Below are 56,653 nucleotides of genomic sequence, written 5' to 3'. Positions count from 1 at the left end.
CGCTTCGCTTTTGCATGGGGATCTCTGGTCCGGCAACGTCCTCTGCGGCATCGATCAGACACCGATACTGATTGACCCTGCCGTTTACTATGGGCATCGCGAAGCGGATCTGGCCATGACCGAACTCTTCGGCGGTTTTGCCCGCAGCTTTTATCAACGCTACAAGGAACTCTGGCCACTGGCCCCGGGTTACCCCGAGCGGCGCCTCATTTATAATTTCTATCATAAGCTGAATCACGCCAATCTTTATGGCAGCGGCTATATCTGGGATGTGAAGAAAACTCTTCTGGATATCTGCGCCGCGGGAGGCGATCAACCGCCCATGGCCGAGAACGTTTGATTGTTGCCAAAGTTCCCGCTTTCCAAAGCATGGGAGATGGCCTTGCCGAGGATGGCCCGTTCAATGGTTTGTGTGAGCTCAGGCAACTGCGCGCTGTCCTGCATGAGAGGCCGCAGATCCTGCTCGCCATCCCCGAAGAGGCAAAGGCGGAGCCCACCGCGACTGGTGACCCGCAGGCGATTGCACGACTGACAGAAATTGCGAGCGTAAGGCGCGATCACACCGAGGCGACCGAGATACTCCGGATGAAGATATTCCTGAGCCGGTCCGCCGGCGAGATCCCGAGGAATCGGCAGCCAGCCGCGTTCCATGATCCGATCGCGCAGCTTCTGACTGCTGATGAAATGATCCTGAAAAAAGCGGGCGTTGCCACCGGTCGGCATCAGCTCAATCCAGCGAACGGTCACCGGCCGCTGACGCACCCATTCCGAAAAACGGTCCAGCTCCTCGAGCCAGGTTTCGCGCATCAAAACGGAATTCACTTTCACCGATTGAAACGGCAATTCCAGAGCGCGATCGATCCCACCCAAAACCCGCGGCAGCATATCCTGACCGGTAAAATCCGCAAAACGCTGCGGATCCAGCGAATCCACACTTACGTTGATCGACTTGAGTCCGGCCTCGTGCAGCGACGTCGCCAGGTGTTCCAAACGATAGCCATTGGTGGAAAGCGCCACCGTTTGAATGCCCGGCGTGGACGCGATCATGCGTGTGATCTCCACGATGTCGCGCCGCAGGGTGGGTTCGCCACCAGTCAAACGCACCTTTTGACAACCGAGGTTGGCAAAGGCGGTGACGAGCTGGCGAATTTCATCCTGCTTGAGAAAGGGCGCACAGCCCTGTGGTTTTTGATAGCCATGCGGCAGGCAATAGCCACAGCGAAAATTACAGGCATCCGTCACCGAGAGGCGCAGATACGGAAACTTCCGTCCATGAGTATCCTGCAGCATGCATATTCCTGTTAAAGCAAATCCACGGTTTCCACCCGCTCCGGACTACGCTCCATTTTGGAACGTGAGCGGAAGGCATCGATGTCGAGAGACCAATCCACGTGCCGACCATCCGCACCGAATTCGGTCCAGGAGATGGCTGCATCGCGGCGTCCATACTGTTCGAGCAGTTCCATGAAATCCGACCTTGGCACCACCACCAGAAGATCCAGGCCTTCCCCGCGAACGCGCGGTCGCGCGGCATCCGCACTCAGGACCATGCTGACCCGCAGAGGCGAGCCTGTGACCCATGACACGGTTATGGTAAGTTGATTCACCTGTAACAGCGATTCCGCTTCGCCACCGTTCAAACGCAGCCGAATGCTGCCTTCACCCAAACGAATATTCATACGCGCACCCCCGTTCCACGAGATGGATGGTGATCAGGTTCGTCTGCGGATGCATGCCCCGCCTGCGCTTCACGCCAGCCCATAATCGAGCCGTGATCATGCTGACAAAGCGCGTGGCCCTGCACCCAATCACTCGAGCCGTCGCTATAATGTTCCTTCTTCCAGATCGGCGATCGGTGTTTGAGTTCCTCGATGATGTAACGCGAAATCTCGTAAGCCTCGGCCCGATGCCGCGTGGATACCAGCAAAGCCACGCTGATGTCGCCAATGCCGAGACTGCCGATGCGATGTACAATCGTGACGTGCATATCTTCACCCCAGTTGGCCTGGGCTTCCGCACAGAAGGCGCGAAAGGTCTGCTCCGCCAGTGGCACAAACGCATCATATTCAATGCCGGTGACCGTGCGGCCCAGATTGGTGTCCCGCACGACTCCAAAGAAGCTCACCAGAGCCCCGTGATGCGAGGCGCCGTGGCCACGCAGGAGGGCGGCTGAGTCGATGGGCTGATCGGTGATACGGACGCGGATCGTATCGGCCATTCTGAGCGCTCCTATGTTCTTTCCAATCGCTCTGACGGAGTGAAAGACTAGCGAATCACTTACCACAAACGACGGGGGTGCGGGAAGGGGATTTCAAAAAAGATGAGCTTCCTAACGGTCGGAACGCGAAGTCCGTGTGAGCCCGGAAAGGAAGCCCATTTGAAAAGGCGGATGAGTTCTGGCAAACTGAAGTGCAGTCCTGGAGCCTGGAGGTGCGATGGAATCGGTGCGTGCGATACTGCTGGCCAGTTGCCGTGATCAGCGTGGAGTGGTGGCTCGCCTTTCCCGCTTTATCTACGAACGGAATGGCAACATCACCGATGCCGATCAGCATCGCGATCCCGAGGCGGATATTTTTTGTACGCGCCTTGAATGGGAACTCGATGGCTTTCGGGTGCCGCGCGATCAGATCGCCGGGGAATTCGCCGCCACGGCCCAGGAACTGGGACTCACCTGGTCGCTGCATTTCACCGACAAGCGGCCGCGCGTTTCCATTTGGGTCAGCAAACAGGACCATTGCCTTATCGATCTTCTGGGTCGTCAGCGCAGCGGCGATCTGCGCGCGGATATCGGCCTCATCATCAGCAATCACGCGGAACTGGAGAGCATTGCCGAACAGTTTCACGTGCCTTTTGTGCATCTGCCGATCACACCGACCACCAAGGCTGCTCAGGAACAGCGGGCTCTCGAACTTTTGCGCTGGCATCAGATCGATCTTGTGGTGCTTGCCAAGTATATGCAGGTGCTGAGTCCTGATTTTCTTAAGATCTTTCCCCAGGTCATCAACATCCATCATTCCTTTCTTCCGGCCTTTCCTGGTGCCAGTCCCTATCATCAGGCCTTCAGTCGCGGGGTGAAGATCATTGGCGCCACCGCTCATTATGTAACACAGGACTTGGATGAAGGCCCGATCATCGAACAGGATGTGGGTCGCGTCAGTCACCGCGACAGCGTGAAGGATCTGGTGCGCAAGGGTAAGGATCTGGAAAAGATTGTGCTGGCCCGGGCGGTCTATCAGCACGTCGAACGACGCGTTCTGGTCTATGGGAACAAGACGGTCGTGTTCGATTAGTCTGTGATATCAGGGTGATAAAAAAATATCGCGCCGGGTTGCATCCAGACCAGGGGCGGGCTGTCTCTCCCCTGCAGAAACATAAACCTTGCCCTGCAGGAGTGCGGCCCATGAAACGATACCTTCCCCCCTTGATCCTCATTCTTCTCACGAGCTTAAGCGGCTTGGGATTCGGCCAGGCCACGGAAATCGAACAGCGTCAGGGCGTGCTCAGTGAACCGCCCAGCCCATCGGAGTCTGAGAATAATGATCCCACCGATGTGGTGGTCCTCGGTTCGATGAAACTGCCGGTTGAGGTCGTCAAGAAACTTGATTCGAAGCAGCTGGCCGATATTCTCGAACGTCAGGCCATGGCGCCGAAGAGCACGGTCCAGCATATTTTCAATGAATCCTTTCTGGTGCCGGCCGTCGTCTTTGGCAGCTTCACCATCATTTCCTTTTTAATTCTGTATTATTCCTATCGCAAGCGTCGGGAGATGCTCGATACCGTGCGGGTCGCCATTCAAAGTGGTCAGACTCTGCCCGCTTCGTTTCTGGAAGCGCTGGAGTCCAAGCCCCGGCCCACCCCGGACAGTGATCTGCGCAAGGCTGTGCTGCTGATGGCTCTTGGGCTGTCGGGCATGGGTGTGCTGGCGGCCCTGACGGATGAAGAAGCCGGGCGGGCCTGGTCGATTGGTCTCGTGCCCACGCTTCTGGGTATCGGCTATCTCTTCCTTTGGCGTCAATCGCAGAAAAGACTGAAAGCCGGTTCCCCCGATGAACCTCGATGAAGCCCAGCTGATCGGTCGCGTGCTGGCGGAGGATGATCGTCATGCCTTCCGACAGCTGGTGCTGATGCATCAGGCCGCGATACGACTCTTTTTGAGAAGGATCCTGGGTGATCCGGCTCTGGCGGATGACTGCGCCCAGGAAACCTGGCTCATCGCTTGGCAAAAGCTTGGCAGCTGGCGCGGCGGCGGTTTTCGTTCGTGGCTGTTCACCATAGCCCTGCGCAAAGCCTTGCGTGTGAAGGGGCAACAGGGCCGCCTCGATTTTTTGGAAAGCGTCGATGATCAGGCCGCCCCGATGCGGACGGAGGGCCTGCGCCTGGATCTGGAAAAGGCCATGCAGCAGCTTTCTGTTGGAGAGAGGACCTGCCTGCATCTCATGAGCTGCGAGGAGATGACCCACGAGGACATCAGTCAGCTCCTGGGCATGCCGCTCGGAACGGTGAAATCGCACATCAACCGTGGCAAGGAAAAGTTGCGTAAACTCCTGTCCGGACCAGCCGAGGAGAAAGTTCATGCAAGACGATGATATTCTGAAACGAATTCAAAACGAAAGCCCTTACCTCGCGGACGATGGTTTCAGTCAACGCGTCATGGACACGTTGCCCAAGGCTCGACACTATCGACAGAAGGTGATCGGCATCAGCTGGACTCTGGCTCTTTTGTTGGGACTCGTGCTGTGGGCCAGTGGGGGCCCGGGGGTCGCGCTGTTTTCCCTGGAGCCTGCGATACTCCTGAGCGCTGCGACGCTGGCTTTCTGGGCGATTTTGGGGCTCTTCGTTTTTGTGGCAAAGGACGAAGGCATCCTCGATATTTAGGGGCTGGCCGAACACCGGCCCGGGCCTTCAGGATGCCTGATTGATGGTGACCCATTTGATGAAGGCCGCGTGGTTGGACAGCGATTTCCGGGTCAGCGAATCAAATTCGAAACCGGCGTTGAGACGCTCCCCGACCATCGCCCGCCAGCGGCAGTGCATGTAGCCTTTGACTTCGACGCCATCCAGCTTCATGGTGAACTGCACGGTGGACATGGGTTCCATGGTTGCGTCGAGACAGATGCCCATCCCGCCATTGCTCATGTTCAGGATCACACCGCCCACCTTGTCCCGGCCATTGGTCAGCTCAATGCGTTGCGAAGCCTGATCCAATTTCTGGCGCAGGAATTTTCGTTGCTTCGAGACTTCCACTTGCAAATCATTGTTCCTCAAAAATTCGATAAAGTGATCCGCATCAAACGGCTTGGTGATGACCCCGGAAATGCCCGCCTTGAAGAGAACGTCGGCGGAAACGGAGCTATCACCGGTCATAATCACAACCGGAATGCCGGTATTGTGTTTGATGGCAAAGGCCAGCTCATCGCCGCGCATCTCAGGCATGCGATAGTCCGTGAGCACACAGTCGATAGGTTCCTTGATATTCTTGATGATGCGCAACGCCTCAAAGGCGCTTGGTGCCGTAAGGACATCGAATCCAGCATTCTCCATCGAGACCCGCAGGGATTCCAGAAAATCGTCTTCATCATCAACCAACAGTAATTTACCCATCAGCTTGCCTTCAAATCCTTTAACTTGATCAACTCATCCGCCAGTAGACTTACGTGTTCATCGTTCAAACCAAAGCGTTTCGTGTAGGCCTGGAGCAAAGGCTCATCCATACGAGTCGGCTGCAGCAGAACCCAGTGGGTCAGCTGATTGCCCATGGCCACGACCTGCTGCAGGGTGAGCTGCTTTTGGGCCGCCTCATCATCCATGAAATCGAGCACGTCCGTCGGCAGGTCCGTGACCTTTTCCGGCATGACATGATGATAGGAAATAGCATGAACCACGTATTCCGGGAAACCCCAGAGCGACGCCGCAATTTCGCCGAGCGTAACATGGGAATAGGCCCGAATATTGTCTTCGCCCTGTGACCAGGTGCGGGGACGCCGTGGATTAACCGTTTGCCGTGCAACGTCGTCGGTGACATTGGGGAAACAGATCGCTGAGACGACCTTGCCGATGTTGCAAAGGCAGCCGGCGATATAGGCCTCATCCTTCGAGAGATGTTTGGCAAAACGCTCCGCGATATGTTCACAGATTTTGCCGGTCAGGATGGACTCCTGCCAGTAGGCATCCTTGCCGAAAAAGTTGGTTTTGAAATCAAACTCCTGAAGAGTTTCGGTCAATATCAAATCATTAAGGGTCTTGCGTCCCACAAAACTGATCGCGTGTTCGAGGTTGGTGAACTCGGCCACGGACGAGGTTCGCAGATTGTTGGCAATTCGGAGGACACCCATGGCGATATTCGGCGTCTGTTTCAGCGCCTTCTTGATATCGGCTGACGAGGACTTCTCATCCGAGATCGCAGTCTGCAGGGCCATGACTGCCGTCGGCACCAGTGGGATATTACGGATCTCCTGAACATTCTTGAAGATGGTGGCTGCCGCCTCGCTCATATGCAAGGTCGGGGAGTACCACTCATATTCACCCTTTTTCAGGACCAATCCACTTCCACAGGAGCATTCGAACCAAAGGAATCCTTTGGGACAAACACGGAATTTGGAAGTTCCCTTCAGATAGTCTTCAGGTACTTCGTAGACTCTCTCACAGCATTGGCAAAACGTCGGCTTCATGACATCCTCATCCTTACGGAGTTCTTCGTCCAACCAGCCATTTAACTTAAGAAATCCCTCTCCGTACGCTTCACTCGAGACCTGACATGAGGTTTTTCCCCCGGCAATCATTGCAAAATTTTTTGCAGGTATACCCAGAAAAAATTTTTGTTCTGTCACCCTGATTTCAGGAAAGATTCGAATGGCACCTTTTGAGCCTTGGCCCGCATCGTGCAATAACCCCTCCAGATTCGTGGCAACCCATTTTGATAACTGTCTCCGGATCGAACGAAAGGCTTGAACAGCAAGGATTTAAGGCGAAAACACGGACCTTTTTGAGTAAAAAGATACGATGAGATTCACTAAGATTCACTGAGATCTCGTCCCGATATCTTGCTGCGAAAGGATCCGCTCGTCTTGGATTTTTCTGTTGGGCCTTTTTGTTTTTTTCTCGAAAAAAACAGTGTTCCGTGAACGTTCCGCCCACAGAGCACTTCGAATATTTTTCATAGACACTTTTCGTGAACACGGGCTAGTGTTGAGTTAAGGAAAGCTCCTCAACCAACAGTTTCATGAGAGGTTAGTTATGAAAGTTTTTGGAAGCATCGTTAAGTTTGTTGCCCCACTTCTGGTCCTGGGCGCTGCCGCAGCTCACGCTGAAGAACGTAACCCGGTTCCTTCTGAGCCCATCACTATTAAGAAAATCCAGTACAATGGCACAGGCTGTCCGCTGGGCACTGTTGCGAAGAACATTTCTGAAGACAAAACAGCTTTCACTTTGACCTTCTCTGAATTTGTTGCGGAAGCTGGCCCTGGCATCTCCCTGTCGGCTGGTCGCAAGAACTGCGTTGCCACTCTGGTTCTCGATGTTCCAGCCGGCTGGCAGTACTCGATCGGCAGCTTCTACTTCCGCGGCTTCATGGCTCTCGACAAGGGCATCCGTGCCGAACACTCCGCCAGCTACTTCCTTGAAGGCCAAGGCAAAACTGGAACGTTCTCGTCCCGCCAATCGGGTCCCTATGAGAACGATTATGTTTTCAACGACAATGTTGGAATTTCTTCGGCCGTTTGGTCGCCTTGCGGTGTGGAACGCGCTTTGAACATCAACACTTCGATCCGCGTGTCGAACACCAACTCCCGTCAGTATCCTAATGCTCAAGGCCTGATCACCAACGACTCGATCGATGGTCAGATCACTCAGGTTTGGGGCCTGACCTGGAGACGCTGCTAATAGTTGACGTGATCCCCCTGCGGCCCATGCTGCAGGGGTGATTGCGCCCTCGATCGTTTGGCTATTCCTCAAAGACCGCCCGCAACTTCCCCATGAAATCTGCCATTTGCCTCGATAAAAGACGCATGACCCCGGAAATCTTATCGTCCGATCTCCCGGATAATTGAGCGAATTTTCCTAGTGACGGAATGCAGAAGCAGTTTAAGTTTCCCAAACTTCTCTCCGAACACCTCGACAGTTCTGCTTTTTTTCGTTCGGCACGGTGAAGCATATGGGAAAAACCATGAGTCAGGAAACGTTCACGGAGAAAATGCTCCTCGTTGAGGATGGTGAAGGCATCACCGTATCCAACGATAAGCTGGACCATTTTATGGAACTGGCGGATGAGCTTTTGGCCTTCAGGAATCTCTTCCATGGTTATGTGAAGCAAAGAATTGCGCACCTCACGACGGATGATGGCCTGGAGGAAATGAACAAAACCCTGTCCCGGCTCACCGATGACCTCCAGACACAGGTCATGGATATTCGAAAGGTTTCCCTGCACAAGGCCTTTGCCCAATTTGCGAGACTGGTCCCGTCCTATGAAACCGAAGGCCTCGACCTGGAAGTGGACAAGACCGTCGCCCAATCGCTGGCCGCTTCCCTTCTGCCGGTGATGCGCAACGCCTGTGGAACCCTTCGCCTGGTCGCCTCGCAAGCCGGCGACATGATTACGCTGCGGGTTGAGGATGGGAGCGCGGAGGGTCCCGGTTCGGGCCTGAACGACGTGAAAACGGCCGTCTCCTCGCTGGGCGGCACGGTGATTTTTGAGTCCGTCAAGGACCAGGGTACAACCTTGACCCTTCAGATTCCGTTGCGAAAATCCATCGGGGTGGAACAATCCCTTGTGGCCACATCGAGCGGCATCCTGATCGCCATTCCGCTCCGCTCCATCCGAGAAATCAAGCCGGTCAAAGACCTTGACTTCAGCTATATGAAGCCCTTTTGGATGATGGAACATAGCGGCAAATCCATACCGATTGCCACCTACCAGCAGCTGATGCGTCCTGAAACCATTGATCAGTACAAGTTCGACCTCGCAGCGGATGAGCTGGCGGTCGTGATCATGCATAACGACAGCGGCGTGGCCCTGCGCATTGATGAAGTCAAGGATCAGCTGGAGACCGTGACGCGCCCCTTCGATTGCATCACTCAGGTGGTTCCTGGTTTCAAAGGCATTTCGCATCTGCCCGGCGATCAGCTGGCTTACATGGTGTCAGCCGAGGATTTTCTTGAATTGGTGTCCCAGCACTGTATGGCACCCGCAACCTCGCTGGCGGCTTAGGAGACAGGCATGGAGTGGAACGATCAAAGCGCCAAGGAATTTTTAGCACGCAGCGATGTCATCATTGATCGCCTGCGCGAGGTCGCCCTGCGTGAATTCGCCAAAGGTGCCGACGGGCTGCGTTTGATCATCAAGGAATTGGCACAAGCGCAGAGCTTCGCGGACGAGCACGGTTTGCAGGGACTCGTCGGCTGCCTCGGCGACATCAGCCTCATGCTGCAGGGCTGGATCGATCATGCGGTTTTTCTGGAGCAGCTGACAACCTTGAGCTCTCCCTGGACAGATGTCGTCTGTGAACTCGTCAACTCCTTCGTGTTCCTGGGGGCTGTCGATGAAGCGGAACTGCGGGAGCAGGTGAACCATCGTCTTGTGCAACTGACCAAGGCCACGGCTGCCTTGCTCCCGGTGACGGCGACGCCGCCGAGGACTCCGATGGCGGCCGAGACCGTGGAAAGTTCCCTGTCCTCCCACTATTTAATCTGTCTGCTCGGCTCGCAGCAGTATGCCCTTCCGATCAACCAGGTACGCGAAATCCTGAGGGAACGACGTGAAAAATCGTTGCCGGCGCCAAGGCCTGGCATCGTGGGGCTTGTCACCGTGCGGGGTCAGGTCTGTCCCGTGGTCGATGCCGCGGAAATCCTTCAGGCCAGGGATCATGCCGCCCAGCCGCCCCGGAATCATAACAAACGCTGCATGGTGGTCTGTGAAGTGGATCGCCGCACCTTCTGTCTCAATGTCGATGACGTCAAACAGGTGGCCGCGATCCATGAGTTTCAGGATCAGATCAAGCCGCTCGATGCGGATGATGCCATTCAAACAGCGATATCCCATGTTTCGCATTTTCAAAACAGGTCCGTTCTGTTTGTCAAAATGCGGGAGGTGATCCCGGCATGAATGAATACTTTGTCTATCCTGGACAGCTCATGGCAGCCAAGGAAAGCGCACGGATCAAAACGATCCTCGGTTCCTGCGTGAGCGTTGTCCTGTGGGATCCACACACCCGCATCGGGGGTCTTTGTCATTATCTACTGCCGGAACCCACGGCGGGTTCCGTGCCATCAGCGCGTTATGGAAGCTTTGCCATTCCGGAACTTTTGCAGCGCATGCTGGATCTGGGTGCAGGACGGGAACATATTCAAGCCAAAATTTATGGAGGGGGCAACGTGGTCAACCATCTCAATCGTTTGGATGGCAGTATCGGGGATCGCAACATCGAAGAGGCCCGCGCGCAGCTGCAGCAGCTGAAGGTTCCCGTCGTCGACGCGAACACGGGCGGCACCAAAGGCCGGACGATTTCATTGAATACAGAAACCTTTGCGGTCGAGCATCATTTCGTGGATGAACAGGCGGAAAACGGCACACTGTCCGGCACCAGCATGGTGCGCCCTCGGGATCGGATCAAGGTGCTGATCGTGGATGATTCCGCCACCGTACGCTCTCTCTTCTCCAGGATCCTGGCCCAAAGCGCCCATATCGATGTGGTGGGCACAGCCACGGATGCTTTTGATGCGCGGGAAAAAATTGTGGCCCTGAAGCCGGATGTCATCACGCTGGATATTGAAATGCCCAAGATGAACGGCGTGGCCTTTCTGGAAAAACTCATGCAGCAGCATCCGATGCCCGTGATCATGGTCTCGTCGCTGGGCGCGGATGGCGAAGCAGCTCAAAAAGCCCTGGATCTCGGCGCGGTGGAATTCGTGCAGAAGCCTTCCCAGCATGATCCGGCTCTGCTCGGCGAGCTGGGTGAGATTCTGATTCAAAAAATCATCGCGGCGTCCACGGCCCAGATCAAAACCGCACAGCCGGTCAGCAAACCGACGCCTGCACCCCATCATCTGCCGGACAGCAACCTGTCCTCGCATGCCCTGCGCCTGATCACCATCGGCGGCAACGTGGGTTGCTCGGAACCTTTGAGTGCTCTGATTCGCGGTCTGGCCTCGGACACACCTCCGGTTGTGGTCTCCGCCTCAACGATTTCAAGTTTCATTGGCACCTTTACGCAAAGACTCCAGCCCTACTGTCGGGTGGAACTGCAGATCCTTCGCATGGAGGAAACGCCGCTGTCGATGGGCAAGGTGTACTTTGCCACGGCCGACAGTCATGTGCAGGTGCATCGCACGTCCGCGGGCGGGCTTGTGGCTCGTCTGGAAAAAGGCGGGCCCTTCTTTGGACAAAAGCCCTCGTCGGAAAAACTGTTTCAGTCCGCGGCCGAGGCGGCCACGGAATCGGTTTGCGGCATCCTTCTCAGCAGCTTCAGTGCGGATGGGATCAGCGGCCTTCTCAAAATTCGGGAAAGCGGCGGCGTGACCATCGTGCAGGATCCCGAGGAATGCTCCTTCAATGCCACGCCGGTATCAGCCATTGAGAATGGCGCGGCGGATTTCATTCTGAATGCCAAGGACATTCCGGCCTGCATCAAGGAACTGCGCAATCGTAAGGTTCTGCAGACTGGTTGAAGCATCAGCTGGCAGCCTGACCTTTCTTTTGAAATTCCAGCATTAAATGGGGGGCGATATCCGACAGGGACAAAACCCTGTCGATTCCCCCTGCTTCCACCGCAGCCTTGGGCATACCGTACACCACCGAACTGGCTTCATCCTGCGCGATATTATACGCTCCGGCACGCCGCATCTCCAAAAGCCCCAAGGCTCCATCCCGTCCCATGCCGGTCAACACCACACCGATGGCATTTTTTCCGGCAAATTTCGCGACCGTTCGCATGAGCACATCCGCAGCCGGTCGCACGCCGTGCTGAGGCGCATCCTGATTCAATGTCACATAATAGTAGGCGCCACGACGCGACAGCTCCATGTGAAAGTTTCCCGGTGCGATCAGCACAAGGCCTGGCTGCACCCGATCCCCGTCCTCCGCCTCCCTCACTTCAAAAGGGCAAACGCGATTGAGATGCGCGGCAAAGGTCCGGGTATACACCGGCGGCATATGCTGCACGATCAAGGTTCCTGGAATATCCGGTGGCAGGTCACTCAGCAGAACCTTCAACGCCTCGGTGCCACCGGTGGAGGCGGCCATGATGAGAATCCGGTGGGAGGTTTGACCCTCGGTCCTGGTGTTGAACGCCATGCGGCTGCGTGTTGCCGGCTGCGCCAGGGGCTTCTGGAGCTGGGCTTTGGCCACGGCTTTTACCCGGCTGATGATTTCATTGCGCATGCTCGCCAGCGTGGTATCGGTCGCTGGCTTGGCCAGCACATCGATGGCGCCTGCTTCCAAAGCCCGCAGGACCAGTTCCGATAATTTTTGGGTCTGACTGGAAATGATCAGTGTGCGGGTGGGCATGGCGGCCATGACCTTTTCCAGAAAGGTCAAGCCATCCATATGCGGCATTTCAATATCGAGTGTCATGACATCCGGCTTCAGCTCCACCAGCTTTTCACGGGCCACAAAAGGATCGGGCGCCGTCCCCACCACCTCGATTTCGGGATCGCTGTTCAGCATGCGCTGCAAAAGGGAACGGATCGTCGCGGAGTCGTCCACGATCAGGCAGCGAATTTTAGAGGACGTCATGATACCTCCGATCATGGAAAGTAAGAGTCCCTGACCAGTATAGCCTCTGCTGTCAGAGGCGTCGCAGCATCTCCGCCAGGTGCCCTCAAATCAAAAGGTTTTTTTCCCTCTCTGCCGTTTTCTCAAAAAAGACGTAACCCCTCAAAACTTATGTTCTCCTTCCTCCCGCCGATATTTCCTTCTGAAGTCCCACCTCCTTGGCAAAGGAAACAAGATGATGCGCTCTGTGAGCCTGACCAGCAAATTGCTTATTATTTGTACAGGAACCCTGTTGATCCTGTTCCTGGCCTGCGTTTATTCCTTTTGGCAGGTGACGGAACGTGAGGAGCAGAAGACCAACGGGAATTGGTTCGCCCATGTTAACGAGATGAAGTCCCGGATAGGTCTGCAATTCATGGAACGCTATGGCGAAGTCCAGGCCTGGGCCATGAACAGCAGCATGCAGACGCAGGATGCCGCGACCATCAGCACGGCTCTGAACTCTTACATCAATATCCATAGGGTCTATGATTTTATTCTGGTGGTGGATAGGAACGGCGATGTCATCTCCACCAGCACCGTGGACCCGCACAACGTGGCTTTGGATCCGGCCGCTCTCGCTGAGATTCACAAACAAAATTTTGCCGGGAGTTCCTGGTTTACCAACGTGGTGAATGAGCACTACACGGAAGATGTCAGCAAGGGCTTCACCGGTGTTTATGTCGAAGACATCATGGTCGATCCCATTTCCACGCTCGCTTACAAGGACAGGCGTGTGGGGCTGAGTTTCTCGGCTCCGGTCCGGGACGAAAATGGCAGAATGATTGCGGTCATGAGCAGCCGTTCCAGTCTGCGTTGGATTGAAAAGCGCTTTGTGGAATTTTATGAAATCTTGAAAAAGCAGGGCCTTGAGAGTGCCGAACTTTCCCTGCTCAACAAAAAGGGCGAGTTGGTCGTCCATCAGAACCGGGACAACACCCTCGCCAACTTCGTCACCTCAGGGCAAGCGGCTGCGGTTGCCGCCTCAAAGGGTGAAGAAGGGATCATGCTGAGTGAGGATGCCGGGAGTGGGGAAAGGTTTCTGCATGCGTATGCACCGCTCAAGGATGAGAATTTTATCACGGACCTTGGCTGGATGTTGGTCTTTCGCATCAACAGCGACACGCTTCTGGGTGGCATCACCGCCGCCAGGCAGCATTTCCTCCTTATCAGTGGATTCGCTCTGGTTCTCTGCGTCGGGGGTTCGTGCTTTTTCGCCCTGCGTCTCAGCCGTCGCCTCAGGACGATCACGGATAAAATCGCGCGCTCAGGCGGTACGGTCGATGGTGTGGTGACCCGGGTATCCCGCGCCAGCCAGGAGCTGTCCTGGGGTGCCAGCGATGTCGTCACGTTCCTTCAGGGAACGGTGGCCTCGCTTGAGGGGCTGTCCAGCGTGGTGTCCCACAATGCTGAAAAAGCCGAGGAAGCCGCATCGTTGGCCCGGGACAGCGACCGCTTCGCCAAGGAAGGCGAGGTTGCGGTGCAGGATCTGATCGGGGCCATCCGTGAGATCCACGACAGCAGCACGAAGATCGAAGAGATTGTTGCAATCATCGATGATTTTGCCTTTCAAACCAATCTGCTGGCTTTGAACGCAGCCGTGGAAGCCGCACGCGCGGGAGAACATGGCAAGGGCTTTGCCATGGTCGCGGAATCGGTTCGCCACCTCGCGCAGCGGAGTGGCACGGCCGTCAAGGACATCACGACCCTCATCCGGGACAATGCGGACAAAATTGATCGTGGCAACCGGCTTGCGGATCGCAGCGGCCAGGTCCTGCAAAACATACTGGCTTCCGTTTGCACGGTGGCGGATCTCAACAATGAAATCGCTGCGGCCAGCAAGGAACAATCGACCAGCCTTGTGCATATCTCCAGGGCCATGAATGATATCGATCAGGCCACCCAATGGAATGCCGCCGTCTCGGGAGAGGTCGCCGCATCGTCCGCACTCATGATATTCCAGGCCAACAGGCTGCAGGCGATGGTTCATGATCTGTCTACTGTCGTCACCGGTTCTCACAACCACGTGCCGCCTGCGGGGCGATCTGCCACGCCCACAGCAGGGCGCAACCGGAGGGCGAAGAACAGCACTCCTCCGAAACAGACACCGGCCCGGACAGCTGTCCAAACCCCAGTGAGTGATGAGTCCCAATCCAGCGAAGCGTGACGGCCGTCCTCCGACTGTCACTCGGAATCAGCCGCACGACCGCACGTCTCAAGCCTGCGCGGGCGGTGGAATCAACCGCACGATCGCACGTCTCAAGCCTGCGCGGGCGGTGGAATCAACCGCACGATCGCACGTCTCAAGTCTGCGCTGGCGGCGGATACAGCCGCACGACCGCACGTCTCAGGCCTGCGCGGGCGGCGGATACAGCCGCACGATCGCAAGTCTCAAGTCTGCGCGGGCGGTGTAATTATCCGCACGATCGCACGCCTCAAGTCCGCGCGGGCGGCGGATACAGCCGCACGACCGCACGTCTCAGGCCTGCGCGGCCGGGGTGATCAGTCTGGAATAACGATCGTTCAACCGACTTTCACATCCGCGGGAGGAGGAGCGGAATCCTGGGCGGGTTCATCAACGGGAGCACGGCGCAGCCGGAGGGTAAACGTGGTGCCGTGATCGGCGGGATTCAGAAGCTCCTCGATGGACTCCACCCGAATCTCGCCACCATATTTATCCACATAAGCCTTCGAGATGGGCAGACCGAAGCCGGTTCCCTTCTCACCCAATGTTCCCTTGGATGAGGTCACACCCTGCTTGGAGAACACGGTCTTCACCTTGTTCTCGGGCATGCCGACGCCAAAGTCCCGAATTTGCAGCACCACATGTTCCCCATCCATCACGGCCGAGACCACAATTTTCTGGCCCGGATGGGAGAACTTGATGGCATTGGAGATCAGATTATTGATGACGCTGTTGCTGAGGGATTTTTCCTCGGCCACCACCCGCAAGGGTTTGTTGTCGGGCACCTGGAATTCGAGGGACAAGGATTTCTCTTGAAGTCTTCCCTCGAAAATGAAACGCGCCCGGTCCATGACCTTATGAAGATCCACCGGCTCCAGTTTCACCGCTTTCTTACCGGACTCAACCGACTGGAACTCCCGTACGCTGCGCGAAATCTCATGGATGATGCTGGCGGCTTTATGAATGCGCTGCAGATACGAAGGAGCTTCGCTGATATTTTTTTGAGCGGTCTCACTGGAATGCAGAATGATGGTCAAGGGCGTGGCGATGTCGTGGACCACGATGGACACCAGCATGGCCTTGTCCTGGGCATAGGCCTGGATCGTTTGATTCTGCTGCTGCAGTTCCTCGTTCTGCTGTTTCTGAATGCGCACGAGGTCATTGATCGAACGGGCAAAGAACATGGACCCGATAAAGGCGGTCAGGCCGGTCAGATAAAGGGTAATAACCGTAATGGCCGGCAAATCCGCAGCCGCGATCGACACAGGGTGCAGGTTCATCTGCTTACCCCACAGCACGATCATGGCCACGCTTGTGATGGCAATGAAACTCCAGACACCACCCGCCAGCAATCCGCCCAGGTACACGGACAAAATGGTGAAAACGGGCATCCACATCACGATGGTGTACGGGAAATCGACAAAGGTCAGAACCAGGGAACAGGCATTGATCACCGCCATGCCCAGAAACATATGAGCGGCGGGACCATGAGAGCGAAAGACCCTCAGGAACGTCAGCGTCATGATACTGCCAAAGATTTGGACAAGGTTCGAACGCAAATCGATATTTAATCGCAGATTGGTGACGAGGTAAACGCAGCTGATGAGCAGGTTCAGAAAACTTATGGAGGTAATCAAATACCTTGGGCCCACCACGCTCGGGGCCGACAGGGAATCCGGATGCTGCCAGATCTTTAAAATATTCATAAGCGTCTACTGTCCAGGTTTCAGATCGTCTCTTGTGTGCCTTCGGAATATTTCATGTATGGATCACGGGCAAAAAATTCCCAGTGAACGATCGTTGAAATTTATAATTTTAAAACGCCAGGACAAGGCGATGTTTTGCACATGCTTTTCAAGGGACATTGGATTTTCCTCACAACGCGGTCGATAGTTCGGTCAAGAACGTTGGCTTTCCTCGCAAGACCTAGAGAGTGTCGCATAGGGTTTCACAGAGGAGTTAGCCGTGAACAACGTTTATATTTCCAAATTTGGTGAAGACGAATTCCATCATTACTACAATCCCGGTCGTCACCTTCCGGAAAAACAGCTGCGCGCGCTGCACGCCTCCATCCTTGGCATTAACAAGGATGCGCGGCATCCGATCGAACACAAACTTCTGGAAGAGCTGCCGACGCTTGAGGCCTTGCAGGAGCGTTATGCCAGCATGATTGTTTGTATCATACGAGTCGCCGGTCGGGACAGCGGCTTTCTTTTAAGCCCCATCCTGAAGGCTGGTCAGAAATCGTTCATCCATGCCGGGCTGGTGATCATCAATCACAACAAAGGGTCCAACCTCCTGGCCCTGGCGGGCTCCCGCACGGTGATGCTGGCCTATGAGAAGCTGGGCCGCATCTACAGCACGAACATATCCAGTACGCCCGCCATCATCGAGGCCTTTACCATGCTCAGCAACCAGTGCTGGCCGACGCCCAAGTCCGATTTGATCCGTCCGCCTCGCGACTATAAGGAAGTGGCTGAGGCTCTGGTGAGCAACTATGTCCGTCACTTCTTTCCTGATCCGGAGTCTGTGATCTTTGACGAACGGCGCTTCGTTCTGCATTCCGAATCGCGGAAGATGGGCTTCAACACTGAATTCCGCCAGATCTCGCGGTCCTCATCCTTTGAGTACCTCAACTTCTGCTTTACCTGGCTTGACTACAATAAGGAGGAGGATCTTATTCAAGTCGGCGTAATCGATCAGGCTCTGATCAACAGGATCCGCCTCTGGCGCCTCAGCTACGCCACGCGCTTCTTCAAGAAGAACGTCGGTCGGCAGTTGGAATCCATGGTGCCTCGCGCGGTCAAATTTCTGGGCTGGGGTATGAAATGATCGATTACTCGCGCAACTGGCTGTTTATCGAACCCGACGTTCAGAAACGTCTCGGCGAGCTGCGCCTCTTCATTATGGGCGTGGGCATCGGCTCGGTGCTGGCAGAGCTCGCCCTGCGCACCGGCATTCGGCATATCACCATCGCCGACGGCGATCAGGTGGATGCCAGCAACCTCAACCGACAGAACTATACGCAGGCCGACATTGGCCAGCGCAAGGTTCAGGCCTGCGCCGAACGCCTGCGGGCCATCGATCCGACCGCCAGCATCCGGGTGATCGATGCCTTTCTCGATGAGGCCATGCTGAACGCCGAGATTCCTCAGGCGGATATCGTGATCAATACGATCGACTTTGATTCCCCGGCGTTTCTCTTATCCAATCGCCTGGCACGGCAGTATGATGTGCTGGAACTTTTTCCGATGAATATCGGCCTCGGCAGTTCGGTCTGTGTTTTTCAAAAGGATGGCAAGGGCTGGTCGGAACTCTTTGCGTTTGACGATCATGTGGAGTTGAAGCACAAGATTCTGCAGCATCTCGCCCAGGCCGCGCGCTTTGCTCCTTATCTGCAGGAGGCCGCCGCGCGTTACTTCGCCGGTGAGCGACCGGCCTACGATCCGCAGCTCGGCATTTCCTGTGCGATCTCATCGAGCCTCATGCTTGGACTCATGATCAAACATGTGCGTGGTGAGCCGTTGAAAGCATTTCCGGAATTCTACTTCCTCGATGCTTCCCTGCCTCACTTCTTATAATATTTCTTGACCCGTGAGAACTGGTCATCCACTTCCTCCTCCTCTTCCTCTTCCTCCTCAACCGGGGCAGGAGGAGGGGCGGCCTTGACGGGAGCCCTGCGGGGCATTTTACCCTTGGCCGCTTTGGGAGCGACAGCGCCGGCACCCACTTTCTTTTTAGCCACCGGCTTGGGTGTGGAGGCACAACTGACCACCAAGAAATGTAGAAGCAAAAGTCCAAGTCCCAGGTTCATATTCTTAGGCTCCGTTGGGATTAAATCTGTGTGATGGCGCGGGTCAGGACATCCTGAGCCATGCGCATGAAAGCTTCGGGGTTGCGCAGCTGCACATCAAAAGGTCCCTGCAGAAGGGTATCCAGGGTTCCATCGAGCAGCCCAAAGCCCAGCAAAAAGAGATGGTCAGGATCCGCGGCCGGCAGAATCTCCTGGGCAATTCCAGGTTCTATCACCGCCAGGATCAGTCTTTTTAATTCCTGATATTGATCCGCCAGACGCTGCCGCATGCCGGGATCCAGCTTGTCCGGAATAATGCGATGCCGAAGGTCGCGATAGAGGCGATAGGCATCCAAATCCCCGAGGCTGTATTCCAGATAGGTCCGACCCAGAAAGCGGATCTGACTTGCGATCGGCCTCTGGCTGTTGTTTTTTCGAAGCTGATCGCAAAGTTCCACCAGATAGTTGATGCAGATCACAGCAAAGATATCATCCTTGCTTTGGAAGTGGCGATAGACGGTACCCTTGGCAATCCCCACCTGCTGGACAATCAGGTCGACGCTGACCCGATCCGGTCCATGGGTCATGAACAGGTTCTTGGCGACCGTGATGATCTCCTGCTCGCGTCTCTGAAATTCCCGATCCTTGCGTAAGGCCATGGTCATGCGATACTCCGTGACTGGCAGTCATGCCATGACTATCGGTTCATTTTGTGACTGGCTCAAGTCACCCGGAATCTTCTCCCAACTTCTCCCCGGTTAAGGGGAGCAATTTCTGGCAGTTTTTTCTGAAAGGATTCAAGGAATTAGATTGGGGAATGCAGAGCCTTGCTCTGCATTACTTATACTTATGGACTCAGCTGAAGAGATAGAAGCGATCGTTCAGGAACATGGCATGGACATGACCCGTGAGGGCCTGCCCGATAAAGCAATTGTTCTTGGAAAGACTGAAAAGATCCTCCTCGCGGACCACGTCCTGGCTGTTGGTATTCACCAGGGCGGCTTTCAAGGGTCGGCCGGTGGCAATGGTGCCGAATTCATCAGCGATACCCAGGAATTCCGCCGGTTTTTTGGCAAAGCAGCGCACCACATCGGTCGGGCTCAAAAGGCCCTCTTTCCAAAGAGAAAGCAGCACCCGCAGACTGGTTTCAAGACCTGTGGTGCCGAAGGCGGCCGTTTTAAAGTTCTCGGACTTTGCCGTGGGCTCATGCGGGGCATGATCGGTGGCTACAAAATCCACGATTCCATTTTTCAGCCCCTGACGCAAAGCCTCACGGTCCCGGGCACTGCGCAGGGGAGGATTCATTTTGAACGCGCTGTTGTGCTCGTCGATATCCGCGGAGGTGAACCAGAGATGATGCGGTGACACCTCACAGGTGACGGGCAGGCCGCGACGCTTGGCATCCGCGACCAGTTCCACGGTTTCGAGAGCCGACGCATGCAGCACGTGATAGCGGGCCTTGGGATATCGGGCCAGAAGCTTCAGATCGCGTGCCACCATATCCGCTTCCGCCGCGGCCGGATAGGGTTTGGAGCCGATTTTTTCCTGCACAGGACCGGCCGCGAGAACTCCACCGTGACCCGGATACTCCGCATGCTGCAGGACGGGCAGTCCTGTCACCGCACTGGCCTGAAACACGGCTTCCATCAATTCATCCTTCACCACGCCGACGCCATCATCCGTGAAGGCCTTGACGCCCCACTGCGCCAGCGCTTGATAGTCAACCGGTTCCTGGCCCTTCAGGTCGCGCGTGATGGAGGCGGAAAGATAGGCGCGCACGCCGGTCAGCTTTTCAGCCTCACACAGTTCCAGAGCGGCCAGCTTGCAAACGTCAACCGAGTCGATCACGGGTTTCGTGTTCGGCATGCTCAAAACAGCGGCGACGCCACCGCGCAGCGCCGCAAGAAGCCCGGTGCCTGGCGTTTCCTTTTGTTCCTGACCGGGAACCCTGAGGTGCACCTGAGGATCCACGCCGGCCGGCATCAGAACCAGACCGCTGCCGTCGATGATCGTCACAGGGCTGGCATATTCAGCAGTTGGGTGAATGCTCACCACCCTGCCCTCATGCACCTCAACATCGCGGCCTTTTTCAACACCTTCTGCTGTCCAAAGTTCGACATTTTTGATCACATAGTGGGGGTAGGCATGGTACATGGCAAATCCTCATGTGTGGGAAGGCTAACTTGCCTGGACCATAATTTTTGCACCATGTAAATTCAATCGAAAAGCTCGATTGAGGCGCAGACCCAAGGGAAGGACAGAGTGGATGGCGGACAGAATTCGAATCATCACCACAGGCGGAACAATTGACAAGGTTTATTTTGACGCTCTCAGCGAATACCAGGTGGGCGAGCCCGCCATTGCGCAGATTCTGGAGGAAGCCAACGTCGCTCTGAAGTATGAAGTCCAGCAGATATGTCGCAAGGATAGCCTGGATCTCACCGACGCGGATCGGGACGCCATCCACGAGGCCGTCGCCCGCAGCCCCGAACGCCGGATTCTGATCACCCATGGAACGGATACCATGATCCAGACCGCGCAAAGACTCAGCAGCATCCAGGATGCCGTCATCGTCTTTACCGGCTCCATGGCACCGGCCAAGCTGCGCAACTCGGATGCCTTTTTCAACGCCGGCTGTGCGATCATCGCGGTGCAAACGCTGCCGCCTGGTACTTATATTGTCATGAACGGTCGCATCGTGGATCCGAGCAAGGCGGTCAAGAATCGGAACAAGCTGCGTTTTGAGGAAACCTGAGGCGCTACGCGATGCCCGTGAGCAAGGCCAGCGTTTGATCGGTCGGGATGCTGATATCAATGGTCGTACCCTGGTTGGCCTGGCTGCGAATGCGGATCTGCCCGCCCAGGGAACGCACGGCACTATCGAGGGCGGCGATGCCGACCCCGCGTCCTGAAAATTCGGAAACATCATTTTTGGTGGAAAAGCCCTGACGGAAGATCAGGGTCTGCACGTCCTCTTCACTCATGGTATCCAGCTGCTCCTGGGTGACCAGACCTTTTTCCAGAGCCCGCGTGCGAATCAGCCGGAAACATCATTTTTGGTGGAAAAGCCCTGACGGAAGATCAGGGTCTGCACGTCCTCTTCACTCATGGTATCCAGCTGCTCCTGGGTGACCAGACCTTTTTCCAGAGCCCGCGTGCGAATCAGCTCCACATCCAGACCGCGACCATCATCGCTGACCTCAACGCGCAAATAGGCCATCTCATCATAATTAAAGGAGAGCAGGACGTGACCGGCGCTATCCTTTTCGCCCCGCTCCTCAGGGTATTCGATGCCGTGATCGATGCTGTTGATGACGGCATGAATCAGATTTTTCAAGGGATGTCGCATGCGATCCGGATCCACTTTCAGGTCCGCGCCTCTCATCTCAAAATGCACCCGCTTGCCGAGAGCGTCAGCCACGCGGGCAACATTGGCATCAATCGGTCCCAGGAGTTCGCGGACCGGCACCATACGCACCTCGCGCATCCAGGTCTGAATCACCTGCATGGCGCTGCGATTGATGCTGGCCTTCTGCAGATCATGTTCCAGTTTGTGCAAGGATTCGGCCGGGACTTCATAAGCGTCCTGAGCCAGACCCGCGTTCAGGCCAAGGATCTGGCCATTCAATTGGATAAACTCATCGACGGTCTGGACGATCGCCCGGATATCGAGTTTGGTCAGAACCTTTTTCTCCTCGATTTCATGAATGAACGAAGCGATCGGATCCAGTCCATAGAGGGCGAAATTGCCTTTCAAGGTATGCAGGACCATGGCCACTTCCCTTTGGTTCTGCTGCTCGATCATTCCCAGACAGGCATTCAGGGAATCCAGGGAATCCTTGAGGAAGGCGCGGAAACTGCTTCGCTCGCTGATAATCTTGAGCAGCGACTTGTTCTTGCTCGATTCCTGCTCCGCCTTGACGAGCTGGGAAGCATCTGAAATGGAAATCAGCAAAGCCTCGGGCTTGCCGAGGCTATTGCGCACCAGGGAACCTTGCAGGGCCACAACCTTGCGTCCCAGGGTGTAGCGGTTCGGTATCTGGGCCAGAGCCACGTCCTCGGGCAGCATATCATCAAAAGCCTGCTTCAAGGACAATTCAAGCAGGGATCTTTCCCGTGGCGAGAGATCAAAGAGGTCCGCAAAGAGCACCCGTGGCGCCACCTGCGGTCCAAGAATTTCCCAGCACGAGCGGGTAAAGCCTTCCTGGACCCGGAACTCGCAATCGATCATGAGGAAGCCGCTGCGCACATTATCCAGGATCGTCCGGATGGTTTGCGTCCGCTCGATCACTTTCAATTCCAGGTCATCATTCAGGGTCCGGATTTCCTTTTCCGCGATACTCACCTGCTCAAAGGCCTTGGCAAAGCGTTTGGAAAGGATCACAGATTGGAAGAAAATATACCCAAAAACACCGAGTGGGAACATATCAACGGAATTAATGATCTGATTGGTCAGGAGGATGTCGTTAATCAACGCTGCAAAGAGGGTGACAAAACCCAGGACAAAGATCCGTGAACCTTCGCGGCGCCGTTTCACGGCCAGAGTCAACGAGTAGAACAACACAAAGCAGCCGGCAGTGACGACGATCAGTTGATAGGGCCGCAGAACGTGCTGATGTACCACGGCACTAAAGAACAGGATCATCAGCGTATAAATGGTGCTCGCGGAAATCACGATCAACGAGAGAAATTTAGGCACTTCCTTGGGGAAGAGATTGGACAGGAAGAGGTAGAAAAAGATAACACCCAGGGAAAATCCCCACATCTCCAGCCGGTTGGCCCACAACCCGTTCATGGGTCCCATGGTCTCCGCCCAGACCATCAGGAAACCTTCGGACATCATCGAAAATCGGATGGCCACGATCAGGCAGAAGCAGGCAAAGTTCCGTGCCGCCGGCTCACTCGGTCGGATCAGATAGAGAGCAAAATGATAGAAGCTCATGACGATGGCCGCACCGATCAGGAAGAAATCCATAATCAGGCTGGACCGTTCCTTGATGCTTTGCGCCTTGCGACTGCTAACCATGATGGGCCGATGCGGGCCCATGAACGCGGTATGGAAATTCGCGATCTGCAAAACGATTTCATTGCCTTCCGGCCGGGGCTGCAGATCAAAGCGCAAAGGGCGATAGATCTCTTTCACGGCCTCGGGTTCGGTACCCACGCGGCCATGTTCCACCATCAGCTTGCCGTCGACCCAGACGCGAGCGGGTGGCTTGATCTTATTGAAGGTCAGGACCAGGGGCTCCGGAGAAGGAGGCAGGATCACCCGCGTTCGGAAAGTCGCATAACCGGTTTTATGGACCGTTCCCTGGAACATGACGCCTTCCAGACTTTGAAACGCGCTCTGATTCAGAACGCCGGTCATCAGGCCTTTGCCAGCCTGCAGCTCCTCGGGAGACAGGAACTGTTGCCAGTAGACTTCCCAGTCGGGGAGCAGCTTATGGCCCCGGGAATAATCCACCGAGCTCTCCCGCAAATCGAGAGTCGGAGCGCCCGTGTGTGCAGGCGCAGCGTGGCTGCCAGGGAACAAGATCCCCAGATACAAGCCGATTCCCAGGATTATACGGCAAGCCACCAAAATAAGTTCCCACGTCCTTTGACTGCGTTATGAATATCTCCTGGGTTGATCGGTGTCTTGAGAAAAAAATTAATCCCGCCTGCTCTTGTCCTGGTCTCTCGAGGAAATTTTCGCCGGGCTCACAAATCAGAAGCCATTTCCTGTTACAATGATGATGTGGTTATAAATGCCGCGCATTCCAGTTCCGGGAACGTTGATAACGAGGGACACTCATGAGCAAAAAGGTGATGATTGTCGATGATTCCAAAACAGCTCGTCGCGAGATTGTCCGACTGGTGCATAATTTGGGATTGATGGCCTTCGAGGCCGAGAACGGCCGCTACGGTTTGGAACTCATCCGAAACAGGACAGATATCGGCCTGATTTTCTGCGATATCAACATGCCTGAAATGAATGGTTTGGAATTCCTGGAAGCCCTGCGCAAGGAAGCCAATCACGCGGAAACCCCGGTGATCATGCTGACCAGCGAAGCGGCCGAGGACGTCCTGAACAAGGCCAAGGAATTTGGCATCAAGGGCTGGATCCTGAAACCCGCACAACCCAATTCAGTAAAGTCACTTCTGGAAAAATTCTGCGCCTGAGCATGGGAGTCCTGGCGAATGAGCGACTTGGATACCAGTCTTGCTGAAATTCTGAACACGCGGTTTGTGGAACTCTTTCAAATTTCCTTGAAAAAGCCCCTGCGCCCGGCATTGTGCGCTCAGGATCAGGTTCCCTTTGTCAGCCCCATCTTTCATGCTACCATCGGTCTGACTGGAGACGGGATCGAAGGCCAGCTGGTGGTGATGGCGGACAAGAAATTTCTCCATGAAACTCATCCGGAACGCCGCTACGGTGGAGTTTTGGATAATGCTGACTATTTGGATTGGGTGGCTGAAATCTGCAACCGCACGCTGGCTGGCAGCAAGGCTCATATCCAGGCGCTTGGTTATCAGCTGCGTCTGGAACAGCCACAGGCCAAACAAACCCCTGCCGCCCCTGTTCCAGCCGATGCGCGGGAACTGATTCAGATTTTGGAAAGCGACGGTTTTCATGCAGTCCTGAGCCTGCGCCTGAAAAAGCTTGAAGCCAGAGCCCCTAAAGCTAGTTGAATCCGAGTTTCAGGAAGGGTGACATTCCATGGGTGACAGCAAAACAATCGCATTGGTCAAGGATGGAGTCCGCACGGCTTCCTTGCATCGACTCTTTGGTCCCGGTTATGCGCTGCCCGAAATGCTGCCACCTCCCCCCACGGTTGCTGAAATCGACGACACCTGGCTGGTGAAAATCGTGGTCAGCTCCGACCCTATCCGTATTCAATTCAAAGTGTATTACACCGTGGACCTGGCCAAGGCCCTTTACTTTTACAAGCACCCAGGCAGCAAGGAACTTCCAGCCCGCATTTATCATGACTTTATCCGCGAATTCTGCAATCTGACCGCCGGTGCGATCAAGGTCTGGCTTGCGGATCTCGTCACGGTCATGAAAACGGATGACCTGGTCGTCAACCTCCCCGACCAGAAGCCGGCGATGGTGGAAATGCCGCCGCTCGATAAAACCGATAGCGACGATCAGCTCTTCGATACCTGGGTTTTCCAGGCTGAAAAACTTCAACTGCTCTGCGCCACGGAAATTCAAGTCTTTGACTGGGCGCAGGTCGCCAATATTCAGCCGAATGTTCATCCTGCTGACGATGGCAGCGATGAAATTGAATTCCTATAACCCTGGTTTTTCCAAAGCCAGGGCGATCCAGCCCCGTTCCTCCACGCGCTTTTTTTCCCGCAGACCAAGCCGGTCCCAGGCCACGCGTATGGGTTCCACGTTGGCCTCATGAAATCCAGCCAAAAGCAAAAGTCCGCCGGGTGCCAGACGCTGGTCCAGCGCCGGCAAAAGATGGGTCAGCGTCGGCGGCAGAATATTGCAGGCTATGGTGGTGAACACTGCATCCACCGGCGGCAGACTGCCTTCCATTAAAGGAAATGAAACATCATTCAGGTTTTGATTGCGCTGGGCGATCATGAGGGCGTCCGGTTCGATATCGGTCGCCAGGAGATTTTTGTATCCCAAATAATGAGCCACCAGGGCCAGCACGCCCGTGCCGGTTCCCACGTCCAGAAATCTCCCGTCCGCGCCGGGATCGGTACACACGTTTTCCATGAGACGCACCATGGCCTGAGTCGTGGCATGCTGCCCGGAACCAAAGACGAGGCCGCTTTCCAAAAGGATCGGCTGCCGCCCACCTGGCTCGCGTTTTCCATGGACATCGGTGATGCAGAAGCGCTCGGTAAGCAAAGCTTCAAAGCCGGGCTCCCAGGCTGTCTGCCAGATCGCATCGGCGATGCGGCGCCATTCGATGGCCAGGTGCGGGCCAAATTGTCCCTGCAAATCCTCCACCAGTTGCGTCATGGCGCTTTCGTCATAACTGTAGAGGACGAGCGGCAGTTCCAGGCGACCCTGCTCAAAGGCATCCACCCATGCCTGTTCCTCACCGGCATCTTCATCCAGGTGATCACAACTGCCTTCGATGTAATCGGTGAAACCCAGCTCATGCAGCCGGGCCATCAGGGCTTCACGACATCCCTGTGGCGTCAATGTGAGTTCGATGACTTCCATAATGTATGTGCCTCCCTTGGGGCTGGTCAGCGTAGTCGGATGGGGTCGCCTTGTCCAGTGGACCTTATCCGCCATGAGCGCACATTTTCCGCATTTCCCGTCGCCCAGGCCAGTCTTTTAAGCTACTATGTTTGCTGCTCAAGGGCTGGCAGCTGACCCGCTGCAACCAGCGGGCCCCCTTTCATTAATTTTGGAGTCGTACCTATGAGTTCTGGATTGTTGGTATCAGTTCTAATCGGTGGCCTCGGCATCGGCGGCGCTGTGGGTTACATGGCAGGAGCCACTACAAAAAAAGCCGGCGCACCCACCACATCGAGCAGCACAGCGCCTGCACAAAACACGGCCTGGTTCAGCTATGATGGCCAAACGTATGATACGGCCTCGCTGCCTTCGCAAGTGCAGTCCGCGATTTATCAGGCTGATATGGAAGCCCACAATCAGAAGCTCGGTATGGTTCGCGAATTTGCCATGCGGATCGCTTTGTCCAAAGAGCAGGGCAAGTTCACCTCGCTCGACAAACTGCCCCAGCTCGATACCCTCCTGACCTTTACACCGCCCACCGATGCGCAGGCCAAGGAATTTTTCGAGCAGAACAAGGACAAGGTGCAGGGCATGAGCTATGAGCAAATCGCCCCACGCATCAAGGAATTCATGGCTCAGCAGGGCAAGATGCAGACCTTCCAGAAGGAATGGGATCGCTTGACCAAGTCGGGCAAGCTGAAGATTCTCGCCCAGGAGCCTGGCTCCCCCTCCGTGAATATCCCGGTTGAAATGTTCCCCTCCCGTGGCGCCGGCTCGGACGTTCTGGTCGAAATTTCCGACTACCTCTGCCCGCACTGCGCTGAAGTTCAGCCCGAAATCAAGAAGCTGGAAGAGAAGCTGAAAGGCAAAATCAAGTTTGTGCAGATCAACTTCGCGCTGCGTCCCACGCAGTTGAGCGGCGCGATCGCGGAAGGCGCATTCTGTGCCAGCAAACAAAACAATGAAGCCTTCTGGAAATATCATGATGCCGCTTTTGCCAAGCCTGTGGGCACCATGAACGATGCCTACGATGTGGCAAAAGTGAAGCCTATCGCGGAAGCTGCCGGCCTGAATGTTGCCGATTGGGAAGCCTGCATGAAAACCCAGGAGCCCAAGGAGTTTGTCAAGAAAACTCAGGAAGTGGTCAATGACCTCGGCGTGACCGGTACACCAACCTTCTTCCTCAATAACCAGCGCGTGAATATCCATAGCCCTGCTGAGCTGTCCCAGCTCGTGGAAAGTCGCCTCGCGGGCTAATCCTTTGATCCCGCTCCTTCAACTGGAGCGGGAGACCCTTTTCAGGTTACACTCTCCGATGGCCTTGTCCTATCGTTGAGAGAAGGATGCTGTGATGCGACGATTGAAGGCATTCTGGCAACTTATCTCCAACTTCGGCTGTCACCCCGGGCTGGAGCCCTCGGAACTCAAAAGGGTGCGCCTCACCAACCAGAGTTCGTGGGTGAGCGCGCTCATGATCGCATCCTATGCCCCTGTGTTTGGCTTGTATGGCCGCGCCCCCTGGGGCTGGATGACGTTGGGCGATGCCCTGCTCTTTTCTGCGATCCCCTATTTACAGAAAATCACCCGCGGAGCCTTGCGCGTTCGGTACCTGTTTGTCTGCCTCGGAAATGCCAACATTTTTATCTACTCGATCCTCCTGGGACGTGAATGTGGCATGCATCTTTTTTTCATTGCCGCGACGGCCGTACCGTGCATTGTGATGGAGGTCAAACACCTGAAGTCGGTGCTGGCCCTCTGTCTGCTTCCCATTCTGCTCCTGCTCAGCCTTGAACTCGTGATCTTTGATGTCACCGCGCCGCTGAATTTTTCAGTCTCAGCCCGACGGCTGATTTATCTGATGGTGCTGCCGTCGGCTGCTCTGATAACATTTTTGTTTTCCAGCTACTTTTCGCTGCTCAATCTGCGAAGCGAAGAGGCTCTGCGTCATACCATTCAAAATCTGCATCACAGCCAGAAGCTGATCGAAGATCAGCAGCTCCAGCTGGCCACGGCCTCCCGACTTTCCGCCATTGGAGAACTTTCGGGCAATATCGCCCATGAGATCAGCAATCCACTCGCCATACTTCTGGGTTATACCGAGGTCACCATGCGTTTGCTCCGCATGGAGCTGGTGGATCGCGAACGTATTCTGCACTACTGCGAAAGAACCCTGGCGACCATCAATCGCATCACAAAAATCGTTCAGGGACTGCGCAAGCTGTCACGTGAAGGCAGCGATGACCCCTTGGAGGATGCGGATCTCAAGGACGTCGTGGAGGATACCCTATCCATTTGCAGTGAAAGCCTCAACCAGGCCGGCGTCGAACTGAGAGTCATCGCTCCTGACCAGCGCTGCAGCTGTCCATGCCGGCCGCTGCAGATCGCGCAGGTCCTGCTCAACCTGATTCATAATGCCAAGGATGCTGTGCAGGCGCTCGAAGACCGCTGGATTGAGATTGAAATCAAACTGGAGCCGGATCACTTTGTCATTCTGGTGCGGGACAGCGGCATGATCAAGGATCTGAAGATTTTGGATAGGATCGGCCAGCCCTTCTTTACGACCAAGCCACCGGGCAAGGGCACCGGCCTTGGCCTCAGTATTTCGCGAAGAATACTGGCCGCGCATGGCGGCAGCATTGAACTGGACAAGGGAGCCAGCTGCACGACGTTTGTCATGCAGCTGCCGCGTCAGCAGGAAGTTTCCTAGTCTGGTTTGGAATAAATGAAAAGATTCGGTGAATTCGTTCCGGCGCTTCTCACCACATTGGGTGTGGCATTCTCTTTCACCAGCGTTTCGATTTCCTCAGGGGTGGCCTCAGGATTTTGCTCCAGATAGAGCGCGACCACACCGGCCACATGAGGCGAGGCCATCGAGGTTCCACTGATCGTGCTGATGGCTGTGTTGCTGGTCCGCCAGGCACTGGTGATGCTGGATCCCGGCGCGAAGATATCGAGGCAGCGACCGAAATTCGAATACAGGGCACGTGAATCCGTCCGCGTCGTGGCGCCGACGGTCATGGCCTCCGGTACGCGGGCCGGTGACACATTGCAGGCGTTCTGGCTTTCATTGCCAGCCGCCACCACAAACACAACTCCTGACGCCACCGCACTTTGCACGGCCTCGTCCAGGGAGTCGGAAGGATCCCCACCAAGACTCATGTTGGCGACAGCCGGTTTGATGGCATTCTGTGCCACCCAATCGATTCCGGCGATCACACCGGCGTCATCGCCGCTGCCGTCGCAGCCGAGAACACGCACGCCATGCACCGTCACGTCCTTGGCCACACCATAGGTCGTGCCACCGACTGTCCCCGACACGTGCGTGCCATGGCCATGACAATCATTCGAACCGCGTCCATCATCGATGGAGGAGAAGCCCTCACCCATGCGTCCCTTGAATTCATTATGCGTGCTGCGCGTACCGGTATCGATGATGTAGGCATGCACACCCTTGCCACTGCTCGTATAGTTATACTTTTGATCGATGCCGCTGCGCGCATCCACACGGTCGATTCCCCAGGTGGCGGGAGACTGGGTGGCGTTGATCCGCACGATCTTATTCACCTCTATGCGTTCGATCGCGGCATCCGCGGCCAGGGCTTCGATCTGATCATCCTTGGCTTTGATGGAGAAGCCCGGAAAAACATGGGTGTACTGCTGAAGCACGCGGATGCCATAAGTCTGCTGCAGACGATCCGCCTGCTGCAGGACATATTCCCCCGTGCTGAGGCCGTCCCGACCGGCGTCATGTTTTAATTTCACAATGTAATGATCCGGTATGCGATTCGGATGGTCGCGATCCAGAACGGTTGCGGCCAGCAGGCTGCCGCTGGCCAATAGACTGCCGACTCCAAAAAACACGAATGCCTTCATGCTCGGAACTCCTCTCGATCTTCTCAATATTTATAGAGACTATAGCGCAGGGGGCACACCCTGGGTCAAGTGAGTTATTCGAGGCATGAATTCCACCACTTTGCTTAACAGGTCTTGCGCAAAAATCTTCTTACCTGACGAAAGAATGGCAATCTCAGATCACATTTCCCACGTGTTTTGTGCGAAGTTTAGTCGCTTCTTCAAGACCCGAGTTTTTCAGCTGCTTTCCCTGATATTAAATATCAAGGGTTACACCTGACGAAACGCATATTATTGATGGACAGGGTACTCAAATTAGAGTGAAGTAGTCACCTTGGGGTGAAATTTTGTTAACTGGTCGAGGACGACGAGCTATGAACCTCCGCACGTTTCTGAGCTTATTTCTGGGCCTTCAATTAACCCTGACCACATCTGCCCTGGCCTTGACTGCCAAGCAATCCGGTCGCGTTCTGGACCTTCCAGCGCGTCCCAAACATGCTCTGGCCGGTTCTGTCTTCTTAAACAAAATCAAAAATTTATCGCCAGCAAAACGCGAGAAGGCGATCGTCGCTGAAATTCTGAAAGGCAATGTCCCGAACTTTCAACGCTTTCTCTATCCTGTAGAACGGCGTCTGACCACGGGTCCTTATCGCGGGCAAACCTTACGTTTTTGGGCTGTTCCGGATTATTTGGCTGTCGGTTCGGATAACGACTACGTGCGCGTTCCTCTCAATCTATACAGTGTGAAGACGCTCGCACGGCAACTCGATCTCAGCCTGCCCACATCCAAGATGGTCGATGATATTTACGCGCAGGCCAAAGTTAAGCTGAAACCCGCTCCCCTGCCCGCAAGCAAGGCCATGACCAGCGCCACGAATATCCTGAAACATCATGGACTCGTTCAGAAGCAGCTGAATCGCAGCAACTGGCGGCCAGGCCTGCTGGTGGCGGGTCATAAGAAGGATGTGGTGCAGAGCCGGCGTTTGGCCAAGAAACCACGTGCGATTGCGATCTACGGCTGGCACCAAAAGAATTCCACTCCGATTCAACCCCTCTCCACCGTTCACAGTGCAGATTACGCGGACTATAGCCATGGTATTCGCCTCGTATCCAACGCGGTGGAAATCGGCACCAAGACCCTGGATCTCCGGGACGTCCTGAGCCAGAGTCCAACGGCGTCGCTCCTGAGTGATGAAGGCGTGATTCCACAGCCCTACTACATCTCAGGACGTTCGACTTTCCCAATGGCTTCGAAATAAAAAGGATCTGGAAGGTTTCGGCCAGAGGCCGAAGCTGAATGAAAGGAAGCGGTATGCCGGCTATGACGCAGGGCTACCGCTTTTGTTTTTGCAGGACAGTAATGGGTTCAATGGTGGTGACCACCGACTCCATGAACGTGACCGTGAGCCAGTTCTTCCTGGGTCGCCGTTCTTACGTCAACTACTGCCACGTCAAAGTTTAGTGTTTTACCTGCCAGTGGATGATTGGCATCCACAGTAACTTCTCTATCTGTCAATTTAACGACGGTCACAACCATGACTTCGTCGTCAGTTTGAGCCTGGAGTTGCATGCCAGGACGAAGATCCTTGATACCGGAGAATTGGGTCCGTGGAACCACTTCCACCAGCGCCTCATCTCTTTCACCATAGCCTTCTTCAGGCTTCACGCGAACCTGGAAGGAATCACCTTTTTTCTTTCCAATAAAGGCACGCTCAAGACCAGGAATGATGTTACCCATGCCCAGAATGAAAGCCAATGGGTCCTGGCCAGCGGACGTATCGATCAAATTGCCCTCGTCGTCTTTGACGGTATAATCCATGAGAACGACTGAATTTTGTCCTGCGATCATAAGTATCCTCTACGCTAAAGAGCACAAGCCATTACCCTAGCATAGAAAGTTCAAAACGCGAAAGCAAGAAACAGGGGGCCACGTGCCAACAGCCACAGGAGTCCTGCGCTTAAGACAATGACATAGCTGGTACGATCACGGAGTGCGAAGACGAGTGGATCGGTCGTCATGCGACCACGATAGGCCATCAGCCATAGGCGGCTTGTCCAGTAAAGAAGAATGGGACACAGCGTCCACAGTGCTTCCGGGTAACGCAACTGAACTACCACACGATTATCATTCAGATACAAGGCCATCACCAGCACCGAAAGGTAGCTGCTTGCGACACCGAATCCCAGGAGCAGAGGCAGGTCAGCGACCATATAACCGCGACGCTTATTCTTCTTTTCATGATTCTGTTCCATCAGGATTAATTCCGAGCAACGTTTGAGTGTCGCAAGGGACAGAAAGAAGAACAGGGCGAACGTCATGAACCATTCCGTGATGATCGTTTCCGTTGCCACACCACCGGCCAGAACCCGCCAGGTATAGAGCAGAGCGAGGACGATAATATCGGCAATCGCGAGCTGCTTGAGTTTCAATGAATAAAGACATGTCATCGCGAAATAGCCCAGCACAACCATAAAGTAATTGAAGGAAATATAGAGACCAATCCCCAGCCCGCCGAGCAAGAGCAACGGCGCGAGGCTCCAGCCTGTGATAATGGAAAGAGTCCCAGCGGCAAAAGGCCGTTTGCGGTTATCCGGATGACGGCGATCCGCTTCGATATCCAAAAGATCGTTCAGGATATAAACCGACGAAGCGATCGCGGAAAAAGATGCAAACGCCAGCAGACAATGCAGCCAGCTCCGCAGCTCAAAATAATGATGCGACAGCAGCGTGGGCAAAAAGATGAGCATGTTTTTTGACCACTGATGCACACGCAGAGCTTTCAGATAAACCTTCAGGCGCGGCGGGCCGAAGCGGAATTCCCGCGAGACCGGAATCAGGCCTTTCACCTCACGGGAGAAGGCTTCGCTGTCACTCACGAGCCAGGCCGCTGACGCCTGGCGCCAGACCGCTTTATCCACCCGACTATTACCGGCATAGTCAAAACCCTTGGTTCCAAAGAGTTCGACCATGCGCTGAGCTTTGGCCGAACCGGTAAGATTTACCGTATCGGTCGAGCCATAGGTTTCCGCAAAGAGACCCAGATGATCCGCCACCTTCTGAGCAAAGTCCTGATGCGCGCCGGTGGCCAGGATCAAACGCCGACCGCGTTTCTGTTCGATGCGCAACGCTTCGAGGATATCCGGATTGTAGGGCAGCCGGGTCACGTCGCTGTCATTGCGTGCATAGACCCGCTGCTTGAAGTAAGGCAGGCCTTTCGCAAGCCAGAGAGGCAGGCGGAAGAGATCGGAAAATTTGCGCCGCACGACCGCGCACATGGATTCCAGCAGGGAATCCGATTGCAAAAGGGTACCGTCCAGGTCCACCACCAGCGGCCTTTTCTCTTCCTTGATGACAGGCTGGGGGTGTGGATGCATCATTCTTTCTTCTCAGTAAAATAGAAGAAATCCCGGTTGTCGGGATAACCTATATAGCGCGGGACATTGCCCTTGAACCTCTCATCGAGCACCTTCATACCCTTGACCAGGTGCTGCGGCGATGGGTCCTTGGCCTTGTTTGCCGAATAGAGACTCATATAAGTATGTTCCAGGGCATTCATATCGAGGTGCATCGCATAGGTGCAGCCATAGGACTGGAACACGCGAGCCATGCCGGCTGGCGTCATGCTCGAGAAATAGCCGTAAATCAGGAATCGACGGCCTTTGTATTCCGCTTCGCAAACGCCAGCGCGGAGTGAGCGGAATTTCTTATCCTGCGAACCGGACCAGTTGCCGAGGGTCCAGTTGCTCACCCAACGCCCGGGCACGGCCTGTTGCGTGAGTTCATTCCAATCGATGATGGGCACACCGTTCTGTCGAACGTGTTTCATGTTGCCCATGTTCAATGTATCCTGATCGGTCCAGGTCTTCATATCCACGCGACCATCCTTATAGACGATCAGCGAGGCAAGATCAGGAACGATGCTGCTCAGAACCGTGCCGTTTTCCATGAAACCATAATGCGAACCGTAATTTTTGCGCGCGAGTTCGCCCCAGCGGAAAGCGCCATGATCGCGTTTGAATCCACCTGTGAAGATACCCACCACACGGTCGGAGAGGTAAGGCGGAATAAGCCCCGTGGGAGTGAGAGGATTCAAATTATCAAAGCCATCCGGTCCTTTGGAGAGGGGATTGCGGACATCGGGAAGCACGCGATCGGACCAGCCCACGGCGGGATGATCCGTGCCCATGGCAAAGCTCACATCGAACATGGTCGTATCAAAGGCGGCCAGGATTGAGACCGCATCCATTTCCACATTATCGAGTTCGCGCACATAATCACGATGACTTTTCAGGATGCTCTCGTCGATGGCCTTGGGAACGATCACACTGACGAAGACGCCTTCCTGCCGTTTGGTGCGATACCAGCGGCCGACCTCCAGATTTTCTTCCGCCGCGCCCATCACGCTGATGCCCAGTTCCTTGACCGGCAGGAGCTCGCCCTTCATCTTGCTCGACACCTTGGCATTGGCCGGCGCGTTGGGCAATTCACTGCTCGCCGGTTTGCCGACGGGACCGACCGGATCCGACTTCAGAAGGAAATTATCCTTATAAACGGTTTCCTTCACGATATTGGTGATGGTTTCGCCGCCCCAGATATTGGCTCGCAAAAATTCCACCACCCATTCCTTGGTGGTACGATAGCCTTCGATGGTGTTACGCACAAAGAGGGCTTTCTGACAAATCGGAGCATAAGGGGCATTGGCCGCGCGGGCGTCGCGCAGAGGATGGCCGCTGCCTTTGGTCCAGAGTTCACAGACCCTGTCCCCGCCTTTGCCATCACGCAGCCAAAGGCCGGTCGGCTGCTGCGGATTCAGTTCGACCCAGATGGCGCGAGGCTCGGCGTTATCGATGTGATACCATTCAATTTTTTGGGGACTCCACTGCAGTTTGAGCAGATACCAGACATTGACCTCAGGCGCGAGGTTGATGAGCGTCACTTCCGTGGGCTGGCCGGCTTCGGTCAGGCTGAGTTTCGTTTCCCGACGGTCACGCTGCAGTTCGACCACGGTGCGATCCAGCGGCGCTTTGCTTTCCGCACTGGGTATGGGCTTCGCAGACAGACTGGTGATCCCTTCGAGGCTCTTGGAAAATTCTTCCAAAAGGCAAAAGATATCGCCGATGTCGCGACAGATCATCTCTTCGGTCTCAACCTCCTGGGCATAGCCCGGGGTCGCTGTCCAAAGCAGCGTGACGATCAGTCCTGCCTGCAAAATATTGCGCATGTGTTCCAGCCGCTTGAGGGGATGCCTGGTAAACCGCTCCGGACCTCTTATCGTGCCATGATTCAGGAGCCTTAAGTATTTCCGCCTTCGTCCGCGGCGTCGCTTCGTAATAAAGCTGGATCACTGAGGATTTTTTCATGTTCCTGCCGTAAAATGGAAAGATGATGAGGACTCGCTCGAATTTCTCAGGAGCGTCTGCATGATTGCGCGTTGCACTCGATTGATTTTGCCCTTATTCCTGCTGACGCTTTGCACGGGATGCCTGACCCCATCGGCTCCGCTGGTCCCTGGTTCCATACCTGAACGTCAGGCGGATGCCGCGGATGGGGTGGCCTTTGCGAAGATGATCCGTGGCGCGGATGAAGGGAGCCGCGAGCGTTCCATTCTGCGTGAGCTGCGACGCGGGAATCTGCCCGATTTTCTTCGCGAACTGGTCCAAATTCAATACAACGCCAAGACCCGTTCGGGTCGGACGGTCACAGTCACCCTTTGGGTGATGAAAGATTACCTTGCGGTCGGCGATGATGATGAATTCGTTCGGGTACCCATGAGCCCTGTGACCGCCCAGCAGGTGGCGGATGCCTTCGGCTTCTCCCTGCCGACGGCTCGCCTTGTCGATGAGATCTATCGTGCCGCCCGGCTGAGGCTTCCCCCCAATCCCTTCAAACCGAGTGATGCCATGGTCACGGTGGACGAATTCGTACGCCACGACCGGGTCATTCGCCAGCAGCTCGACCAGGACCAACCGGACGAGCTGATCGCGGGTCACAAGAAGGATGTGGTGCTCTCGAATCAATTGAACGATCGCCCTAAAAAAGTGGCCATCTATGGCTGGCATCGAGCGAATGGCTCGCCGATTCAGCCTTTGAGTACCGTTCACGGCAACTGGTATGCGGACTACAGCCATGGCATTCGCTTGATCAGCAATATGGTTCTGATTGGCAATCGTCCTCTGCCGCTGGCGGAGGTGATGCAGGATCCGGAACTTGCGCCGCTGGTCAGCTACGAAGGGACTCTGAGCCATGTCCGTTACCGCACCGAGGGCGCGATTACCCGCAAGAATTGGTGGCCACGCTCATGAGGGCCGTATTGGGAAAGAGACAAGGCGGGAGGGAGACGAGCAGCGGAGTTGGCCCCAGGCCAATGAGCAGCGCAGGCGACCGAGCAACGCAGTATCTTTCCCAATACGGCCCTCATGAGTGTCAAGGTTTTTGACAGCTGTCGCCCGGCTCCGCCCGAAACGGGCGTTTTCCTCTTTCATTCTCAAGGCATTCTCCTTGCTCCTCCTAACGCACCCGCGCTGGCTGCGGGTTCTCTTGCGTTGAGGTGGTTCCATGCTGCGTTCTCTTCTTCTCCTGCTGTGCTGCTTCTGGAGTCTGTCTGTGTTCGCTCAGGAGGTCTGGCTGCCCCAGGCCGGTCAGACCCTGGATATCTGGAATCGTGATCTCACTCAAAAAACGGGGCAGACACTGGCTGACGTTCAGAAGGATCCCCAGCTTTACACGCTGCGCTCGGACAACCTGCCTCTTATGCATTTTCTGCTCGATGAGAAACGTTTCACTGTCCCTGGTGTGGCCTCCACCGGTCCGGCCGAAAAGTTCGATGAACCCGGCGTCCGGCGCTATGTTTATCGGGGCTCGCACCACAGCGGCGCGATGGAGAAGAGCGCACGGATTGAACTGGTGCGACTGGACGATGGCCGCTGTCAGTTGAGCTGGAAATTATCGGTGATCAATCGTGGTGAGCGGGTGCGCCAGCAGGAGGGCGGCATCGGCTATGTTTGCCAGGACCTGCCGAAAACAAAAGAGCATCGCCGGGAAGCGATGCGTCTTTTGCCAGTCGTGAAACGTTGAGTCTTATTCCACTGTATCGACAGCGTCCGGCAGCTCCGGTTTGGTCAAAGCCTTCAGAGCGGTCGGTGTATAAACGGTGATGTCCGCCAGGGCCTCGACCAGAGGTGTATAGGCACTGTCGGTTGGTTTCTGAAAGCTCTCATTGCCCACATAACCGTCCGCATTCAAGTAGATGGGGTTGGCCCACTTATTGGCCTGACCGGCGATCAAGCAGATATTCTGGTTGCCAGGGTTATTGGTACAGAAGGTGGTCAGACCTGCGAGAACATCCGCATCGGTGACGGCGGTATTGGTCTTACAGATATCGGCCGGCAGGTCTGTGGAAATGACTTGACCGGAGGTCGCACAGTTAAAGGTGGATGAGGCTGTCCGCAGCAGACCGATAGCAAAATTTTTCACTATCGAGTCCACACCATAGTTTGTGAAGTAGCTGCTGGAGTCCTCATAGCCTGTCGCGGAAACCGCCGCAAATTTTTCCACACCGAGGTTGGCTTCACGATCCGCCGCCAGGGTATAGACGTAGGCGAATTCCTCTTTGGTCTGGAATGGAGCGAACGTACCTTTGTCGGCGGCAAGTTCCGGACGAATGGCGGTGCCCGAGCCGGTGATGAGGCCATCCGTATCGGTGACCGTCAGACCCAGCGACGTTGGCATTTCATCCGAAGACGCGGTGAAATAGAGCTGCAGATCCATCGTCTTCTTTTCTTCTGTGGCTTCGAAAGTCGTGACGATGACATCAGGACCTTCGCTCGACCCATCAAAGGTCGGGAAGAAGGTAAAGGTCCCTTTCCCTTCCGTTTCACTGATCTTGCTGAGCTGCATCTGCATGGCAGAAACATAAGCGTCATCACCAGTGGCCCAATAGAGTTCAAGGCCCATCTCGTAGTCCGAACCTTCAGGATTCGCCCAGTATTTGACATGCGAAGGGCTATCGCCACCACTTTCGGACGGTATTTCAAAGATGGTGGGCGTCTCGGAAATCTGTCCGGCGATGATGCCGCGATACTCGTCGCAATCGGCCACATCGTTGCTGGTGTCTTCGTCACGACATACGGGTTTACCGAAGATATGCTCGATGACATTCTTGGTCAGCGTGGTCATCTCTCCTGCAATGCCGGTAAAGGTCACCGGAATGAGAAAGAACGATTGAATGCCATCATCACTCTCGGCCAGGCGCAAACTGCTGTCAGCTGGTGCGATGGCTGAAGGCAGATCGATAATAATGGTGCCGACGTCGGGGATGCTGCCTTTAACATCACCATCCAGATTGCTGGTGGCGTCATCATCTGTACTTTTTCCACAGTGTGTAAGCAGCAAGGCAGCCAAGGGCAGTGCGATCAAATTCTTCATAGAAACCCCTCCTCCGAAAACGGGGGTGAATACCTGTCTCCCGAATCGGTCAGGAAGGTTGCAACTTAAGGTGAAGTCGCCCATACCTTTGGTAAAGGTTGGAACATGCGTAAAAGTCTGTCATGGAAGAGAAATGGCCGCATCCGAACAGACTGCGGCCATTGAAAGCAGGTTTTTTTCAGAGATTCAGGGGGCTGCGGCGGCTTGATCCGGCACATAGAGGATCAGCTCTTTCGGGAAAATTACGGAGCCGTCGCCCAGGCGATTCAAATGCGCGATCTCCATCCAGCGACCTGAGGTACCATAGATCTTCATGGAAATCGTGCTCAGCGTATCACCGGGCTGCACGATATAACTGCCCATATTTTCGCGATTCGCAATTTTCCCCGCCCCACGCCCGGAGCGCGCGGACAGACTCATCATCCCGCCGGTAACGGCTGCAGGTGCGTTAACATCCACGGCCTTGGCCTGTTTCATCATGGCCTGAAGCCCGATCTTGCCAAGGAAGACGGGCTTGCGCCGCGTGGTGCTACCGGTCTTCATGTCGCTTTTCATCGCGGTGACCACCTTCGCCTGAGCCCCTCCGTTCGCCGGCGCAAAGTAGGCCCGTTCATCCGGAGCCTTGGGCACCAGGATCTGCGCATGGGCTGCCTTCAGATCATCCAGAAGGATGCCGTCGCTCTCGGCGATCATGATGGCCTCATCATTTTTTCCACGCTCGGCGAGCTTCATGTCATCGCCCTTATCCAGGCGTGCTTCCTCTGCAGCCCGGCGGGGCGAAGGGAGAAGTCCTTCTGTATCATCTTCTCTGTAAACGGAGCGTTGATTAATGGCATCATCATCAAAACCACCCGACGTGCGGCAGGCATGAAGGCTGAGATAGCAGCTTGAAACCAACGCGAGTTTCACGAAATTTTGGTATTTCGTTGGCGTCATGTTCTTTTCTCCCTATTTTCTTACATTCTAGCACGCATTGTGAACTTTTTCAGCAAGTCACAAAGCAGCAAGGGCAGGAGGCAGACCTATTTCGCAAAGATTTTCCTCGGCTTATCTGTATGAAAATGCAGGCGCGGAGCAACAGTGATTTTCAGAAAATAAATCACAGCTCACACAAGTGTTGGCAGTCTTTACCCGATTCCCAAATGGAGTGAAGGGCAACGTTGCCAACCGATAACTTCTGTAGGGATGGAGGAAAGGCCCATGATAAAGTACCAAAAAAAAGAAATTGTGGCAGGAATCATCCTGCTCTTTTCCGCAGCTCAGGAAAAAGCTTTGGCTCGTGAAGGATTGGTCTATGGAGATGATGACCTTTCTGAAGAAAGTGCAGCATCAGTCCTGGATCAGGGAGGTCCTAATATCCTGGAAATGATGCTCCAGGATAATGAACAGGTAACCCCGCCCACACCCGTGAACGGCGGTTATTTAACAGGATTGGTGGTGCAGCAGAAGATTCAAGCCAACTGGCTGAAAAGTGAAGTCGGTCTGCAAATTATTCTCGATGGGGAAAAACTCGATCCCCGCCGCTTCCAGGTGGAATGGAGGATAGTTTCCAACCAAGGCCCGGCCGTCAAGGCCGCTCTGATCGATGCGAATGACTTCGATTTTGGTCAGAGAATTCAGATCGAAACGCCGTTGAACATGCTCTACGGCCCAAGACTCGCGAACATTGAAATCGAAGCTCGCATCGTGGATCGCGAGCAACCGGACCGAGCCCCACTGGTGGTGGTGCAAACCTTGAGCGAAATGATCGCCAATGGTCGGGACGGTCTCTAAACTTAGATGAATCAGTGGTCCACACAACCAGGCTCGGGTCCCGAGCCTGGTTCTTGCATTGGATCGGCTTTGTTTCCCACGCTTATGTCGCTTTCGCTCCTGCTTTCCTACCATCGGGTGCGATCCTTCCGCATGTTTTTTCTGCACGTAAGCTCCTTCAGTCTGGCCCCTCTCTTGCATCAGTCATTTTCAGCAAGGACGTGGAGTGAGGAGGAGGAAGCATGAAAGCTGAAGATATCATGACCCGGCATGTCGTGGATGTGATGGAATTTGATGATATCTACCAGGCCTTTAGTAAATTGCGGCAGTATCACATCCATCAGCTGGTGGTAGTGAATGTGGATTCGCAGCTCTGTGGCATGGTTTCGGATCGTGACGTTCTGCGTGCGTGGGCGGAAGTTTCCAACTCCGATCGGGACTTCCCGAGAATCGCCAGCATCATGCAGCGTGACGTCATCACCTGCGGTCCGGAGGACCCCATCACCCGTATTACGGAAGTCATGCTCGATCATCACGTGCATGCCATGCCTGTGACCGATGCGAAACGACGCCCGATCGGCATCATTTCCACCACGGATCTTTTGCGTTTCGGATTCAAGCACCTCGGTTTCACCCGTTCCCCTGGGCTCCCGGCGACGATCTAAGCCGGCGGCCCTGGGCCGTTCTGTTCGCTGAATCCCACCCGAGTGCCGCGTTGCAAGTCCCCCGGCATGCCTGTATAAGAGAGGCAAAATTCACTGGCATCAGGGGCTTTGCTGACTATGTTTACACGGGATTCTATGACGGGGAAGCATGCACTCGTATGCGGAGCTTCCAAAGGAATTGGACAGGCCTGCGCTCTCGAACTCGCCCGCGCAGGCGCTCGGGTCACAGTGCTGGCGCGCAGCGAGGCGAACCTCGAAGCCTCCATGAAAAGCCTGGAGGCTCTGGGTCAGGGCCATCGACCTGTCGTCTGTGACGTAAGCGATTTGAATCAGGTGCGAGCGGCCATTCCCCAAATAGGTCCGGACGTCGATATCCTCGTTTGCAATAGCGGCGGACCCAGTCCGGGCCCGCTTCTGCAGGCGGAAACCAGCGCCCTGGAGCAGGCCTTCAGCCAGCATGTCCTGGCGAATCTTCTGCTGGTGCAGGCCTTCGTGCCTCACATGCAGGCGCAGAGGTTCGGCCGCATCATCAATATCATTTCCACGTCCGTGAAAATTCCGCTGCCCGGCCTCGGCGTTTCCAACACCGTGCGCGGGGCTGTGGCCAGCTGGGCCAAGACCCTGGCCAACGAACTGGGACCGCACGGCATCACGGTAAATAACGTTCTGCCCGGCTACACCCGCACGCAAAGGCTGGAGCAGATTCTGACGAACACCATGCAGAAAACCGGGAAAACCCGCGAAGACGTCGAGCAGGGGTTTTTGAAGGATGTTCCGGCCGGACGCTTTGCCGAAGCCCAGGAAATCGCCTATGCCTGTGCATTTCTTGCGTCGCAGCACGCCGCCTATATTAATGGCGTCAACCTGCCGGTTGATGGCGGGAGGACGGGTTGCCTATGAAGGAAGGAGGGTTGCCTATGAAGGAAGGACAGGTTGCTCATGAAATTTGATATCTTTTTTTCCATCTGCCAGACGGAAATCGACGGCTATATGCCAACCGAAAGGGTCATGTTCCAGCAGTTTTTTGACCAGCTGAAGCTGGCGGATGAGCTGGGTTTTGAAACCGCCTGGGTCGCGGAAACGCATCTGTCCTGCGAAACTCAGAAATGCAATGCGGATGCTGTGATTCCGCATTTCAAAGGCGAAATCGGCCTCAACACCGATATTCTGCAGCTGGCGCACAAGGCCTTCAGCCAGACCCAGCGCATCAACATAGGTTCCGCGATTCGCAACATCCTCTGCAATGGTGGACCGTTGGCTCATGCCGAAGCCCTGAAAACCTTTTTCACCCTGCACACGCTGGATCCCAACGAAAAGCGCAAATTGTTTTTGGGTTTTGCCGCCGGCCGCTTCCCCTTTTCCAACAAGCCCTATGGCATCAGGCCACGCAACGAGCTGGAGGAGGCCGGCTGGTCCGTGATCAAAGGCCTGATCTTCAACCAGGCCACGGAAATTTTTCTGCGCAGTTTGAAAAACGAGATCTTCAGCAGCGAGGACCTGGCGCCCCAGATTCTGCCACGCCAAAGCCTTAAGGATCAGGGCGTGCTCAAGCTTGTGAATTATCCGGTCACTGATGAGGGTGTGATCATCCCACCCTTCTGGCAGTTTGATAAGGTCGGTGTGATTCCTTTCGAAGCTCCGCTGGATCTTCTGCAGCTGGTGGTCGGATCGCATGATCCCGAGGTGCAGATTCTGGCCAATCGCTATTTCCCCAGCTGGGTCTTCAATCTGTCGATCACCCCGACCACCACCATCGAAGCCACTCATCAGCGCCTGGCCCAGCATTATCATCCGGCCGGCGGACCCTGGCGAAGATCCTATATGCCGCGCACCTCGCTCATCTTCCTGAACGGCGACGCGCACCTGACGCCCGAGCAGCAAAGAACCCGCGCACGTGAAGCCGCGCAGAATGCCCTGGAAAATTACTGGCGGGCGATGGAAGGCACGCTGGATCCGCGCAAGGTGGCTGAGGCCGTTGAAAATGCGGTTTATGGCAATCCTCGGGATGTGGCCGCGCAGCTCCAGGCGAAGTATCATCCCGAGGATCGTCTGATGCTCTGGTTCGACTTTAACAATCACGACAATGCGGCGATCAAGGCCAGCATGGAAGCCTTTTGGCATCAGACCCGGCCGCTGCTGATGAAGGATGGAAAATGATCGACAACACCTGGGTTCCCCTGGTCGACTATCGGCGCCATGGTGTGCCCGAGGTCACCGTGCATGGAGCCGTGGCCTGGTTCAAAGGCAAGAAACCCTATCATTCCTATGGTGGCAACGTCCTCTGCTATGGCCGCTCGATGATGAAGCCGGTCCAGATCAAGGTGATAGCCAAGGAACTGGATCCCCATCTGAGCTGGGAATCCAAGGCGGTTTCAATCGCCTCGCACAACGCGGAACCGATCCATATCGAAGCGGTGCGGGATATTCTCAAGCCTTCCGAATATGGCCTTCTGCAAACGCCGCATGCGCTGCCGCTCATGCAGTTCGGCAAGCAGCTGCGACGGCCACGCCGCTGGTATCACAGCTGCTCGGGAAAACATGCGGCCATCCTCCGCGCCTGCGCGTTGAATCACTGGGCGCGGATTGGTTACACGCTGCCGCAACATCCCTTTCATCAGGTTTATGTGGCCAAGGTTCGCGAGATTTTGGGTGCGGATCTGCAGTCCTCGGTCCTGGCCAAGGACGGCTGTGGTCTGCCCACGCTGGCGATGACCGTCAATGAACTCGCCGCGCTCTTCGCGGATCTGGCCGTGCGCAAGGATGAGGACTGGATCTGGGAAGCGATGATCCGGCACCCGGATCACATAGGTGGGTTCAATCGACTCGATTCCACCATTCTGAAATCCTGTGGTGGCCGCGTGATTGCCAAGGAAGGGGCCGATGGCCTTCTGGGGCTGAGCATTCTGCATCCCGACTATCCGGATGGCCTGGGTGTGGTGATCAAGATTTCCCACGGCTGGGATCCTCGGGCCACCTGGTATGTGGCGCGCTGGGTCCTTGGGGTTCTGGGTTTTGAACTGCGCAACCCCTACCCTCTGGAGCGGCAAAAGGCCTTTATCGTGGAGGATATCATTCCTCCCGATCTGCGCCGGAACATGTCCGAAGTCAAACCCTGGGATGACTGGGATCCCGATCAGGATCGCTGGTATTACAACCCGGATTCCTATGTGAAAGGCTGGCAGGATGGATCGGATTCTCAATTACGTTGATGGGGCTTTTGTTGCGCCGGTGGACGGGGGCTATCTGGATAACTATCAGCCGCGCGATGGAACGGTTTATGGTCATCTGCCGGATTCCACTGCTGCCGATGTCGAACGCGCCGTGGCCGCGGCGAAGGCGGCCTTTCCCGCCTGGCAGAAGCTCAAGAGAGCGGAGCGGGCGCAGTATCTTTATCGCATCGCTGATGCGATTGAAAAAAAACTGGATCTTTTCGCCGTCGCGGAAAGTCGGGATCAGGGCAAACCCGTTCACCTGGCCCGCAGCATGGATATTCCGCGGGCGATCGAAAACTTTCGCTTCTTTGCCGGTGCGATTTTGCATCAGCAGGAAAAGGCTTTTCAAACCAGTCCCGAGGTCCTGAATTACACGCGGCGGGAGCCGATGGGTGTGGCCGGATTGATTTCACCCTGGAATCTGCCGCTCTATCTTTTGACCTGGAAAATTGCGCCGGCCCTCGCCGCGGGCAATACCGCTGTCGCCAAGCCTTCGGAATTGACGCCGGCGACCGCCTTTCTCCTGGCCCAGGTCCTGGATGAAGTGGGTCTGCCCAAGGGGGTGTGCAATCTCGTTTTCGGTCTGGGAGAAAAGGCCGGTGATGCGCTGGTGGCTCATCCCGATGTGCCTTTGATTTCCTTTACAGGGGGCACGGAAACCGCGGCCATCATCGGCCAACGGGCGGCGCCTCTGTACAAGAAAACCAGCTTCGAACTCGGCGGTAAAAATCCGGCGCTAATCTTTGCGGATTGTGATCTCGAAAGCACATTGAATACCACCGTGCGTTCGTCATTTTTGAATCAGGGTGAAATCTGTCTCTGCACGTCACGGCTCTTTGTGCAGGAAAGCCTTTTGCCCAAATTCACCGAACTCTTCGTCGAGCGCGTGCGGCAGCTCAAGGTCGGCGACCCGGAATCGCCGGACAGCTTTATGGGGCCTTTGGTCAGTGCGGAACACCTGGACAAGGTCCAGGGTTTCGTGGAGCGCTCGCGGGCTCAGGGCCACAAGGTTCTCTGTGGCGGGGAACGCGTGGCGCCCCAGGCGAGTCTTCTGAAAGGCTATTATTTTGCACCCACCGTGATCAGCACGACGGATGCGAACGCTGAAATCATGCAGCAGGAAGTCTTCGGTCCGGTGGTCACCCTCACGCCTTTCAAGGATTATGCGGATGCCGTGGCCAAGGCCAATGCCACCCGCTATGGGCTGGCTGCCACCATCTGGACGCAAAATCTGGATACCGCGCACCATGCCGCCGCCGATATCAAAGCCGGTCAGATCTGGGTCAACACCTGGATGCTGCGCGATCTGCGCGTGCCTTTCGGAGGCATGAAAGATTCCGGCGTGGGCCGCGAAGGCGGGGACTACAGCCTGGAATTTTATACGGAAGAAAAAAATGTCTGTCTGCAGCTGGGAAGGAATCGCCTATGAAAGGAAAGGTCGTGGCCGGAGTGCTGGCCCCCCATCCTCCGCATCTTGTTTATGCTGAAAATCCTCCGCAAAACGAACCCCGCGCGGAATGCGGCTGGGAGGTTCTGCGCTGGGCCTATGAACGCTGCCGGGCCAATATCAAGGCGCTGAAACCGGATGCCCTGATCGTGCATTCCCCGCACTGGCCAACCGTGGTGGGCCATCATTTTCTGGGACTGCCGCATTTCAAAGGACTGTCGGTCGATCCGATTTTTCCGCATCTCTTCCGTTATCACTATGATGTGAATGTGGATGTGGATTTGTCCCTGGCGATCAAAGGTCAGTGCGAACAGGCCGGCATGAGCACCACGCTCGTGACCAACCCTGACTTCCGCCTGGACTATGGCAGCATCATCAGTCTGCACCTTATCAATCCCGACTGGGACATTCCGGTGGTCTTTATTTCCTCGAACCAGGCGGCCTTTTATTTCTCCAATGAAATCGGCAACCAGGTGGCCGCTGACGTCGGTCATGCCACGCGGCGCGCGGTGGAGGCTTCCGGCAAACGCTGCGTGCTGCTCGCCTCCAACTCCCTTTCCCATCGGCACTTTGTGCATGAGCCCGATATTCCCGAGGACATGAGCTTTGAACGCATCCACCATCATGGACAGTATCTGTGGGATATGAAGATCCTGGAAATGATGCGGCGCGGTCAATGTCGTGAGCTGCTCGACATCATGCCCGAATTCAATGAGATGGCCACGGCGGAAACCAAGGCCGGGGCCTTGACCTGGATGCTGGAGGCCCTTCAGGTGCCGACCTATCCGGCCATCGTTCACGGCTATGGAACCGTGATCGGCACCGGCAATGCTGTTGTGGAATGGAATCCCAGTTTGTCCCAAGGAGCATAATCGTGGAAGGTTCTTTGATCAACAAGGCCTACATTGTATCCGGCATGCCTCATGTTCTGCTCGCTCCGGACAAGTCCCCGGCCTGGAGCCGTTTGCGTCAGGCCTGGCAAGCCCTGGCGGAGGATATTCAGCAGGAAGAGGCTGATCTCATTCTTTACTATTCGACCCAGTGGCTCTCCATTCTGGGTTATATGTTTCAGGCGGATCCGCGTCCCGAATGGGTGCATGTGGATCAGAACTGGCATGAACTGGGTTCGATTCCTTATCAGTTTCAGATCGACACCGACTTCGCCAGCGCCTATGCCGCCGAAGTCGATCAGCTCGGTTACAAGACGCGCCTGATCAACTACCGCGGCTTTCCCATCGACACGGGCACCATCGTCGCGCAGAAACTTCTGAATTCTGACAATCGTCTGCCAGCGGCCATTGTTTCCTGCAATATGTACAGCGAGAAGGAGGAAACCACGCACGTGGGTCAGGCGGCGGCGCGGGCTCTGCAAAAATCGGGGAAAAAGGCGGTCGCGGTTCTGGTTTCGAATCTGTCGAATCGCTTTCACATCGAAAAGATCAATCCCCAGGAGGACCGCGTCTCATCCCGCAAGGATGATGAGTGGAACCGCAAGATCCTCGATATGCTGGCCGCGGGTGACGTCGAGGATGTGGCGCAAACGGTGCGGGAGTTCGCCCGGCAGGCCAATGGCGATCAGCATTTCAAAGGGATGTGGTGGCTCAACGGCCTGCTCGGTCAGACCAATCATTTCGAAGGCTGCATCTACGGTTATGAACCGGTCTGGGGCACTGGCGCCGCGCTGGTCGGTTTGAAACCGACCGAGCCCGTGCAGGCGAAACCTTTCGAAAGCACACTCGGCTCCGAGGAGGGCAGCCAGGCGGAACTCGTGGAGGAGCTGACGGATTTTGAACGGCTCACCATGCCGGTGACGCGTGCGAAGCCGCATCATCCTGCGCCGGCCCCTGCTCCCACGCCAACTCCCGGATCAACCATCCCGGCACGTGACTTTGCGCCAACTCCCGGTTCGACCGTCCCGGCGCGTGACTTCCCGCCATCTCCCGGTTCGACCATCCTGGCATCTTTCCCCGATTATGAAATCGTCAGCAAAACCAGCGCGGAACCGGTGGGAACCTATCCACACGCGCGGCGTTATGGGGATCTGCTGTTCCTCTCGGGCATCGGGCCCCGCAAGCATGGAACGAAGGACATTCCCGGGATCGTCTTCGATGCCCAGCGCAAGGTGGTGAGTTACGACATCCGCGTGCAAACGCAGTCGGTGATCGACAACATCAAAAAAATCCTGGAGGAAGCCGGCTCATCCCTGGACAAGGTGATCGATGTGCAGGTCTTTCTCACCAACATGGCCCAGGATTTTACCGGATACAACGAAGTGTATAATGCGGCTTTCAAAAACATCCGGCCGACCCGCACCACGGTCGAAGTCGGGGCCCTCCCCACACCGATTGCGGTGGAATTCAAGGTGATCGCCCGGCCGTGAAGGAGTTGTGCTTGAAATACTTTGATATCTCGCCTCGCATTCAACCTGGGACTCCGGTTTTTCCGGGGGACCAGCCCTTTGAACGGCAGGTGACCATGGATTTCAAACAAGGGGATCATCTGGGTTTATCCTGGATGAAAACCACGCTGCATATCGGCGCTCACGTCGACGCTCCGAGCCATTATCATCGGGATGGAATGCCCATCGACCAGCGTGATCTGCAGCTTTACATGGGCGTCTGCCAGGTGATCGATGTGCAATCGGTGGGGCCGCGGCGCATCATGCCGGCGGATGTTGCGCTCGATAGCATCCGCACGCCGCGTGTGCTCTTCAAGAGCTGCTCGTTTCAACACACCGAACCCTTTCAAATGGCTTTCACATCGCTCTCACCTGAACTGATCGAGGCTCTGGCGGGCCGGGGCGTAAGGCTGGTGGGGATTGATACGCCGTCGGTGGATCCTGCCGATTCCAAGGATCTGCCTTCCCATCAGGCACTCTATCGTCATGATCTGGCTGTTCTGGAAGGAATTGATCTCGACCGTGTGCCGGCAGGCTTTTGGAAGCTCAGCGCGCTGCCTCTGGCGCTGGCCGAGGCGGATGCCTCACCCGTGCGCGCTGTGCTTTGGCCTATGAGTTTTGATTGGTGAATCTTAGGGGCAAAGGGCCGGTTCGAAGAAACAGGCTTCCTTGGCCGTGGCCTTCACACCGTGTGGGCCGTTCACCACTTTTTCTCCATAGGACGTGAGGGTTTTCCAGTCGTCGGATCGGAAAACGTCCAGATCCACTTCCTGCTCCCGGTTGCCGGAATAGGACCAGGCCAGGTGACCGATGGGATACGCGCTCTGGGCCGTTTCCTTGAGGATGGCTTCGCAGGCCACGGTCTTGTTCGTCTTCGTGGCATCATCATAGTGGGTGCAACCAAATTCACCGATCACGTAGGGAATCTTCCGGGTGCGGATCACGTTCAGTTTTTCCTGCACCAACTGCTCGCTGTTATAAATCGCATACATATGCGAGGAGAACAGGATACTGCCATCGAGTTCCATCAGCTCGGCAGCGGATTCCTCGATGCTCGAAAAATCCTGACCATAGCCGCGGGCATCCACGATCAGCACATGCGGAAGACCGGCTTTGCGCAGCTGTTTGATGGCCCCCTGGTATCCTTCCAGCCAGGCCCGGTTTTTGGTCCACCCGCCCATCCACTCGTTGGCGATATTGATGATGAGATTTTTCTTATGCTTCATGAGAACGGCCTGAATATCGGCGCGGATGAGGTAATCGATCATCAGCTGCAGAGGTTCCAGGGTATTCTGGCCTGTGGCATTCTGTAGGTTCAGAATCGCCACGAGGCGCTGGCTGGTGAGCTCGGTCAGAACACGATCCAGCTCCGCCGCAGGGCGAAAGTCCTTGGGCTGGCAGCGGCCCTCGGGATCCTGATAGTTATCCGCACACCAGACCACACGGACTGCGTTGAAGCCAGTGGCCTTGGCATGTCCGATGGCCTGGAACGACTTATCAAAGTAGTAAGCAAAGGGCATGTTGATGCCGCGCGGTATGAAAACCCTGCCGCTCGGATCCACGAGTTTTCCATTTTGAATGGTAAAGGTCTCGCTGGCGCCGAGGACCGGTTTGATCACAACGGTGGCGGCCACCGGTTCGGATGCCTTATTGCAGACGGCGACATCCACCTGATTGGGACCGGCCACAAACGTCTGGACATCATTCCGCGCCCCCTCCTTGCAGAAGGTTGTGCTGAGGATAAGGTCCGCGTCTTTGAAATAATCGAGGCTGATCCGATACGTTCCAACCGGAACCTCGACCGCAAGGTTCTGGCGGCCGCGCGGATACGTGGTCGCAGGAACTTTGTATTCACCATCCACCTGCTCCATGGCGAAGCTGTAGTTGGTGTAATCCTGGTTCTCAAGTTCGTTGATGATGACTTCGGCCAGTTTTGAGTTTTCGGATTCAACTTTGTTGCGACTGCGACAGGCGAAGGTCAGGGAGGCGGTCATCAGAATCAGAAGGAGTGGACGATGTTCAGCTTTCATTTTCAACCTCAGTTCAGTGTGCCATAGGGCAAATCGTGCCAAAAGAGTTATACGCGCCCTAGTCCGAATGGACTGGACTGAGGTTTTGCGGGGGCACGCCCGCAGATGACTTTTTTTACCGCCCATGTTAGAGAGAGGGCAGTGAATTCTGTGGAGTTTTTTCATGGCGGCTGAAACCCATCCCATTACGCTTCGTTTCAGGGGGCACACCAAGGTGGTCCCGCTGCGCCATGGCCTGGGACTTCAGGTTCTGGGGAAAGACTGCGAATGGCTGGAATTCGACTGCCGCAAAGCGGACTGCGGCATCTGCATCGTGCGGGTCAAGGAAGGCGCCGAGAACCTCTCACCGCCAACCGTGCCCGAGGCGGATTTTCTGAAAGCCATGCACGCGGCTCCGGATGAACGCCTGGCGTGTCAGTGCCGCGCCTTTGGACCGCTTACCCTGGAAATCGACGACTACACCTGAGACTTGAACTCCGGCCTTCAATTGGTTTAGCCTGAGCGCAAGCATCGGCTTCCATCAGAAGGTCAGGGTCGTCATGAAAAAGCATTTGGATCGTCGCTTCAGCTCCTTCGTCGAAATGGGCGTGACCGCCTGGGAAAACAGGGACAATCTTGGCTATGCCATGAAACTCCTCAAGGATGGCGTCTGCGACGGCTGTGCGCTGGGCACCTCGGGCGTCAAGGACTGGACCATTCCTGGCATTCATCTGTGCTGGATACGCCTCAACCTATTGCGGCTGAATACCATGCCGGCGCTGAAACTCGCCGAACTGCCATCCATCGCCACGCTGCAAAGCCGGAACGAAAAGGAGCTGCGGGCCCTTGGGCGCATTGCGGAGCCGATGATTCGCGAACCAGGCGATACCCACCTGAGGCGCCTGAGCTGGGATGAGGCGCTGCATCGCATCAGCCAAAAAATACGAGCCTCCGGTGTGGATCGCACTGGTTTTTATCTCGTGTCCCGCGGCACCGTGAATGAGACCTACTACGCCTGTCAGAAAGCGGTTCGTTTTCTGGGCAGCAACGATATCGACAATTCCGCTCGCATCTGTCACGCCCCCAGCACCGTGGCCCTGAAACAGATGATCGGATATGGGGCCACAACATTCAGTTATCAGGATATGTTGAAGAGCGACCTTTTGGTCTTCATCGGCAGCAACGCGGCCAACAATCAGCCGGTGCTGATGAAGTATCTGCATGTGGCCAAGAAAAACGGGGCGAAGATCGTCACGATCAATCCCTATCGCGAACCCGGCATGGAAAAATACTGGGTGCCGTCGGTTCCCGAATCCGCTCTGCTCGGCACGGTGATCGCGGATGCCAGCTTTGAAGTCCGCGTCGGCGGGGATGCCGCGTTCATGAATGGTGTGATCAAATATCTGATCGAAAGGGACAGCCTCGATCACGATTTTATTCGCAAGGCGGAAGGCTGGCAGGAACTGGAGGCGGCCCTGGCCGAACAGAGCTGGGAGTTCCTCGAAAAATCAGCTGGCTGTTCACGGGAGAGCATGCGGCAGTTTGCGGAAATTTATGAGAAAACAAAAAGCGCGATCTTCGTCTGGTCCATGGGCGTGACCATGCACAAGGAAGGCGTGGATAACGTGCGCAGTGTGGTGAACCTCGCCCTGGCCCGCGGCAATATTGGAAAACCGGGCAGCGGCCTGATGCCGATTCGCGGCCACTCCGGTGTGCAGGGCGGCGGTGAAATGGGGGCCACACCGAATGCCCTGCCGGGTGGCGTGAGCCTGAGCACAGAAAACCGGGAGCGTTTCGAACGCCTCTGGGGTTTTCCCGTGCCGGCCAAACCCGGGCGTTTCATTGTGGAAATGATCGATGCCGCCGCGCGTGGTGAACTGGATGTGCTTTACTGCATCGGCAGCAATCTCTTCGGTGTCCTGCCGGATCCTCATTATGTGCGAAAGGCCCTGGAGAATCTCAGCCTGCGCGTGCACCACGATATCGTTTTGAATCCGCAGATGCTCGTGCCCTCGCGGGAGGCGGTCATCATTCTGCCCGCCACCACCCGCTATGAAATGGTGGGCGGCAACACGGAAACCAGCACCGAACGCCGCGTGATTTTCAATCCGGAACTCGGCGCGCATCGCATTCCCGAAGCCCGTGATGAATGGCGCGTGCTGATCGAGGTTGCCGAACGGGTCAAACCCGATGGGGCGGATGAAATTCAATTCGACAGCACTGCGGCCATTCGTGATGAAATTGCTCGGGCGGTGCCTATCTATGAAGGCATTCAGAAGCTTCGAAGCAAGGGGGATCAGTTTCAATGGGGCGGCCCTATGCTCTGCGAAAATGGAAAATTCGCGACTCCGGATGGCAAGGCCCATTTTGTGCCAGTGAAGCCGCGGGATAATCACGTGCCCGAGGGCTGGTTTCAGCTGACCAACCGGCGCGGCAAGCAATTCAACAGCATGGCCTTCCGCGACCTTGAACCTTTGGCTGGGGCGAGGCGGCACGAAGTGATCCTCTCCGAAGTGGATATGGCAGCACTGCAACTGAAGCCGGGTGATCTAGTTCAAGTGAAATCAGCCAGCGGGATGCTGGAGGCCGCTGTGAAACCAGGGCGCGTCCGACCACAAACGGTCATCGCCCACTGGCCGGAATCCAATGTTCTGATTCAAAGAGGCAGGATTGATCCGGAATGTGGCATCCCGGCCTTCCGTGATGAGCTGGTTCAGGTCATTCCCCTGCGACCGGCGCTGACCGGCACGCAAAGCCTATGAAAACAGGGTTTTCACAGGAGATTCAAACCTGGGAAAAGGGCCAGCTCCACGCCCGCAGGGATCATTTGGCGGAAGAGGCCCCGCTTGAATTGATCATTGATCATTGCGATGGCCAGCACTGGCATCGGCAGAATATCGCCGTGACCATGCGCACGCCCGGTGAGGACCGCGCGCTGGCCTTGGGCTTTCTCTTCACGGAGACGGTGATTCAAAGTTATGCGGATGTGGAGGCGCTGGAGGAGCGTTTGGAAACGAGCCGACAGCGCGTGATCGTACGGCTCAAGGACGCTGTGCGGGTCGATGTGCAAAAACTCACGCGTCATGTCTTCACCAATTCCTCCTGTGGCGTCTGCAGCCAGGTGAGCCTGGATCAGGTGCAGAAGCATTGCCCCGTTCACCCTGAAATGCATGGGCAGGTGGATCCAGCCATCCTGCGGACTCTGCCCGATCAGATGCGGGCCGCCCAGAAGGAATTTGGTCGCACGGGTGGTCTGCATGCCAGTGGACTTTTTCAGCCGGACGGGCGGCTGCTGCTCTTAAGCGAGGATGTCGGTCGGCACAACGCTCTCGACAAGCTGATCGGTCATGCCATGCGTCAAGGACTTCTGCCTCTGCGCGACCGTATCCTTCTGCTCAGCGGTCGGGCCAGCTTTGAACTGATTCAAAAAGCGGCCCTGGCCGGCATTCCCTTTGTCGCTGCCCTCGGTGCACCGAGCAGCCTTGCGAGTGAACTCGCCCAAAGCCTGGGGATGACGCTGATCGGGTTTTTGCGGGAGTCGAGCTTCAATATTTACTGTGGGTCGCAGCGGGTTTTGTTAGGATCCTCATCAGATATCCCATAAGGAATTTCCATGTCAGCTTCAGAAATATACAGCTTCCTCGCTCAACGTCGCAGCTCCTCCGTTCTTGTGGAGCCCAGGCCCGACCGTGACACGGTGGAAAAAATCCTTCAGGTGGGCGGCACGGTGCCCGACCATGGCAGCCTGAAGCCCTATCGCTTTGTGGTGGTCGAAGGCGAAGGCCGGGAGACATTCGCGGATGCCCTGGTGAACGCCGGACTCGAAGCCAAAGGTTCCCTGGAAGAGAAAAAGCAGGCCAAACTCAAATCCAAGGCCTACGCTGCCCCCATGCAGATCGTGATCATCTTCAGCCCAAAGGAGAATGAAAAAATCCCGGAATGGGAGCAGATGGCTTCCGCCTCATGCACCGGCTATGCCATGGTCCTGGCCGCCAATGCCCTGGGTTTTGGCGCTGTGTGGAAGAGCTTTGCGTTTGACCCGGGCAGCCTCATGACGCGCACCTTTCAGCTGCAGGCTCGTGAACGCGTGCTCGGCTGGGTGAACATCGGAACGGAAAAGGAACGCGAGCGATCGTCCCGTTCGCCCTTGGATCTGAAAAAATTTGCGCTGTATGTGGATGGGAAGGAATGCGCAGACGGTTGACGTCTGCGCGACAAGAGGAAGACTACTGACACTGCCAGGCGGTGATATCTTCAAGACTCCAGGATTCCAGGGTGCCCAGGTCCGACCCCGCAAGGTCCGCGACCTGAAGCTGCCAAAGACCACTCAAAGGTTCACCCAGAATTTTGCTCAGGGATTCCTTCGGCTGGAGCGTGGTGGGATAGATGCCACGCAGATCATCCGCGCTGAGACCGCTGCGATCATGCAGAAGCACCTGCTTGCCGGTTGGACTGATCAAAGTCACCTTCAGATCGCCCCGGTAGCTGTGCTTCACCTGAACGCCCACCTTGAATTGATCGGAAACCTTCCCGCTTTCGGATACATCAAGAGTATCGACCACACCGCGCGCATCCGCATCCGGGATACCGAGTTGCGGGGTGGAACTGACCGCCACACCCTGAGGCTGACCCACGCGTAATTCCATCGGGAAGCTCACGCTTTGTTCATCATACTGAACGGTGAGCTGCAGCTTGAGGAGAGTGCCGCAGGCCGCGTTGGAATCGACCTTAAGGCGCAGGGTTGTGGCGTTCACCGCGGATTGTCCTGGTTCCAGATCCGGGTATTCACTGGTGGCCTTCACGATGGTGGCCTGCTGATCCAGACTGCTGAGCGTGCCCTGCACCTGGGTCGCCACCAGGGTTCCGGAATTCTTCACGGTGAGGCTGAGTTCAACCTCTTCCCCGGGGACGATAATGCCGTTGCCACTGGCGTCCTGACTCTCGCTCAGCGTCGCGCTCAGGACAGCATGGGGTTCTTCAATAATGTTGTGGCGCAGAAAGTTTTCCTTGAAGACCCGCGCATGCGGACCATCGGGATGGAGCTGCTGGGCCGTGAGAAGGATGGCCTGGCCCATGTCGCGCATGGTGACCTCACCACCTAAACCAAACTGGGCCTGCAGAATGATGGTATCCACGTCCTCACGCGGCACCCCCAATGCCTTCAAACTGAGAAGGGACTGGAAGAGAGGAGTCGACCAAAGCTCATCCGATTGGAAGCCATCGCCAATGGAGGTATGCGCAGGATAGCGGCGGGAGGGGTCATAGCGTGCCGCCATCGCATTCAGGATGCGTCCTGCCCAGCAGGGACTGCCTTCTCCGTGTCCATCCCAGCTATAGATTTGATTCGGGAAAAATTGAGCGCCATTGCTTGTGCTGAGGCTATAGGAAGCCGCCCAATAATCGCCGAAACCTTCACCGATGGCCCCGGTGTCTCCTCCGTTCCAGCTGGGATTGATACCAAAGTGAATCGCATGACCGTACTCATGCAGGATCACATCCGCATCCTCGTTGTCATCAACGCAACCGTGCCCAAAGGAAAGACGATTGGTGCTCGGTTGAAAATAGGAATTGTCATCCCCGTTCACGCCGTTGCTGTCGACTTCGATGGGCAGAGCCTGAATACCGCGCGATCCCACAAAACCGAGCGCCTGCATATAGCGTTGACTTTGATCGATATGATAATAGGTCATCGCATCGTTGAAGGAATTGTTGCCGCGTGCCGCAGTCCATTGACCGTTGGTGGTGGTGCTGGGGGCGGCGGTCGGTGGATCCCAGTCCAGAATTTTAACCCAGGGACCTTCCAGCCGATACGTGCTGCCATCGTAACTGATATCCTTCAATTCGCGTTGAAAATAGGCATTTTCAAAGGCGTCCGCCGGATTGTTATCCTGCAGCGCGTTATTCATCAAACTCGTCCGCGGATCGGGATCAAAAATTCTCGCCAGACCGTTGGCCGGTGCCTGAGCTGCTTCCTGGCGC

At 55.8% G+C, this 56,653-nt stretch carries 56 protein-coding genes (2 of these 56 only partly in view); 35 read left to right on the top strand and 21 right to left on the bottom strand.

The genetic code is table 11. The annotated features are described in order from the left end of the window. Window positions 1-340, top strand: the 3' end of a protein-coding gene (locus OLTU_RS09970; protein WP_141732616.1) for a fructosamine kinase family protein. 539 nt of this gene lie to the left of the window's left edge; only the last 340 of its 879 coding nucleotides appear in the window; its start codon lies off the left edge, out of view; the stop codon is at window positions 338-340. Here the strand turns inward: OLTU_RS09970 and moaA are convergent. Genes moaA through OLTU_RS09955 form a run of 3 tightly spaced genes read right to left on the bottom strand, consistent with a single transcriptional unit; the run spans window position 313 to window position 2,218 of the window. Next, on the bottom strand, window positions 313-1,290 hold the full coding sequence (gene moaA, locus OLTU_RS09965; protein ID WP_141732615.1) for a GTP 3',8-cyclase MoaA: 978 nt from the start codon (window positions 1,288-1,290) through the stop codon (window positions 313-315). The genes OLTU_RS09970 and moaA overlap by 28 nt on opposite strands. Before the next feature lie 11 nt (window positions 1,291-1,301). Next, window positions 1,302-1,679 (bottom strand): hypothetical protein, encoded by a 378-nt coding sequence (locus OLTU_RS09960; protein WP_141732614.1) that lies wholly within the window; start codon window positions 1,677-1,679, stop codon window positions 1,302-1,304. After that, window positions 1,676-2,218, bottom strand: coding sequence for a molybdenum cofactor biosynthesis protein MoaE (locus tag OLTU_RS09955; RefSeq protein ID WP_141732613.1), 543 nt, complete (start codon window positions 2,216-2,218; stop codon window positions 1,676-1,678). Before OLTU_RS09955 ends, OLTU_RS09960 begins: the two co-directional genes overlap by 4 nt. Window positions 2,219-2,435: 217 nt before the next feature. Here OLTU_RS09955 and purU point away from each other — a divergent pair, with 217 nt between their 5' ends. The 4 genes from purU (at window position 2,436) to OLTU_RS09935 (ending at window position 4,875) form a co-directional block, all read left to right on the top strand. Beyond that, window positions 2,436-3,290, top strand: a complete 855-nt coding sequence (gene purU / locus OLTU_RS09950; RefSeq protein WP_141732612.1) for a formyltetrahydrofolate deformylase — start codon at window positions 2,436-2,438, stop codon at window positions 3,288-3,290. 110 nt (window positions 3,291-3,400) lie between these two features. Continuing rightward, entirely contained in the window at window positions 3,401-4,060 is a 660-nt protein-coding gene (locus tag OLTU_RS09945; RefSeq protein ID WP_141732611.1) for a DUF6249 domain-containing protein, read from the top strand. Next, window positions 4,047-4,586 (top strand): RNA polymerase sigma factor, encoded by a 540-nt coding sequence (locus OLTU_RS09940; protein ID WP_141732610.1) that lies wholly within the window; start codon window positions 4,047-4,049, stop codon window positions 4,584-4,586. The genes OLTU_RS09945 and OLTU_RS09940 overlap by 14 nt, the downstream gene beginning before the upstream one ends. After that, on the top strand, window positions 4,573-4,875 hold the full coding sequence (locus tag OLTU_RS09935; RefSeq protein ID WP_141732609.1) for a DUF5056 domain-containing protein: 303 nt from the start codon (window positions 4,573-4,575) through the stop codon (window positions 4,873-4,875). The genes OLTU_RS09940 and OLTU_RS09935 overlap by 14 nt, the downstream gene beginning before the upstream one ends. 27 nt (window positions 4,876-4,902) lie before the next feature. Here OLTU_RS09935 and OLTU_RS09930 read toward each other — a convergent pair whose 3' ends face one another. Further along, complete coding sequence (locus tag OLTU_RS09930) at window positions 4,903-5,601, bottom strand: response regulator (RefSeq protein ID WP_141732608.1); 699 nt, start codon at window positions 5,599-5,601, stop codon at window positions 4,903-4,905. Next, window positions 5,601-6,539 (bottom strand): HDOD domain-containing protein, encoded by a 939-nt coding sequence (locus OLTU_RS09925; protein ID WP_176736486.1) that lies wholly within the window; start codon window positions 6,537-6,539, stop codon window positions 5,601-5,603. The genes OLTU_RS09930 and OLTU_RS09925 overlap by 1 nt, the downstream gene beginning before the upstream one ends. Window positions 6,540-7,233: 694 nt before the next feature. Between OLTU_RS09925 and OLTU_RS09920 the strand changes: the two genes are divergently transcribed. The 4 genes from OLTU_RS09920 to OLTU_RS09905 all read left to right on the top strand — a co-directional run bounded on the left by OLTU_RS09920 (window position 7,234) and on the right by OLTU_RS09905 (window position 11,658). Continuing rightward, window positions 7,234-7,878, top strand: coding sequence for a DUF4360 domain-containing protein (locus OLTU_RS09920; RefSeq protein ID WP_141732606.1), 645 nt, complete (start codon window positions 7,234-7,236; stop codon window positions 7,876-7,878). Window positions 7,879-8,161: 283 nt separating this feature from the next. Next, on the top strand, window positions 8,162-9,202 hold the full coding sequence (locus OLTU_RS09915; protein ID WP_176736485.1) for a chemotaxis protein CheW: 1,041 nt from the start codon (window positions 8,162-8,164) through the stop codon (window positions 9,200-9,202). Between the two features lie 9 nt (window positions 9,203-9,211). Continuing rightward, the gene (locus OLTU_RS09910; RefSeq protein ID WP_141732604.1) at window positions 9,212-10,096 is read left to right on the top strand and encodes a chemotaxis protein CheW; all 885 of its coding nucleotides are present in this window, start codon (window positions 9,212-9,214) and stop codon (window positions 10,094-10,096) included. Next, window positions 10,093-11,658: a chemotaxis protein CheB gene (locus tag OLTU_RS09905; RefSeq protein ID WP_141732603.1), complete on the top strand. Its 1,566-nt coding sequence runs from the start codon at window positions 10,093-10,095 to the stop codon at window positions 11,656-11,658. The genes OLTU_RS09910 and OLTU_RS09905 overlap by 4 nt, the downstream gene beginning before the upstream one ends. A gap of 4 nt (window positions 11,659-11,662) precedes the next feature. Here OLTU_RS09905 and OLTU_RS09900 read toward each other — a convergent pair whose 3' ends face one another. Continuing rightward, window positions 11,663-12,724 (bottom strand): protein-glutamate methylesterase/protein-glutamine glutaminase, encoded by a 1,062-nt coding sequence (locus OLTU_RS09900; RefSeq protein ID WP_141732602.1) that lies wholly within the window; start codon window positions 12,722-12,724, stop codon window positions 11,663-11,665. 214 nt (window positions 12,725-12,938) lie between these two features. On the opposite strand from OLTU_RS09900, the gene OLTU_RS32295 reads away from it, so the two are divergent. Beyond that, window positions 12,939-14,909, top strand: coding sequence for a methyl-accepting chemotaxis protein (locus tag OLTU_RS32295; RefSeq protein ID WP_218109952.1), 1,971 nt, complete (start codon window positions 12,939-12,941; stop codon window positions 14,907-14,909). Then, window positions 14,906-15,244, top strand: coding sequence for a hypothetical protein (locus OLTU_RS09890; protein WP_176736484.1), 339 nt, complete (start codon window positions 14,906-14,908; stop codon window positions 15,242-15,244). The genes OLTU_RS32295 and OLTU_RS09890 overlap by 4 nt, the downstream gene beginning before the upstream one ends. Window positions 15,245-15,265: 21 nt before the next feature. Here the strand turns inward: OLTU_RS09890 and OLTU_RS09885 are convergent, their stop codons facing one another. Then, window positions 15,266-16,633 carry a sensor histidine kinase gene (locus OLTU_RS09885; protein WP_141732600.1) on the bottom strand — a complete coding sequence of 456 codons (1,368 nt, stop codon included), beginning with the start codon at window positions 16,631-16,633 and terminating at the stop codon, window positions 15,266-15,268. Window positions 16,634-16,892: 259 nt separating this feature from the next. On the opposite strand from OLTU_RS09885, the gene OLTU_RS09880 reads away from it, so the two are divergent. Further along, entirely contained in the window at window positions 16,893-17,759 is an 867-nt protein-coding gene (locus OLTU_RS09880; RefSeq protein ID WP_141732599.1) for a hypothetical protein, read from the top strand. Beyond that, window positions 17,756-18,508 (top strand): HesA/MoeB/ThiF family protein, encoded by a 753-nt coding sequence (locus OLTU_RS09875; protein WP_141732598.1) that lies wholly within the window; start codon window positions 17,756-17,758, stop codon window positions 18,506-18,508. The genes OLTU_RS09880 and OLTU_RS09875 overlap by 4 nt, the downstream gene beginning before the upstream one ends. Here OLTU_RS09875 and OLTU_RS09870 read toward each other — a convergent pair. The 3 genes from OLTU_RS09870 to OLTU_RS09860 form a co-directional block, all read right to left on the bottom strand. Then, on the bottom strand, window positions 18,496-18,741 hold the full coding sequence (locus OLTU_RS09870) for a hypothetical protein (RefSeq protein ID WP_141732597.1): 246 nt from the start codon (window positions 18,739-18,741) through the stop codon (window positions 18,496-18,498). The genes OLTU_RS09875 and OLTU_RS09870 overlap by 13 nt on opposite strands. Before the next feature lie 20 nt (window positions 18,742-18,761). Beyond that, a complete protein-coding gene (locus OLTU_RS09865) occupies window positions 18,762-19,385 on the bottom strand; it encodes a TetR/AcrR family transcriptional regulator (RefSeq protein ID WP_141732596.1) in 624 nt (207 codons plus the stop codon). Window positions 19,386-19,575: 190 nt separating this feature from the next. After that, window positions 19,576-20,874 (bottom strand): dihydroorotase, encoded by a 1,299-nt coding sequence (locus tag OLTU_RS09860; protein ID WP_141732595.1) that lies wholly within the window; start codon window positions 20,872-20,874, stop codon window positions 19,576-19,578. A 112-nt stretch (window positions 20,875-20,986) separates the two neighbouring features. On the opposite strand from OLTU_RS09860, the gene OLTU_RS09855 reads away from it, so the two are divergent. Then, window positions 20,987-21,475 (top strand): asparaginase domain-containing protein, encoded by a 489-nt coding sequence (locus tag OLTU_RS09855; protein WP_141732594.1) that lies wholly within the window; start codon window positions 20,987-20,989, stop codon window positions 21,473-21,475. A gap of 4 nt (window positions 21,476-21,479) precedes the next feature. Here OLTU_RS09855 and OLTU_RS09850 read toward each other — a convergent pair whose 3' ends face one another. Together OLTU_RS09850 and OLTU_RS09845 are read right to left on the bottom strand one after the other, a co-directional pair. Then, window positions 21,480-21,704 (bottom strand): ATP-binding protein, encoded by a 225-nt coding sequence (locus tag OLTU_RS09850; protein WP_141732593.1) that lies wholly within the window; start codon window positions 21,702-21,704, stop codon window positions 21,480-21,482. Between the two features lie 53 nt (window positions 21,705-21,757). Continuing rightward, window positions 21,758-24,184 carry a 7TM diverse intracellular signaling domain-containing protein gene (locus OLTU_RS09845; RefSeq protein WP_141732592.1) on the bottom strand — a complete coding sequence of 809 codons (2,427 nt, stop codon included), beginning with the start codon at window positions 24,182-24,184 and terminating at the stop codon, window positions 21,758-21,760. A gap of 329 nt (window positions 24,185-24,513) precedes the next feature. Between OLTU_RS09845 and OLTU_RS09840 the strand changes: the two genes are divergently transcribed. From OLTU_RS09840 to OLTU_RS09830, 3 genes are read left to right on the top strand one after another with little or no spacing between them, the layout of a single operon-like run. Beyond that, entirely contained in the window at window positions 24,514-24,882 is a 369-nt protein-coding gene (locus OLTU_RS09840) for a response regulator (protein WP_141732591.1), read from the top strand. 18 nt (window positions 24,883-24,900) lie between these two features. Then, window positions 24,901-25,392, top strand: coding sequence for a chemotaxis protein CheX (locus OLTU_RS09835; protein WP_141732590.1), 492 nt, complete (start codon window positions 24,901-24,903; stop codon window positions 25,390-25,392). Window positions 25,393-25,420: 28 nt separating this feature from the next. Continuing rightward, window positions 25,421-26,002: a hypothetical protein gene (locus OLTU_RS09830; RefSeq protein ID WP_141732589.1), complete on the top strand. Its 582-nt coding sequence runs from the start codon at window positions 25,421-25,423 to the stop codon at window positions 26,000-26,002. Here the strand turns inward: OLTU_RS09830 and OLTU_RS09825 are convergent. After that, window positions 25,997-26,893 (bottom strand): 50S ribosomal protein L11 methyltransferase, encoded by an 897-nt coding sequence (locus OLTU_RS09825; protein ID WP_176736483.1) that lies wholly within the window; start codon window positions 26,891-26,893, stop codon window positions 25,997-25,999. The genes OLTU_RS09830 and OLTU_RS09825 overlap by 6 nt on opposite strands. 204 nt (window positions 26,894-27,097) lie before the next feature. Between OLTU_RS09825 and OLTU_RS09820 the strand changes: the two genes are divergently transcribed. Together OLTU_RS09820 and OLTU_RS09815 are read left to right on the top strand one after the other, a co-directional pair. Continuing rightward, complete coding sequence (locus tag OLTU_RS09820; protein WP_141732587.1) at window positions 27,098-28,171, top strand: DsbA family protein; 1,074 nt, start codon at window positions 27,098-27,100, stop codon at window positions 28,169-28,171. Window positions 28,172-28,265: 94 nt separating this feature from the next. Continuing rightward, window positions 28,266-29,621 carry a sensor histidine kinase gene (locus OLTU_RS09815; RefSeq protein ID WP_141732586.1) on the top strand — a complete coding sequence of 452 codons (1,356 nt, stop codon included), beginning with the start codon at window positions 28,266-28,268 and terminating at the stop codon, window positions 29,619-29,621. On the opposite strand, the gene OLTU_RS09810 is transcribed toward OLTU_RS09815, so the two are convergent. Further along, a complete protein-coding gene (locus OLTU_RS09810) occupies window positions 29,618-30,787 on the bottom strand; it encodes a S8 family peptidase (RefSeq protein WP_141732585.1) in 1,170 nt (389 codons plus the stop codon). The genes OLTU_RS09815 and OLTU_RS09810 overlap by 4 nt on opposite strands. 353 nt (window positions 30,788-31,140) lie before the next feature. Here OLTU_RS09810 and OLTU_RS09805 point away from each other — a divergent pair, with 353 nt between their 5' ends. After that, on the top strand, window positions 31,141-32,025 hold the full coding sequence (locus OLTU_RS09805; protein ID WP_141732584.1) for a hypothetical protein: 885 nt from the start codon (window positions 31,141-31,143) through the stop codon (window positions 32,023-32,025). 107 nt (window positions 32,026-32,132) lie between these two features. Here OLTU_RS09805 and OLTU_RS09800 read toward each other — a convergent pair whose 3' ends face one another. From OLTU_RS09800 to OLTU_RS09790, 3 genes are read right to left on the bottom strand one after another with little or no spacing between them, the layout of a single operon-like run. Then, window positions 32,133-32,615, bottom strand: coding sequence for an FKBP-type peptidyl-prolyl cis-trans isomerase (locus tag OLTU_RS09800; RefSeq protein ID WP_141732583.1), 483 nt, complete (start codon window positions 32,613-32,615; stop codon window positions 32,133-32,135). Window positions 32,616-32,665: 50 nt separating this feature from the next. Continuing rightward, window positions 32,666-34,144: a UbiA family prenyltransferase gene (locus tag OLTU_RS09795; protein ID WP_141732582.1), complete on the bottom strand. Its 1,479-nt coding sequence runs from the start codon at window positions 34,142-34,144 to the stop codon at window positions 32,666-32,668. Then, a complete protein-coding gene (locus tag OLTU_RS09790; RefSeq protein ID WP_141732581.1) occupies window positions 34,141-35,988 on the bottom strand; it encodes a hypothetical protein in 1,848 nt (615 codons plus the stop codon). The genes OLTU_RS09795 and OLTU_RS09790 overlap by 4 nt, the downstream gene beginning before the upstream one ends. Before the next feature lie 199 nt (window positions 35,989-36,187). Here OLTU_RS09790 and OLTU_RS09785 point away from each other — a divergent pair, with 199 nt between their 5' ends. Then, window positions 36,188-37,069: a hypothetical protein gene (locus tag OLTU_RS09785; RefSeq protein WP_141732580.1), complete on the top strand. Its 882-nt coding sequence runs from the start codon at window positions 36,188-36,190 to the stop codon at window positions 37,067-37,069. Window positions 37,070-37,322: 253 nt separating this feature from the next. Then, window positions 37,323-37,841, top strand: coding sequence for a hypothetical protein (locus OLTU_RS09780; protein WP_141732579.1), 519 nt, complete (start codon window positions 37,323-37,325; stop codon window positions 37,839-37,841). A gap of 3 nt (window positions 37,842-37,844) precedes the next feature. Here the strand turns inward: OLTU_RS09780 and OLTU_RS09775 are convergent, their stop codons facing one another. Together OLTU_RS09775 and OLTU_RS09770 are read right to left on the bottom strand one after the other, a co-directional pair. Further along, window positions 37,845-39,191: a hypothetical protein gene (locus tag OLTU_RS09775; protein WP_141732578.1), complete on the bottom strand. Its 1,347-nt coding sequence runs from the start codon at window positions 39,189-39,191 to the stop codon at window positions 37,845-37,847. A 186-nt stretch (window positions 39,192-39,377) separates the two neighbouring features. Further along, window positions 39,378-40,127, bottom strand: coding sequence for a LysM peptidoglycan-binding domain-containing protein (locus tag OLTU_RS09770; protein ID WP_141732577.1), 750 nt, complete (start codon window positions 40,125-40,127; stop codon window positions 39,378-39,380). 264 nt (window positions 40,128-40,391) lie between these two features. On the opposite strand from OLTU_RS09770, the gene OLTU_RS09765 reads away from it, so the two are divergent. From OLTU_RS09765 to OLTU_RS09725, 9 genes are all read left to right on the top strand, one after another. After that, window positions 40,392-40,964, top strand: a complete 573-nt coding sequence (locus OLTU_RS09765) for a hypothetical protein (protein WP_141732576.1) — start codon at window positions 40,392-40,394, stop codon at window positions 40,962-40,964. Window positions 40,965-41,185: 221 nt separating this feature from the next. Beyond that, complete coding sequence (locus tag OLTU_RS09760; RefSeq protein WP_141732575.1) at window positions 41,186-41,608, top strand: CBS domain-containing protein; 423 nt, start codon at window positions 41,186-41,188, stop codon at window positions 41,606-41,608. 135 nt (window positions 41,609-41,743) lie between these two features. Beyond that, window positions 41,744-42,508: an SDR family oxidoreductase gene (locus OLTU_RS09755; protein ID WP_218109951.1), complete on the top strand. Its 765-nt coding sequence runs from the start codon at window positions 41,744-41,746 to the stop codon at window positions 42,506-42,508. A gap of 39 nt (window positions 42,509-42,547) precedes the next feature. Then, window positions 42,548-43,765: an LLM class flavin-dependent oxidoreductase gene (locus tag OLTU_RS09750; protein WP_141732573.1), complete on the top strand. Its 1,218-nt coding sequence runs from the start codon at window positions 42,548-42,550 to the stop codon at window positions 43,763-43,765. Continuing rightward, entirely contained in the window at window positions 43,762-44,817 is a 1,056-nt protein-coding gene (locus tag OLTU_RS09745) for an asparaginase (protein WP_141732572.1), read from the top strand. Before OLTU_RS09750 ends, OLTU_RS09745 begins: the two co-directional genes overlap by 4 nt. Beyond that, entirely contained in the window at window positions 44,792-46,249 is a 1,458-nt protein-coding gene (locus tag OLTU_RS09740) for an aldehyde dehydrogenase (protein ID WP_141732571.1), read from the top strand. The genes OLTU_RS09745 and OLTU_RS09740 overlap by 26 nt, the downstream gene beginning before the upstream one ends. Further along, complete coding sequence (locus OLTU_RS09735; RefSeq protein WP_141732570.1) at window positions 46,246-47,139, top strand: DODA-type extradiol aromatic ring-opening family dioxygenase; 894 nt, start codon at window positions 46,246-46,248, stop codon at window positions 47,137-47,139. The genes OLTU_RS09740 and OLTU_RS09735 overlap by 4 nt, the downstream gene beginning before the upstream one ends. Window positions 47,140-47,141: 2 nt before the next feature. After that, window positions 47,142-48,647: a Rid family hydrolase gene (locus tag OLTU_RS09730; protein ID WP_176736482.1), complete on the top strand. Its 1,506-nt coding sequence runs from the start codon at window positions 47,142-47,144 to the stop codon at window positions 48,645-48,647. An 11-nt stretch (window positions 48,648-48,658) separates the two neighbouring features. Beyond that, entirely contained in the window at window positions 48,659-49,294 is a 636-nt protein-coding gene (locus OLTU_RS09725) for a cyclase family protein (protein ID WP_176736481.1), read from the top strand. A gap of 3 nt (window positions 49,295-49,297) precedes the next feature. Here the strand turns inward: OLTU_RS09725 and OLTU_RS09720 are convergent, their stop codons facing one another. Then, window positions 49,298-50,695 (bottom strand): glycoside hydrolase family 5 protein, encoded by a 1,398-nt coding sequence (locus tag OLTU_RS09720; RefSeq protein ID WP_176736480.1) that lies wholly within the window; start codon window positions 50,693-50,695, stop codon window positions 49,298-49,300. Window positions 50,696-50,858: 163 nt separating this feature from the next. On the opposite strand from OLTU_RS09720, the gene OLTU_RS09715 reads away from it, so the two are divergent. The 4 genes from OLTU_RS09715 (at window position 50,859) to OLTU_RS09700 (ending at window position 54,878) form a co-directional block, all read left to right on the top strand. Then, a complete protein-coding gene (locus OLTU_RS09715) occupies window positions 50,859-51,161 on the top strand; it encodes a 2Fe-2S iron-sulfur cluster-binding protein (protein ID WP_141732566.1) in 303 nt (100 codons plus the stop codon). Between the two features lie 73 nt (window positions 51,162-51,234). After that, a complete protein-coding gene (locus OLTU_RS09710) occupies window positions 51,235-53,436 on the top strand; it encodes an FdhF/YdeP family oxidoreductase (RefSeq protein WP_141732565.1) in 2,202 nt (733 codons plus the stop codon). Continuing rightward, window positions 53,433-54,278 (top strand): formate dehydrogenase accessory sulfurtransferase FdhD, encoded by an 846-nt coding sequence (gene fdhD / locus OLTU_RS09705; RefSeq protein WP_141732564.1) that lies wholly within the window; start codon window positions 53,433-53,435, stop codon window positions 54,276-54,278. Before OLTU_RS09710 ends, fdhD begins: the two co-directional genes overlap by 4 nt. A gap of 9 nt (window positions 54,279-54,287) precedes the next feature. Beyond that, window positions 54,288-54,878, top strand: coding sequence for a nitroreductase family protein (locus OLTU_RS09700; protein ID WP_141732563.1), 591 nt, complete (start codon window positions 54,288-54,290; stop codon window positions 54,876-54,878). Between the two features lie 22 nt (window positions 54,879-54,900). Here the strand turns inward: OLTU_RS09700 and OLTU_RS09695 are convergent, their stop codons facing one another. Further along, on the bottom strand, window positions 54,901-56,653 hold the 3' portion of the coding sequence (locus tag OLTU_RS09695; RefSeq protein WP_141732562.1) for a proprotein convertase P-domain-containing protein. It continues 740 nt past the right edge of the window; 1,753 of the gene's 2,493 nt are visible here — the last part of the coding sequence; its start codon lies beyond the right edge, outside the window; its stop codon occupies window positions 54,901-54,903.

The organism is Oligoflexus tunisiensis (assembly GCF_001748245.1).
In the GTDB taxonomy this organism is placed as follows: Bacteria; Bdellovibrionota_B; Oligoflexia; order Oligoflexales; family Oligoflexaceae; genus Oligoflexus; species Oligoflexus tunisiensis.
This window is presented reverse-complemented; position numbering and strand designations above follow the sequence as displayed.

Bases quoted from the DNA above. Each gene is read 5' to 3' on its own strand.
- OLTU_RS09715 (WP_141732566.1), top strand. From the start codon at position 50,859: ATGGCGGCTGAAACCCATCCCATTACGCTTCGTTTCAGGGGGCACACC.
- OLTU_RS09955 (WP_141732613.1), bottom strand. From the start codon at position 2,218: ATGGCCGATACGATCCGCGTCCGTATCACCGATCAGCCCATCGACTCA.
- OLTU_RS09815 (WP_141732586.1), top strand. From the start codon at position 28,266: ATGCGACGATTGAAGGCATTCTGGCAACTTATCTCCAACTTCGGCTGT.
- OLTU_RS09780 (WP_141732579.1), top strand. From the start codon at position 37,323: ATGCTGCGTTCTCTTCTTCTCCTGCTGTGCTGCTTCTGGAGTCTGTCT.
- OLTU_RS09700 (WP_141732563.1), top strand. From the start codon at position 54,288: ATGTCAGCTTCAGAAATATACAGCTTCCTCGCTCAACGTCGCAGCTCC.
- OLTU_RS09805 (WP_141732584.1), top strand. From the start codon at position 31,141: ATGAACCTCCGCACGTTTCTGAGCTTATTTCTGGGCCTTCAATTAACC.
- OLTU_RS09740 (WP_141732571.1), top strand. From the start codon at position 44,792: ATGGATCGGATTCTCAATTACGTTGATGGGGCTTTTGTTGCGCCGGTG.
- fdhD (WP_141732564.1), top strand. From the start codon at position 53,433: ATGAAAACAGGGTTTTCACAGGAGATTCAAACCTGGGAAAAGGGCCAG.
- OLTU_RS09795 (WP_141732582.1), bottom strand. From the start codon at position 34,144: ATGATGCATCCACACCCCCAGCCTGTCATCAAGGAAGAGAAAAGGCCG.
- OLTU_RS09830 (WP_141732589.1), top strand. From the start codon at position 25,421: ATGGGTGACAGCAAAACAATCGCATTGGTCAAGGATGGAGTCCGCACG.
- OLTU_RS09905 (WP_141732603.1), top strand. From the start codon at position 10,093: ATGAATGAATACTTTGTCTATCCTGGACAGCTCATGGCAGCCAAGGAA.
- OLTU_RS09735 (WP_141732570.1), top strand. From the start codon at position 46,246: ATGAAAGGAAAGGTCGTGGCCGGAGTGCTGGCCCCCCATCCTCCGCAT.
- OLTU_RS32295 (WP_218109952.1), top strand. From the start codon at position 12,939: ATGATGCGCTCTGTGAGCCTGACCAGCAAATTGCTTATTATTTGTACA.
- OLTU_RS09765 (WP_141732576.1), top strand. From the start codon at position 40,392: ATGATAAAGTACCAAAAAAAAGAAATTGTGGCAGGAATCATCCTGCTC.
- OLTU_RS09855 (WP_141732594.1), top strand. From the start codon at position 20,987: ATGGCGGACAGAATTCGAATCATCACCACAGGCGGAACAATTGACAAG.
- OLTU_RS09755 (WP_218109951.1), top strand. From the start codon at position 41,744: ATGACGGGGAAGCATGCACTCGTATGCGGAGCTTCCAAAGGAATTGGA.
- OLTU_RS09930 (WP_141732608.1), bottom strand. From the start codon at position 5,601: ATGGGTAAATTACTGTTGGTTGATGATGAAGACGATTTTCTGGAATCC.
- OLTU_RS09810 (WP_141732585.1), bottom strand. From the start codon at position 30,787: ATGAAGGCATTCGTGTTTTTTGGAGTCGGCAGTCTATTGGCCAGCGGC.
- OLTU_RS09935 (WP_141732609.1), top strand. From the start codon at position 4,573: ATGCAAGACGATGATATTCTGAAACGAATTCAAAACGAAAGCCCTTAC.
- OLTU_RS09750 (WP_141732573.1), top strand. From the start codon at position 42,548: ATGAAATTTGATATCTTTTTTTCCATCTGCCAGACGGAAATCGACGGC.
- purU (WP_141732612.1), top strand. From the start codon at position 2,436: ATGGAATCGGTGCGTGCGATACTGCTGGCCAGTTGCCGTGATCAGCGT.
- OLTU_RS09775 (WP_141732578.1), bottom strand. From the start codon at position 39,191: ATGAAGAATTTGATCGCACTGCCCTTGGCTGCCTTGCTGCTTACACAC.
- OLTU_RS09760 (WP_141732575.1), top strand. From the start codon at position 41,186: ATGAAAGCTGAAGATATCATGACCCGGCATGTCGTGGATGTGATGGAA.
- OLTU_RS09885 (WP_141732600.1), bottom strand. From the start codon at position 16,633: ATGAATATTTTAAAGATCTGGCAGCATCCGGATTCCCTGTCGGCCCCG.
- OLTU_RS09900 (WP_141732602.1), bottom strand. From the start codon at position 12,724: ATGACGTCCTCTAAAATTCGCTGCCTGATCGTGGACGACTCCGCGACG.
- OLTU_RS09860 (WP_141732595.1), bottom strand. From the start codon at position 20,874: ATGTACCATGCCTACCCCCACTATGTGATCAAAAATGTCGAACTTTGG.
- OLTU_RS09770 (WP_141732577.1), bottom strand. From the start codon at position 40,127: ATGACGCCAACGAAATACCAAAATTTCGTGAAACTCGCGTTGGTTTCA.
- OLTU_RS09720 (WP_176736480.1), bottom strand. From the start codon at position 50,695: ATGAAAGCTGAACATCGTCCACTCCTTCTGATTCTGATGACCGCCTCC.
- OLTU_RS09865 (WP_141732596.1), bottom strand. From the start codon at position 19,385: ATGACCATGGCCTTACGCAAGGATCGGGAATTTCAGAGACGCGAGCAG.
- OLTU_RS09915 (WP_176736485.1), top strand. From the start codon at position 8,162: ATGAGTCAGGAAACGTTCACGGAGAAAATGCTCCTCGTTGAGGATGGT.
- OLTU_RS09910 (WP_141732604.1), top strand. From the start codon at position 9,212: ATGGAGTGGAACGATCAAAGCGCCAAGGAATTTTTAGCACGCAGCGAT.
- OLTU_RS09800 (WP_141732583.1), bottom strand. From the start codon at position 32,615: ATGATCGCAGGACAAAATTCAGTCGTTCTCATGGATTATACCGTCAAA.
- OLTU_RS09920 (WP_141732606.1), top strand. From the start codon at position 7,234: ATGAAAGTTTTTGGAAGCATCGTTAAGTTTGTTGCCCCACTTCTGGTC.
- OLTU_RS09785 (WP_141732580.1), top strand. From the start codon at position 36,188: ATGATTGCGCGTTGCACTCGATTGATTTTGCCCTTATTCCTGCTGACG.
- OLTU_RS09960 (WP_141732614.1), bottom strand. From the start codon at position 1,679: ATGAATATTCGTTTGGGTGAAGGCAGCATTCGGCTGCGTTTGAACGGT.
- OLTU_RS09850 (WP_141732593.1), bottom strand. From the start codon at position 21,704: ATGAGTGAAGAGGACGTGCAGACCCTGATCTTCCGTCAGGGCTTTTCC.
- OLTU_RS09840 (WP_141732591.1), top strand. From the start codon at position 24,514: ATGAGCAAAAAGGTGATGATTGTCGATGATTCCAAAACAGCTCGTCGC.
- OLTU_RS09790 (WP_141732581.1), bottom strand. From the start codon at position 35,988: ATGCGCAATATTTTGCAGGCAGGACTGATCGTCACGCTGCTTTGGACA.
- moaA (WP_141732615.1), bottom strand. From the start codon at position 1,290: ATGCTGCAGGATACTCATGGACGGAAGTTTCCGTATCTGCGCCTCTCG.
- OLTU_RS09835 (WP_141732590.1), top strand. From the start codon at position 24,901: ATGAGCGACTTGGATACCAGTCTTGCTGAAATTCTGAACACGCGGTTT.
- OLTU_RS09875 (WP_141732598.1), top strand. From the start codon at position 17,756: ATGATCGATTACTCGCGCAACTGGCTGTTTATCGAACCCGACGTTCAG.
- OLTU_RS09940 (WP_141732610.1), top strand. From the start codon at position 4,047: ATGAACCTCGATGAAGCCCAGCTGATCGGTCGCGTGCTGGCGGAGGAT.
- OLTU_RS09745 (WP_141732572.1), top strand. From the start codon at position 43,762: ATGATCGACAACACCTGGGTTCCCCTGGTCGACTATCGGCGCCATGGT.
- OLTU_RS09870 (WP_141732597.1), bottom strand. From the start codon at position 18,741: ATGAACCTGGGACTTGGACTTTTGCTTCTACATTTCTTGGTGGTCAGT.
- OLTU_RS09710 (WP_141732565.1), top strand. From the start codon at position 51,235: ATGAAAAAGCATTTGGATCGTCGCTTCAGCTCCTTCGTCGAAATGGGC.
- OLTU_RS09825 (WP_176736483.1), bottom strand. From the start codon at position 26,893: ATGGAAGTCATCGAACTCACATTGACGCCACAGGGATGTCGTGAAGCC.
- OLTU_RS09945 (WP_141732611.1), top strand. From the start codon at position 3,401: ATGAAACGATACCTTCCCCCCTTGATCCTCATTCTTCTCACGAGCTTA.
- OLTU_RS09820 (WP_141732587.1), top strand. From the start codon at position 27,098: ATGAGTTCTGGATTGTTGGTATCAGTTCTAATCGGTGGCCTCGGCATC.